This window comes from Roseobacter sp. SK209-2-6, from assembly GCF_000169455.1.
Lineage (GTDB): Bacteria > Pseudomonadota > Alphaproteobacteria > Rhodobacterales > Rhodobacteraceae > Pseudophaeobacter.
In genome coordinates, this window is sequence record NZ_AAYC01000021.1 from 1 (window position 1) to 55945 (window position 55945).

A 55945-nucleotide genomic window follows, 5' to 3' on the forward strand; every position below is an offset into this window, starting at 1 on the left:
CGGGCCCAACGGGAAGAGATCTCTTACTCAAGAGATCGATGACAGGCGGGAGCGCATCGGAGTATGAAGGCCTAAAGCAGAGAGATGGAGGGAGGGCCGGAGGCAAGTTGGCCGATGCAAGCGGCCTGGTATCCATTGTCGCGCAGTTCCTGAATAAGCAATTCAACTTGATCCGGGGAGACGGCTGCTAACAGCCCCCCAGCGGTCTGTGGGTCAAACAGCAGAGATACCGCTGGCATACCCGCCAACTCCGGTGCAAGCGCCAGGTTGTCTTTAAACAAGGAAGAGCGGGTCCCGGCATCCGAGAGCGCAGCAGCACCTGGCATCTGCGGTATCGCAGACATGTCGAGCTGCGCCCCGAGGTCAGAAGCCTCGCAAATACCCAGAAGGTGACCGGTCAAGCCAAAGCCCGTTACATCGGTCATAGCATTGGCCCCCCTCAGGATCGTAGCGGCTTTCCCTTGCGCCTGGCACATCAAGGTCAAGGCTGCGGCAACATCTGCCCCCTGGGCCTCGCCGGCCATCTCCGCGGCCATCAAAACACCGGAGCCGATAGGTTTGGTCAAGATCAGATGATCCCCCGCCTGTGCCCCTGCCAGTGTTATGGGCCTATCACTACACAGGCCCGTAACAGTGAAGCCAATCGACAGCTCATCCCCTAGGGACGTATGACCGCCGACGATCTCGGCTCCGGCTTCCTGGAAAACCTGGCTGGCACCCTGCATGATTTCCCGCAGCGTGCGTTCCTGCACTTTGGGCGAAAGACGTGGGAGGATCAGATTTGCGGTGGCGGCCTGTGGCGTCGCACCCATCGCCCAAATGTCCCCTAGCGCATGGACCGCAGCGATACGCGCCATCAGATAGGGGTCTTGGGTAAAGGCGCGCAGATGATCGGTGCTGATCACCTGCCGGGCCTCACCGATGCGTAAAACAGCTGCATCATCGCCGGGCAGGCTTTCGATATCCGCGCGTTGCGAGGGGGGCAGATCAGCCAGGGCTGCGCGCAAGGCTAGGCGCCCTGCCTTGGCCCCGCAACCGCCACACATGGGCTTTTCACCCAGCGCATCCGGCAGGTCATCGGTATGTTCTGGCGGCAGTTCAGCAGGCTCCATTTTGGGGAGTTCGCGGAATTTTTCCATGAAGTTCCGATCGATCCGGTCCTTCCAGCGCCAGACTAGAGGCCCTGCGAACTGTTGTCCAAAACGATCCCCCAAAGCCTCTTGGCTGCCCAGAGAAATGAGCTTTAGATAGTCTTGTTGGGGCTGGTAGCGTCGCAGTGGATCCCCTGTCAGCAGGGCACGCATATTGTGAAACAGCACCGGTGCCTGACGCACTGCATAGACCCCGGCCTTGGGGCGCGGCGCATGAGAGAGATGGGCACAGTCCCCGGTGGCAAAGATGGCGGGATCCGAACTTTGCAGGGTCTCGCCAACCTGAATAAATCCGTCTTGCAGTGCCAGCCCTGACTGGGAGAGCCAATCATGTGGCCGCGCGCCTGCGGCACCGGTGGTGAAATCCGCAAGCACAGAGCGCCCATCGGTGAGAAGGATGCGATCCGCCTCGACCCGGGCAATCTCTGCATTCTCAACAAGGGAGACGCGGTGTTCGCTGAAGGCACGCAACATCTGTTTGCGCAGTCTGGGTGTTGCTTGCCCCAGAACAGGGCCGCTGTCGATCAATGTGGCAATGCCCAGGCGTCCTCGCAGTTTCAGGGCATAGGCCATGGCAAGGACCAACTCGGCCCCGGCCACCCCACCGCCGATGACGGCGATATTGACCGGGCCTGTCCCCTCGCGGAATTCCTGCCAGGATTGGGCAAAGGGGCCAAGGGGTTTGGCTGGTATGCCATGTTCTGCAAAACCGGGCATCCCGGGCATCTGCGAGGTTATCCCTACATCGACCGAGGCCAGATCAAAGACGATCGGGGGGCGCCCGGTCACATGAACTTCGCGGGCCTCAGGATCCAAGTGTTCCGCTGCGCCTAGGATGACTCGCGCCCCGGCAAAACGCGCCAGCCTCACCAGATCGATATCCAGCTCCTCACGCGTGTAGTGGCCCGCCACAAAGCCCGGCAACATGCCTGAGTAGGGCGCGGTAGGGCCGGGATTGATCACCGTGAGTCGCGCACCGGGCAGGGGTTTCATCCCCCATTTCAGCAAAAAAAGCGCATGGGTATGTCCGCCTCCGATCAAAACCACATCCTGGGTTGCGGGCAGAGGGGGGCTATGCATGGGCTCTTATGCCTTTTGATAAAACTCACATTGCAGCCCTTTTGGCAGGGCTGCATTCGGATCTCTTTGAGATAGGGCAAGAAAGAGGGGAAAACGCATCCTTTGCTGGGACTAGGCAGAGGATTGCTTCTCTTCTTCGCCCTCAGGCTCAACGTCATGGGTCGCCCAGATCCCGTCTTCACCGGCGGGGGGCAGGCTTTTGAGTGTTTCATGCCGGTGCAGATGCACCTTGGCAATGAACAAGGCTGTGACCGGAGCTGTCAGAAACAGGAAGAGGGTGATCATCACCTCATGCAGCGACAGGTGGCCTTCGACTGCGATGCCATGCACCATCGAGGCCAGAAGCACGCCACCAACCCCAAGGGTTGTTGCCTTGGTAGGGGCGTGCAGGCGTGACATGGGGTCATTGAGTTTGATCAGGCCAAAGGAGCCGACAAAGCCAAAGATCCCTGCCATGATCAGGAAACCCGCGATCAGATATTCGGTTATCATGCCCAGCCCCTCCATCATTCGATAATATTGCCGCGCAGGATAAAGCGGGCATAGGCAACGGTTGAGACAAAGCCGAGCATGGCGATGATGAGTGCGGCCTCAAAGAAAATCTCGGTGCCGAGCGCCAGGCCATAAAGCACCATGAGGGCCAGGGCATTGATGAACATGGAATCCAGCGCCAGGATCCGGTCGGCGATTTCCTCGGCTGATAGGATCTTCCAGAGGTTCATCAGAACCGCCAAGGCAAAGCAGACAAAGGCAAAGAGGGCAGCATAGGTAATCATTCAAAGATCTCCATCAGGCGGCGCTCATAGCGCTGTTTGATCTCATCTCGCACCGCCTCGGGGTCCTCGGCATCCAGGCAATGCACCAAAAGGGCGTGACCCTCGGCGGAGAGGTCCGCAGAAACCGTGCCAGGGGTCATGGTGATGGTGCCCGCCAGGGCGGTGATGGCCTCGGGTGTTTTGAGGTCCAGTGGGACAGTGACCCAGCGCGGCTGGCGTCGGCTGTTGGGTTTGAACAGCACGATGCGTGCGACGGTGATATTGGCCATGACAATATCCCAGAGCACAATCAGAATATAGGCCGCGATCTTATGCGGTTTTTTCATCCGGGCTTGCTCTGGCCAATAGGGCTGGGTCAGGAAGGGGATCACCAGCCCCAAAAGAAAGCCGAAGACCAGCGAATTCAGGGTCCAGCTGCTGGCCAGCAAGACCCAGGTGAGGGTCAAAAGCAACGTAAGGATGGGGTGCGGGATGACCCTGCGGAATAGTCTCATGGCCGATCCTTTCCTATTTGCTTGCGCCGCCAAGAACGGCGTCGATATAGATCTGCGGATCATAGAGCTGTTCAGCCGTGGCCGCGGCATATTTGGTGGCGGGTCCCGCAAAGGCTGTCAGCAGGACCAAACCAGCCAGCAGGGCAAAGCAGGCAACAAAGGGCAGGGCAGCCCGGTTTCGCGCCGCGTCTTCCGCTAGATCCTCTTGGCTTCGCTGTTCTCCTCCCTGTGAGGCATCATCGCTACCTTCAGCAGCCATAGCGTGGCTTTTCCAGAACAACAGGCTGCCCGCCCGTGCCAGGCCAAGAATGGACACCAGCGAGCCTAGCAGAACCACGGTCCAGATCCACCAGGCGTGGCTGCTCTCGCGCGCGGCATCCAGTACCAGAAGCTTGCCCAGAAAGCCCGAAAGCGGCGGCATACCCGCCATGGCGATGGCACCGGCAAAGAAGAGCGATGCAATCAGACCGCTTTGCGGCATTGGCTTCTTGGCGACAATCTCAATCCCTTGCCGTTCCGAAACCAGATCCACCACCAGAAACAGAAAGGCCGTCGCCAGGGTGGAATGCAACAGATAGTAGAGCGCCGCAGAGGTGCCTTCAGGAGTGAACAGCGCAATCGCAGTCAGCAGAGTGCCCATGGATGTGATCGCACCAAAGGCCACCAGACGCCCGATACGATAAGAGCCCAGGATGCCGATGGCCCCGATACCCAGGGTGACCAGGGCTGCGGGCAGTAGCCAAGCGCCCGAGAGGCCCGCAGTGATGGCCAGATCAGGGCCAAAGACCAGTGTGTACATGCGCAGGATGGCATAGGCGCCAACCTTGGTCATGATGGCAAAGAGCGCTGCAATCGGCAGCGGCGCATTGGCGTAGGAGGCTGGCAGCCAGAAATGCAGCGGAATGACCGCCGCCTTGATGGCGAAGACCAGGAGCAGCATCACAGCACCCACCCGCAAGAGGGCGGTATCCTCAGCTGGCAGCTCTGCCACTCTCACAGCTAGGTCCGCCATATTGAGCGTGCCGGTCACCGAATAGAGCGTTCCCAGCGCGAACAGAAAGAGGGTCGAACCCAGGAGATTATAGACCACATATTGCACACCGGCCTGAAAACGCCGGGTGCCGCCCGCGTGGATCATCAACCCATAAGAGGCAATCAGAAGCACTTCGAAGAAGACAAAGAGGTTGAAGGCATCGCCGGTCAGAAAGGCGCCCTGGATACCCATCAGCTGAAACTGGAACAGGGCATGGAAATTGGCGCCGCGCTTATCCCAGCCAGAGCCAACCACATAGAGGTTTACCACCAGCGCCAGCACTGAGGTAAGCAGCACCATCAGGGCCGACAGCCGGTCGAGCACCAGAACGATGCCAAAGGGGGCGGGCCAGGCGCCGAGCTCATAGACCTGTACAGAGCCATCTGCCGCCTGTGCGGCCTGCACCAGAGAGACCGCGACCAGTACCACCGAGCAGGCCAGTGAAAAGATCCGCGTGAGATCCAGATGATGGCGCACCACCATGATGATAAAGGGCGCGACCAGGGCGGGCAGGACGACCGGCGCAATCAGGAAATGGTTCATGCGTTCTCTCCCTCGTCTTCCGGGTGGTCGGGCATGTCGATGCGGTCATCGCGGGAAGAGAGATAGGCGGCCAGCGCAATCATCACCACCACGGCCGTCATGCCAAAGGAGATCACGATCGCCGTCAGCACCAGCGCCTGGGGCAGCGGGTCGGTATAGGCGATCTCCTCATATTTGTTGAGGATCGGGGGCGCATTCACCGCCAGCCGACCAGTGGCAAAGAGGAAGATATTGACCCCATAGGTCAAAAGCGAAAGGCCCAGGATCACCGGAAAGGTCTGGCGGCGCAGGATCAGATAGATCCCGGCAGCGGTAAGGACCCCTACGGCGGAGGCAACCAGGAGTTCCATGCTCAGACCTCGTCACTGTTTTGTTGCGGCGCGTCATCGCGGGCCGGGTTGATATCCATGGCGTGTTCGGTGCTCATACCCGGTTGCCAGGCAAAGCGGGCAAGGCTCTCCAGTGCCAAAAGGACCGCGCCCACCACGGCGAGGAAGACCCCAAGGTCAAAGAGCGCGGCGGTGGCCCATTCAAACTTCTCCAGCGGTGGCCAGTAGAGATAGCCGTAATCGCTGGTGAGGAAGGGCATGTCGTTGAACCAGGCGCCGAGGCCTGTGGCTGCTGCGATCAGGACGCCAGAGCCGATGATGCCATGATAAAACACCCGCTGCCGCTCGGAGGCCCAGGTAAAGCCGGAGGCCATATATTGCATCAAAAGCGCAATCGCGGCGATCAGACCGGCGATAAAACCGCCACCGGGCAGGTTATGGCCACGGAAGAAGATATAGGCAGCAACCATCAGCGCCAGCGGCATCATCACGCGAGTGGCGACAACCATCATCATCGGATGGGCATCCCCAGCCTGCGGCATGTCAGGCTTGCGGTTGAGCAGATAGGCCCGCACGCGGGTGCCCAGTACCGCTTCGGTCAAGGCAAAGATCACCAGGGCCGCAATGCCCAGAACGATGATTTCACCAAAGGTGTCATAGCCCCGGAAGTCCACCAGGATGACGTTCACCACATTGGTGCCGCCGCCGCCTTTGTAGGAATTGGCCAGGTGATATTCCGAGATCGAGGGCATGGCGAAATCGCGCAGCATCAGCGCATAGATCAGCGCGCTTGCGCCCAAGCCGCCGATGACAGCAATGGCGCCGTCACGAGCCCGCACCCAATTGGGCGCTTTGATAGGGCTTTCCTTGGGCATGAAGTTCAGCGCCAGAAGCAGCAGAACCATGGTCACAACCTCGACGGACAGCTGGGTCAGTGCCAGATCGGGCGCCGAAAGATAGTTGAAGCCCATGGAGACCACCAGGCCAACCACGCCGATCAGCACCAGCGACAGTTGGCGCTGGCGGTGCTTGGCGACGACAGCGCCGGTGGCGATGACTAGGCAGAACCAGGCGATCAGCGGGATAGGTCCGACATTCTGCACCTCACGGGTAGCCGCTGCCAAGGTGCCTCCCTGATAGGCGTAGTAGCTGATGCCGATGATAAAGAGCATCATCACAAAGGCATAGCGGGTGATGGCCCCATTATGCAGCCCGTCGGTGATCAGCTGCGCCAGCTTGGTCAGCCCATGCATCAGGCGGTCAAAGATGGCTTTTGCTTCGGGACGAGGAGCGGCCTCCCAGGCTGCCTGAAGGGGGCGGTGTAGTTTCAGCAAAAGCGCGCCACCCAGAACCGCAGCAATCGACATGTAGAGCGCCGGCGTCAGCCCATGCCAGAGCTTGAGCGAGTAATAGGGCAGATCATTGCCGCCAGTGACCGCGCCTGCGGCAACGGCAACCATGGGGCCGGCGAGTTTTGCCGAGAATAAGCCAATCAGGATCACCAAGGTGATCAGGAAGGCCGGGCCAAGCCACATGCCGGGACCCGGATCATGGGGCTGTGCGGGATAGTCGCTGCGCTTGGGGCCCAGGAAAACATGCACGATGAAGCGGAATGAGTAAGCGGCAGAGAACAGTGCTGCAATCAGGGCCAGGCCCGGCACCAGATAGTGTGATCCGCCCCAGAGGGTATGCACGGTCTCTTCCAGCATCATTTCCTTGGAGAGGAAGCCGTTGAAGGGTGGAATGCCTGCCATCGACAAAGATGCGACCAAGACAATGGTAAAGGTCACCGGCATCAAATGGCGCAGCCCGCCCAGGCGTTTGATGTCGCGGGTATGGGCCTCATGATCCACAATACCAGCAGACATGAAGAGCGCGGCCTTGAAGGTCGCATGGTTGATGATGTGGAAGACAGCGGCCACCGCTGCGATCTTGGTGCCAAAACCCAGCAGCATGGTGATGAGGCCCAGGTGGCTGACGGTGGAGAAGGCCAGAAGCGCCTTCAGGTCATCCTTGAACAGGGCAATCACCGCCCCCAGCAGCATGGTAATCAGCCCGGTTGTGGCGACGATATAGAACCACTCCGGCGTGCCTGCCAGAACCGGCCAGAGCCGCGCCATCAGGAAGAGCCCGGCTTTCACCATGGTGGCGGAATGCAGATAGGCGGAGACCGGCGTCGGTGCGGCCATGGCGTGCGGCAGCCAGAAATGGAATGGGAACTGCGCCGATTTGGTGAAACAGCCCAAGAGGATCAGGATCAGCGCAGGCAGATAGAGCGGGGAGGCCTGGATCAGGTCTTTGTTTTGCAGAATGACGCTCAGATCATAGGAGCCGACGATATGGCCGAGGATCAGCATCCCTGCAATCATCGCCAGCCCGCCAGACCCAGTGACAGCCAGCGCCATGCGCGCGCCCTGGCGCCCTTCGGGCAGGTGCTTCCAATAGCCGATCAGCAGGAAGGAGGAGAGCGAAGTGAGCTCCCAGAATACCAGCAACAATAGAATGTTATCGGACAGAACAATACCAACCATCGCGCCTTGGAAGAGCAGGAGGTAAGTATAGAACTGCCCCATCGGATCTTCGCGTGAGAGGTAAAACCGCGCGTAAAGAATGATCAGCAACCCAATGCCTAAGATGAGCGTGGCAAAGAGAAAACCCAGACCATCGAGGAAGAAGTTCGCGTTCAGCCCCAGGCCGGGCAGCCAGTCAAAGCGCGCCTGCACCACCTCACCGTTGAAAACGGCCGGGATGTGCAGCATCAGGCCGGTGAAGGCCAGAAAAGTCGTCAGCCCCGCCGCCGAGGCCGAGGCATTGCGCCCGGCGCGGATCAGCAGCGCGGGGAATACGGCGCCGAGAAAGGGCAGGGCCGCAATCAAAAACAGGGACACGTGCAGTTCTCCTGGAAGGTCTTAGGCATTAGGCCAAGGCTTAGGCAATTTTTCGCAACTGTTCCAGTCCCGTGGGCGCTTTCCCAGCCAAGCGTGGTGCTTTGACGCCATCTAGTCCTTTTCCCATGCTATTTTGAGGGCTGATTGAAGGTTTTCGTCTTGAAGTAGCCGCAGCACGGGAGAGGTTGACGAGAAATTGATCTTTGGACGCACAGCCATAGGCTGCAGCCCGGAGTGGAAGCTGATAAATCTCACTGTTAGATCTATTGATTAGTCTCGTAACGAAGAGGGCATCAGAAACAATGTCTAAAAACAAGCCTGACCCTGCACCGGACGAAACAGCGCCGGTGGGCAAAACCCGCAGGCAATTCCTTCTTGGTGGCGGTGCCGTGATCGCCTTGGCCGCGGGCGGGGTCTGGTGGCAACGCCGTCAACCAGCGGCCCATGACAACCCGCGTCTTACTCCGGCAGAGGCCTATCGCAAAGCGCTTTCGGGAGACCTGACCCTGGTTGATATCCGCACCCCACAGGAGTGGCGCAGCAGTGGGGTGCCGGTTGGCGCGGTGCAGATCGATATGCGGCGCGAGGATTTCTTTGTAGCCCTGGAGGAGGCTCTTGGTGGGCGCCGTGATGCACCGGTTGCGGTGATCTGCGCCCGGGGGGGGCGTTCAGCCCGAATGAGTCTGGCGATGAAAGACGCAGGTTTCAGCAAGGTGATGGATGTGCCGGAGGGGATGTTGGGCAGCAGAGCAGGTCCGGGCTGGATCGCCGGAAACCTGCCAGTGGCGCGATGGGAGGGATGAGTATGGGGGGGTGGAACCATTGGAAGGCGGGTCTGTTGCTGGCTCTGCCGATGAGCATTGCCAATGCGGCCTGGGCCGAATGCGACTCCCACTCCGGGACATGCGAGATCGCAACCGGCAGCTATCACATTGTTTTGCCACAAGGGGACGAGCATTCGACAGAGGCTGAACTTCCAGCGGTGGTCTTTCTACATGGGCACGGGGGATCAGGCGCTGGATCGCTGCTCAACCAAAGCCTGGTCGAAGGGTTGACCGCGTGGGGCTATGCGGTGATTGCCCCAGATGCCCTACCACGCCGGGGCACCCGCAGCTGGACCTTTTTTCCCGGCTGGGAAGGGCGCGATGAAATCACTTTTTTGCAGGATGTGGCGGCGGATGCTGCGGAACGTTTTGGTCTGAAACGTGAAGAAATGGTCCTAGCGGGGTTTTCTGCCGGGGCCTTTATGGTGAATTACCTGGCCTGCGCGGAACCTGACAGCTTTGCTGCCTATGCGCCGATTGCCGGTGGGTTCTGGCGTCCACAACCGGAGCACTGCGCGGGACCAGTGCGCCTGTTCCAGAGCCATGGTTGGCAGGATGGGGTTGTGCCCTTGGAGGGGCGCTATCTGGGTGGCGGACGGTTTCAGCAGGGGGATATCTTTGCAGGGCTGGAGCTGTGGCGAGAGGCCAATGGCTGCATCGAACAAGCGCCCGAGAAACGTGAGATCAAGGGAGAGACCCTGCGCAGAAGCTGGAACTGCACTGAGGGAGGCGATATCGCGTTTGTGCTTTATCCCGGTGGCCATCAAATTCCGGCAGAGTGGTCCGATTGGATGGTGGATTGGTTCGAAGCGGCGGATCCTGGCGCAGGCTAGCGCGGGCTGCCCAATATGTTGATTCTAGCCTGTTGATGCGCTTGGCAAGGGCGACGAGGGCGATCAGCAATGCGACGATAGCTTGTTGCGGGAAGCTTGTTTCGTGGCGTCTTGCTCTGGATTTCCCAGGCTCCCTGTACTGGGTGTGCTCCCGCGCCTGTTTCATGCTTCAAAGAAGCCCGAAAATCAGCCTTGGGCCCTGCAGCGCCCCTGACGGGGCGCTGCAGTCGTTCTGCTATTGCGTTGACGGCGAGCGAGGTGAGCGCGTCACTCTGCGGCGGAGCCTGCCTGACTATCCAGAAAATGACGCAGATGCTGCCGGTATTGGCGTGCCATACGGGTGATCCGGGGCTCGCGGTAAAGCACAGGCGTTCCCATCCAACCCCGAGAAACCTGGCTGGCCTGCAGACCAGAGAGAGCGGAAAGCGGCACCGCCAGGATCAGCGACAGGGCAATGGGCACCAGCCAAAGCGAGACCAGACCGGCAATGATACCGCCCCAAAGCGCAAGACCACTTAGGGTCTCCAGCGCGTGGCAGATGAGCAGAGTGCGTAGCCCGTAACTGCCGCCATCACGGGCCTGAGGCGACCAGCCGCGCTGCAATCCGAACAGGGTGCGGAACACCGCAATCATCTGCTGCACCATCAGGATCGGCGCGTAGAGGATCGCCAGTGCAATTTCTGAAAGAACCGAGAGCACAAAACGCCCCAGGCCGCCATAATCCGCAAGCCTGCCACCGGTCAGAACAACGGAAATCACCGCAAGCAGCTTTGGCGCCAAGAGCATGGCATAGATCAGGAGGATCACCAGAACGTGCCGTGGCTCTGACATGTCGGGCCAGGAGGGTCGCGAGGGGTTGCTCTCGCTGAAGTAGGAAATCACCGAGACCTCATCACCAAGACCGATGAGTGCCCAGATCACCAGCAGCGCAAACCAGATTGGCGCCATCAGATAGCCAATGGCCCCATGCAAGAGATGAAAGCGCGACATGGCAAAGAACCCCTTGGCCCCAAGCAGATTGAGATGCTGCAGATTACCCTGGCACCAACGCCGATCCCGCAGGATATGGTCGATCAGGGTGGGCGGGGTCTCTTCATAGGAACCCCCAAGGCGTGGCAGGAAACGCACCCGCCAGCCAGCTCGGCGCAAAAGACCTGCTTCGACAAAATCATGGCTCATGATCAGCTTTTCACGGCCTGTCAGGCGAGAGCGCAAAAGAGGCAGACCTGCACAGGCGGCAAAGGCGCGGGTGCGGATGATGGCGTTATGGCCCCAGTAGTTGCCCTCATGCCCGCACCAGCGCGCCAGTCCTTCGGCCAGGGCGAGCCCGTAAACGCCATTGGCAAACTGCTGCATACGTCCAAAAATGGACTGCGCACCAATGAGCTGGGGGTAGCTCTGGATCAGCCCGGCACTTGGATCGCGCGAAAGGGCATCTGCTAGACGGGAGATGGCGCGACCGGTCATCAGGCTATCGGCATCCAGCACCAGCATGGCCTCATAGCCCGCCCCCCAGCGCTTTAACCAATCGCTGATATTGCCGACCTTGCGGCCAATGTTGTCGGCACGGCGACGGTAGTAGAGCTCCATCCCCTCGGGCAGGCTCGCGCGCAGTGCCTCGACACTCAGGCGTTCCTGCTCGGCAAGCGCATCATCGCGGGTGTCGGACAGGATGAACATGGCGTAGCTGTGGCCACAGCTGCGGGCCTGCAGCTCTTCCAGCATGGATTGCACATTGCCCAGCACATACCAAGGGACTTCGTTATAGACGGGGACCAGCAGCGCCACCTTCATGGGCTTTACCGGAGCACTGGGGCGGCTGCGGTCGCGTTTGGAGAGCGAATAAAGCCCAAGAAGCACGGTAGAAACGGAAAAGCAGATCCAGAAGAAGTTAAAGGCGATCAGCGCCAGCAAAAGCACTTCGAGCCAGGTAAAGCCGCCATCTGCAAACCAGCCCTGCATCACCCAGGTCAGGGCCGCTGTCGCCAACATGGCAGGGGAAAATGCCAGAATGCGCCACAGGGCGACCTGTCTGGGGGCCTCCGCCATTGGTGCGCTCTGATCCCGGAAGGGGGCAGCAAAATCCTGCTCTGGCATCTCCATTGGCTGCAGTACCGGCATCAGTGGCTCTGGCCGTAACTCTCGCGAGGGGATTTCTCCGGGTTTTAAAGCCACTGTCATGCGGTCCACCGATAGAGCCAGACTTCGCTGGCAGCTTTGCCCTCACGGCGAAGCTGCAGGCGGAGTTCCACGTGGTTTTCTTCATTCGGGGCAAAGCTGAAGGCAAGACGCAGCCCGCCGGTGGCCGGGTTTCTTTGCAAGACTCCCTCACTCACCTCAACATGCGGAGAAGAGAGATGCACCTCGACCTCATCGGGGTTCCCTTCCAAGAGCGGATGGGCTTCGAAATCCACCGTCATCAAGCGGCCCGGGGTGCCAAAAATGCGCGCACCTGCGGCGGTATCGATCACTCGGGCCAGATCCAGGCCCGGCTCTTCGCCCCAGCTGAGACGATAAGACAGGGGGATCTCACTGCCTGGTGCATAGGGTTCACGCGGGCGCCAATAGGCAACGATATTGTCGTAGATCTCTTTGTCGGCCGGAATTTCCACCAGGGTCACAGCCCCCTTGCCCCAGTCGCCCTTTGGTTCCACCCAAAGGCTGGGGCGGCGGTGATAGAAGGCTTCCAGATCTTCGAAGTCCCCCAACTGACGAGAGCGTTGCATCAGGCCAAAGCCGCGCGGGTTTTCATCGACGAAGGAGGAAATCTGCAAACGTGTCGGATTTGCCAGCGGCCGCCACAGGGTTTCGCCATTGCCGTTTTGCACCAAGAGCCCGTCACTGTCATGCACATTGGGACGAAAATCGTCAAAGCGGTTGCGGTTGGTACGATCAAACAGAAACATCGAAGTCAGTGGCGCCAGTCCGGCGTGGCTGAGCTCTTCACGGGCGAAGAGGCGGGCTTCCACATCCATGATGGTATTGCTGCCCGGTGTCACGGTAAAGCGGTAGGCCCCCGAGACGGATGGAGAATCCATCAGCGCATGGACCACCATATAGCGCTGATCCGGGGCGGGTTTTTCCAGCCAGAATTCGATGAAATCAGGGAATTCTTCGCCCATGGGGTCGCCGGTTTTCAGTGCCAGCCCGCGCGCTGAAAGGCCATAGGATTGACCGATGCCAATTGCGCGGAAATAGCTGGCGCCCTGGAAGACGCAGAATTCGGTCTTTTTGCCCGGCTGGTCCAATTGGGTGCGCAGGCGAACGCCGCTGTAGCCCAGATCGGGCGGATTGCTGAGGGGCGGGGCAATCTCTCCGCGCTTGAACAGGGCCAGATCAAAGCCAAAGGGGCGGGTCATACCCTGATCGACTGTATTTACCTGCACCGTATGACGGAAGTAGAGCCCCGGCAGGAAGAGGTCGATGTTGTAGCTGCTGTCTCCATCAGCCCAGATCGCATCCTCAAGACGGAAGCGATGTGCTTTATACTGATCATAGGACAGATCCAGCCAATCCTGTGGCACCAGGGGCCGGGATTGATAGGGTCTCTCTGCTAGGGCACGGGCGCGGTCGATGACCACTTCATGGGAGAAGGCCGCTGCCCCGCTCGCCGCAGCCTGATGCAGGGGCAGGGCAGTGAGAATGGTCGAGGAAAGGAGGCTGGTCAGAAAGCCACGGCGGCTGAAGCTGCTCATCGTTTGGCCCTCCAGGGCTGCGATTTGAACCAGCCCGCCGCATAGGCGCAGACAATGATCAGGGCAAAGCCTGCCAGATTGGCCGCAGCGGTGATCAGGATGCCGCGGTCTGTCTGATCCAGCGCAAAGCCGATGAGACGGGCCAGAGCCATGGAGAAGACAAAGACCGCCAGGCTTTGCTGCCCCACCTTGGTGATGATCCCAAGGAGATAGGCCCAGACCCGCGCGCTCAGTGAATGCCCGGAGGCAATCAGACGCTTGCCGCCTTCACCGGCGATCAGCCACCCCAGATAGGCCAGCGCCAGGAAATGAGCATAGCGCAGCAGGCCAAAGTCGGTTTTTTCACGCCACTGCGCCGTGGTTTTCCACCAGGGGCGGATCAGATCCCCCAGATCTCCGTTGGCGGCATCGACCCAGAGGAAAACCTTCCAAGACCCAAAGGGGGCTGACAGAACCAGGAAAGCAGCCGCAACCACCCCCAAGAGGGCCGAGACCGGCGGTTTGGGCAGCCAACCCTTCATGAAGGCAAAGCCGGTAAAGAACAGCAATTGCCAGCCAAAGGGGTTAAAGAACCATTCGCGCGCGGACCAAGGCTCGGCCGGCAATGAGGCGCCATCAGGGCCGAGGCCGATCAGATAGGGGTTGGCGGCCAGCCAAATGAGAGCAGAGGCCAGCGCGATGGACCAGAGGCCAATGCGCTCCAGCCCCATCATCAGTGGCATCAGGGCCAGAACCACCAGATACATCGGCAAGATGTCAAAGTAGTTGGGCACATAGGTGAGGGTGAACAGCCCCACCAGCTGCGGCGCCGGATCCTTAAAGAAATGCTGCAGGTTCAAGGAGTTGATATAGGTCTTGTCAAAGGCGCCATAGGTATCAAGCGCGGCCATGGTCATGGCAACAAAGAAGAAGAGGCCGATATGCGCCCAAAAGACCTGCCAGCAGCGAAACAGCACCCGTGCGGTTCCCAGCCACCAGCCCCGGCGGGCAAAAGAGCCACCAAAGGCAATGGCCGAGGCCATGCCGGAGCAGAAGACAAAGATCTCGGTCGCATCCGAAAAGCCAAAGCGCGCAGGAATCCAGCCGGTCCAGCGGTTGCCGGGGATATGGGCGACCAGAATGATGAACATGGCGATGCCACGATAAAAATCCAGTCGCGGGTCGCGCACCCGCGGCGCTGCAGCAGAGAGCGGCGCCGTTGGGGAGGCGGGCTTGTTTGCCGCTTTGGCACGGGATGCTGGAAAGGGAGAAACCTCCGCCATGCTTGGCTGATCCTTGTTCATTTTTCTTGGTCTTTGTCGTTATTCTGCAGGCATGCTCTGGCTGTCTGTCCCGGAGCGCCCTGCTGCGATCAACTCGCGGCGCGCCAGGGCATAATTGTCTTCCCCGCCGGCCCGTTTGGCGCGGCGATCATCCAGGATCGCCTCTGCTGCGTCGAATTCTCCGGCGCGCAGGCCGGCATCGATGGTCATGCGCTCAAAAACATCGCGCTGCGCATGGCTGCCGCCTGCCAGCTGCATGTCCTTGCGAGCGCGAGTCAAATGGGCAAAGGCCAGCGTATAATCCCCATCACCAAAGGCTTCCAGCCCGTTGGCAGCGTGGCAACCGGGGCTGGCCATGCGTTCTTGGGCTTCGTTGTTGCGGGTTTTGGCATCTTCGTGGATCCGGGTGACCAAGCGACGGGCTTCAGCTTTGCGGTCGCGACCTGCGAGCGCCAGCAGATAGTGCAGATCGGCAAAGATCAGGCTGCCATCCTCTGTCCGATTGGCACAAAGTTCCGACAGCTCTTCCCAGCGGTTGCCAACCGCATGGCCGTTCAGCTCTAGCCGCATCAACAGGGAAGTTGCGTTGGAGATGTCGCGGTAATCGTCGGTCTTATCCTTGCGAACCTCAGTATCATAGAGCACCAGCGCCTTATCCGCCTGGCCCAGATCCAGATGCATCAAGGCCTTGTGCCACCAGACGTGATAGCGGAAGTTGTTACAATGGTCCCAGGCTTCTTCACGGCCCTCGAGCCAATCGAGCCCCTGTTTGGCATTGCCGGTCATTTCATGGACATGGGCCACAGAATGCAACCCCCAGGCGTCATCCGGCGCCATCCACAGGGCCTGCCGCCCGGTCACCTCGGCCTTTTCATAAGAGCCGGTTTCTTCCAGGGCGAAGGAATAGCACCCCAGCAGGTAGCCGCGCCCGGCATGTTCCGGTGCATAGGCAGGCATCACTCGTTCGATCGATTCCCGCATCCCTTTGGGATCCCCCATGATGAACCGGATCCCGTGGCTAAGCTTCATCGCCAGCGTATCCGTCGGGAAATCTGTCAGAACCCGTTCCATAATCTGGATGGAACGGCTGGGGCGTCCATGAAGCCAGGCTTCGAGCGCATCGACATATCTCTGTTCCCGAGGGAGGGCGGAGTCATAGTTGGCTTTTGCATCCTTCAAAGCCTCACGGGCCATGGGCAGCAATTCGGAACGCCCGAGCATCAAGAGGGAAAGACCTTTGATGGCCTGTCCCAGGACAAAGCCGGGGGCCGCTGCGAGGACCGCGCCCAGATGCTCGGCAGTGCTTGCGGAATGGGCGAGCACCCCGAGCTGCGCCGCGTCCCAGCTCTTGCGGGTCCCTGCGCTGCTGAGGCTGGTCTCTTGTCCGAAGATGTCTTGCGTCATTGGGGGTCCAATCTCTGCCTGGAATAATATGTTCTGTGCTGCTCCCAAGATTAGACCAGCCCTAAAGGCCATGCGACTATGCTCGCGCTTTGGTGAAGCCCTGTGTGTGCGGAGTGTGAATTCTTGCCAAAATAGTCCGTAAAATCAGGCGGTTTTCCGCGTCTTTGTAACCATCGGCGGTGCAATGCAAACAATGACCCGCCAAATGGGCGGGTCATTGCCGTTTTTTGTAACATTCCATGTTTCAATGTGACCTGATCTGCTTTGGGTTCAGGCCCGGGGAGGGTCAGTCTTCGGCAAATGGATCGGGCGCGTTGAGAATCTCTTGGCTGGACGCCCCACATTGTGGAGGTGCGTGCCGGTAGGTGACCGGAGTGCGGGAGAAGTTCAAAGGATTGCCCAAGAGGCGCACGGGGCCAGCACTGCTTTGCATGTTGATGGACATGTTACGGGCCGCAACCTGATCCGTTGCAAAGACCCGCTCCAGATCCTGGACTGGTCCGGCGGGAACCTTGCGGGCTTCCATTTCTGCGATGACCTCATCCATTGTGTGGCGCCGCACAGCCGGGATCAGAATATCGTTGAGCGCTGCACGGTTCTGCAAACGGGCGGGGTTGGTGGCAAAGCGCGGATCTTCTGCTAGCCCTTCGAGGCGCAGGAACTCCATCAGGCGGCGAAATTGACTGTCATTGCCGACCGCCAGAATGACATGGGCGTCCGAGGTTTCATAAAGACCATAGGGCATGATCGAAGGGTGCTCATTGCCGCGCCGCTCGGGCACCTTGCCGGTGTTGAGGTAGGCGACGCCTTCGTTGATCAGCCAGGCGATCTGGGCATCGACCAGCGCCAGATCGATCTGCTGTCCCTCGCCGGTTTTCTCTCGATGGTGCAGGGCAGCGAGAATGCCGATGCAGGCATACATGCCGCACATGACATCAGCGATGCCGACCCCGGCCTTCACAGGTTGGCCCTGTGGTTCACCTGTCAGGGACATGATGCCGCCATAGCCCTGGGCCATCAGGTCATAGCCGGGTTTTGAACTGTTTGGACCTGTCTGGCCATAGCCGGAGATCGAGCAATAGATCAGATTTGGGAACTCCTGCTTCAGGCTGGCATAGTCCAGCCCGTATTTGGCCAGGCCACCGGGTTTGAAATTCTCGATCAAGATGTCGGCCGTTGCCGCCAGACGCCTAACGATCTGCTGGCCCTCTTGGCTGGCAATATCCAGCGCTAGCGAGCGTTTGTTGCGGTTGGCAGCCATAAAATAGGCAGAAAGATCGCTTTCTTGCCCCATGTCGTCGACCACATAGGGAGGGCCCCATTGGCGGGTGTCATCGCCGCCGGTTCTGGGGTTTTCAACCTTCAGAACCGAGGCGCCGAGATCCCCCAGAAGCTGGGTGCAGGTGGGACCTGCAAGGATGCGCGAGAGGTCCAGAACCTTGACCCCTTTGAGGGCGCCATGTCCCAGGAGGTCCGCGGCATTCCAGCCCGCAGGCATCTGTTCAGATCCGGCCATCATAACCTCCTGCTTCAATCTCTGCGGCAATCACCGTGAACCTGTCAGCTTTCACAGCCTCTTCCAGCGCGGCGCGCAGGTCGTTTCGATTGCGAACGGTGACGCCATTGCCGCCAAAAGCCCGCCCCATGGCGGCAAAGTCATGGCGTGCAAAATCGACACCGGCATTGGCCATCTGGCGCTGGCGTTGTTTCAATTCTATGAGCGCAAGGCTGGCATCGGCAAAGACCACAAAGATCGGTGCGATCCCCAGTTCAGCGGCGGTAGCCAGGTCACCGGCCACCATCAGAAAACCTGCATCCCCGGAGAAGCTGACAACCGGGCGTTCTGGCTGCGCCAGCTTGCGCCCAATTGCCAGGGGGACCGCGCATCCCATGGTGCAAAGGCCGGAGGATTGGATCAATCCCCGTGGCTCCTGACAGGCCCACATCTGGCTCAGCAGAATACGATGAGCGCCGCTATCTGCAGTGGCCAGGGTCTCTGGCGGCAGGGTGGCGCGGCATTCCGCTATCACACCGGCGGGTCCCCAGCTATCGTTGTGGGAAAAGGCCTCTGCCAGTTTTGCCTGCGCCGTTTGGGGCGCGCCATTGTCCCAAATGGCGCGCGCGGGCAAGCCATTAGAGAGCGCGTCCAGGGTGGGTGCGATGGAAGAGATGAGGTTGAGGCTGGCCTGATGCATGTAATGGGTATTGGGTTCCGGTGCGATGTCGATGACCTTTTGAGATTCAAGATCCCAAATGTCGCGCCAGCCCGGGCGCATCTCAATCGGGTCATAGCCAATCAGCAGGACCAGATCGGCCTCTCGCTGCAGGGGCAGGAGATGTTTATCCGCCAATGGTGACAGACCCGCGCCGCCCAGGCAGAGGGCATGATCTTCGGGCAGGATGCCCTTGGCCTTGTAGCTGGTGACAAAGGGGATTTGGCGGTCCTCGAGAAACCGCTTCAGGGCTGCCTCGCAGTTCTGTTCCAGCGCATCCAGACCAATCAGGGCGATCGGGCGCTGTGCTTCGGCCAGCCAAGATTGCGCCTGCGCCAGGTCATCCCCGCTGGGGACTGTTGCGCTGGCAGGCGCGCGGCGGACGCCGCGATCCCTGGCCGGTGCATCGGCGGTGGAGATCGGAACATCAATATGCACCGGGCCGCTACGTGCCTCGGTTGCGATAGAGACGGCTTTGTCGGCAATGATGTCTGCGGCCTCAGCGTTGAGGCGGAAGCTGGCTTTGGTGATCGGAGTGAAGACGGCCTGGTGGTCCAGCACCTGATGCGTATAACTCTGGGCTTCGGCAGCATCGACACAACCGGTGAGCACCAGCATAGGCACTCGATCCTGATGGGCATTGGCGACAACATTGACCCCGTTGAGAGCACCCGGCCCGAGGGTCGCCACCAGAATTGCCGGGGCGCCATCCGCATGATGCACCCCTTCACCCATGAAACCTGCGGCGTTTTCATGTTTGGCCAGATGAAACGCGATCCCGGCTTTCACGAGGGCATCTACCAAAGTCAGGACTTCGCCGCCGGGCATACCAAAAGCGTGGCGGCAGCCCGCCTCATAGAGGCGCCTGGCCAGAACATCGGCGGCGCGCAAAGGGTCACTCATTTTCGAAGTCTTTCGTTATCTGCATTGTCGCAAGAGATTGCCGAGCCCGCGTCATTGCGCAAGCCGTATCACAGCCCTGTGACCTGCTGTGTCACCTTCCCGTGTCACCCTATGCACTCTCGTTGGTGCAATAGGGCAGCTTTTCGCCGACCGCTGGTATGGCGGCGGGATGCTGCGCCGATAGCAAGGGGGCTATGTCGCTGGGTGCCGTATCTTGTGCGGGATGGTTCTCTTGGGGGGGTATCAGATCTGCGGTGCAGTTTTTTCTTTCTGCCACAACCCCTGATCTGGAGCACTGAGGTTTTTGGCGACTAATCTGCTATAGCACCAGCAGCTATCCGTCCAAACCTCATATCCAGCTCTGCTGCAATTTCCATCAGTGCCGCGCCACCTTCATCCTGATAGGGCGCAAAGACATGGCTTGGTGTTTTGTAAGACAGGGTAGCAGTGCCATTTTGGTCCACTGTGATATAGAACCGAATAGGCGCTTCGATCATCGCTGCGGTGGAGAGTGCCAAAACGCGGACCGCATAGTCATTGTTGAAGACCCCGATCACCCGATTGCCTGGAATGATTATTCCTCGGGATGCGGCTGCTTTGGTTGGCCCTGCCTGGGTGACGGTTATCAGGCCCTCTGCTTTGATGGCGGCTTTAAGGTCATCAATTAAGGCTTTGTAAACTTTTGATGTTTTGTGGATCTTCCATCCCGTCCGATCTGAAAGTCCCTCTGCATGGGCTATGGCGCCGGAAAAAGCCATCAAAAAGACTGTGATCAAGCCACGTAGAAACATATTGATTTGATCCCTTTTTGGCTCCCGCTGAACAGGCCTGGCTGCTTGGTGATTTGACCGTGCAACCAACACTTATCCGAAGTGAGAGGCTCCTAGGCTTCACGTTTTGGTGGGGCCGCAAAGGGATGGGCATTCAGCCCCCCAAGTCTTTGGGTTCTAGGGCGGATGGGCCAGGCGCGCGTCAGCCTGCGATCTTGCCCCCACCTTCGCGTGTGACAACCACGATGGAGGGACGCGGCGGCATCTTGGGGTCGAAATCTGGCCAGCGTGTCGCGGGATCCTCAAAGGTAGAGGCGCGCGCGAACCCCTTGAGCGATTTTGTGCCATCCGTGCCGGGGTGCTGCACCGCCAGAAAGAGCGTCTCTCCATCGGGTGTGAAGCAAGGACCACAGAGTTCACCTCCGACTGGGCAGCGAAAGAACAGCTTGGATAGACCGCGTTTCACCCCTTCGGTTTCGATCGCATAGAGGCCGTCTGATTTGCCGGTTTTGTTCCACCTGCTGCCCTGATCAGTTGCGACCCAAAGACGGCCCTCCGCATCAAATGCGCAATTGTCAGGGGAGCCGAACCAGCCATTTTCCGAGGTTTCTGGATGCCATTCTGCGCCGACTTCAGCGATGCTCGGGTCACCGCATTTGATCAGGATTTCCCAGCGTCCCTGTTGGGCGGCATGGTCCCCCTGATCTTCTTTTACTTCGATGATGTGGCCAAAACGCGATTTGGCACGGGGGTTTGCGGCATCTACCTGATGTGCCTTGCGCCGAGAATTGTTGGTCAGAATGACATAGACTGTGCCATCACCGCGCGGCTGGACATCCTCTGGTCGATCCATAGGCGTGGCCCCCAGCGCATCCGCCGCCAACCGGGTATCGATCAGGACATCTGCCTGGCTGGCAAAGCCATTCTCTGCTGTCAGTGGTCCCAGCCCATGGGTGAGCGGCAACCAGTTTAGATGTCCATCTTCCTCAAGGCGTGCAACAAAAAGCGTGCCGTCCTGCAGCAGGGCTGTACTGCCCTTGCTGCCGGGAGTGACCCGTGCAGCCGAGACATATTTGTAGAGATACTCAAACCGCGCATCATCCCCCATGTAGACGACCAGATGCCCCTCTTTGGAGAGGGTGCATTCCGCGCCTTCATGGCTGAACCGGCCGAGTGCTGTGTGCTTTACCGGTTCGGCATTCGGATCTTTGGGGTCAACCTCAACAACCCATCCAAAGCGATTAATTTCGTTAGGTTCTTTGTCAATGTTGAAGCGGTCGTGGAATTTGCCCCAACCGTACCAGCGACCAGGGGCGCGATAGCGCCGCAGCTGTTTGGCCTCGCTTTGGTGTGAGAGGTCGGGCTTGCCATCTGGGTGCAGACGGTCTGTCCAGAAGTAACCATGGAAGTTCTCTTCTGCCATAAGCCAGGTGCCCCAGGGCGTCATGCCTCCGGCGCAATTGTTGAGGGTGCCGATCACGCTGCGACCGGATGGATCTGCGTGCGTTTGCAACCTTGGATGTCCGGCTGCGGGCCCGCTAATCGCGATAGGACTATGCAGAGGGGAGATCCGGCGGTTCATCCGCCCTTCGCGGTTCACGGCCCAATTGCCGGTTTGATCCCGCTCAACCTCAACAACCGATCCACCATGGGCCGCCATTTCGATCTCGATCAGAGTGGCGGTCATGCCAGCGAAATCCACTTTATCCTGACGTCCAAGCCTTGGGAACATGACCTCTTCGTTGGTGTATTCATGGTTCACACAAAGAAGGCCACGCGTGGCCTCGGGATTCAGTGGCAAGAAACCGACAAAGTCATTGTTGTAGCCAAACTGCTGCAGTTGAGCATGGGCGCTCTGGTTCATGACATCAAACTCGGGGGCCTGATCTGTGATCGGATCTCCCCATCGAAGCAGGATCTCAGCGCGGTAGCCTGGGGCAACATGGTGGGTTTGATCGTTTCCCCATTCGAGCTCGGTGAACGCAAAGGGTTTGGTGCCAGGCTGGTGCGCGATATCGGGGGTTGCAGAAGCGCTGACCGGCTCTGGCGCGAGTGTTGCCGTGCTGCCAAAAAACGCCCCCATAGCTGAAACACCCAGCAACCCCCGAAGCGTGTCACGCCGGGAATAGCGTGCCTCTATGAGGTCGCCAAGAGTGCGGGATTTCACGGAAGTCGCAGGGATATCATCATATAGTTCAAATGCTTCGGACCTGTTTCCAACGTTTCGATCATGGATGAGGTTATGGCGGTCCATAGGGGGTTCCTGCGAAGTCACGGTCTATCTCTAAAGCTATCCAATACCTGATGCCCGATCTCGGCAGAAGTCGGAAACAATTTTGTGACGCGGCGGGTGAAATAGCTGGATGCCAATTAACCAGTTTCTCATGAATCTATCTGATTTTGCCTATAGACGGCACGTAAATCGCGCCAGAAAATAATGCTAGAAAGGCAAGGCATGAGTGATTGGACTTCCGGCTATGTAGCCGAAATTGATTACAGCTATAATTTCACCAAGCACATGGCCCCATCTCATCTGTTGATGGCTTCGATTTCTCAAAAACAAAAGAGCCGACTTGACGGTGAGAATCTGACTTATTGCGAGTTGGGTTGCGGCCAGGGATTTACTGCCAACCTCTTGGCTGCGGCCAATCCGCAGGTTGAATTTCACGCAATGGATTTTAATCCCGCTCAAATTGCTGGCGCGCAGGAGCTTGCTCGTGATGGAGAGATGGAGAACGTGCATTTCTATGAATGCAGTTTTGAGGATTTTGGTGAACAGGCAACTGTGCCAGACAGTTTTGACGTGATTGCCATGCATGGCATCCTGAGCTGGGTTTCAGAAGAGAACCGCCGTCATATATTTGATTTTGTTGCCAAACGCCTGAAGCCAGGCGGGATCCTCTATGCAAGCTTCAATACATTGTCCGCTTGGGCTTCTGCAGTTCCGCTGCGTAGATTGATGCTGGATCACTCCAAAAACAGCGCCAAACCGATCACCGAAAGGCTCTATGATGCGATCAGCTTTGCGGAGCGAGTGGAGCAAAGCGGAGCTAAGTTTTTTTCGCATAATCAATCAGCTAGCGCGCGTCTTGGAAGTATGCCGGGTATGCCACCGCACTATCTGATCCATGAAATGTTCAATGATCATTGGACCCCCTTTCATTTTGCGGATCTGGCCGCTGAGATGGATCAAGCGAAGCTGAGCCTTGTGGGGTCGAGCATCCTGTTCGAGCATGTGGATGACATTTGCCTAAATCCGCGACAAATCGCTTTGCTGGAAGAGGAAAGCGACCGGATCCGTCGCGAGACGCTGCGCGACGTCTTGGTGAATGAGCAATTCCGCAGCGATCTTTTTGTCAAGGGTAAGCTGCCGATGACCGAACGTGGCAGTGTCGGTGCTTGGTTTGAAACAACCTTGGCCCTGACAGCCCCCTTCAACGGTGGTCCCCTAAAGCTTGCCTGGAGGCAGGGTGATATTCCTCTGAATGCTGAGGAGTATCTGCCGGTGTTGGAGGCATTGAAAGAAGGTCCGGCCACAGTTCGAGAATTGCTTGATCAAGGGGCCTTTGGAACCATGACCTGGGCGCAGATTTCGCGTTTGTTGCAGATCTTGATAGGTGCCGAAGTTATGGCCCCATGCCTGCCAATGGAAGGCCTGCAATCGCGTACTGAGAGCTGCCGCAAGTTCAATTTGGCGATCTGTAAACGTGCAGAAGATTCAGAAAACCTGCAGTTTTTGGCATCGCCGCTTACCGGCAACGGGGTGGAGGCCGATCGCTTGGAACAGCTCTTCCTACTGGCGCGCAGTGAAGGGCATGTGGGGCCGAATGATTGGGCTGATCTGGCTTGGCGCATTCTGGCGCCGCAGGGGCAAAGGTTGCAATCGCAGGGCCGTCTTCTGGAAACGGATGAGGAAAACCTGGCTTTCCTTCGTGCACGCGCGAACAGTTTTGCAGCGAGGCGTCTGCCGCTCTTTGCTGCGCTGGGTATTGACCTGGAACCAGAGGCAGAGGCCGACAAGCCAATTGGTGTGAGCCAGATGAGGGTCGTATAGACCCTGTGCTATCACGTGTAGTGCCAATCCGGGTGCTCATCAAAAGCTCTGCTTGAGCGACCCGGATCTAGCATTCACACAGAAAAGGCTTTGCCTCTGAGCAACTCTTTGGGTGAAGGTGAGAGGAAAAGCCTTTGAAATTACAGTGTATTTAATTCCAGCCCTTGCGGAAGAAGTGAGGGCTGGCGCCAAACTTGCGCTTGAACTGACGTGAGAAATGCGTCGAGCTGTTAAAGCCAGAGGCCAATGCGATTTCAGTGACGCTCATTGATGTCTCATTCATCAGCGCAAAGGCATGGCTGAGGCGCATGTCAAAATAGACGTGCATCGGGCTTTGGTTCAGATAGCGAGAAAACAGGCGTTCAAGCTGTCGACGCGAAATGTCCAGCCTTTCACAGAGCTGCCCGATAGAGAGGGGCTCCTCGATGGCGGATTGCATCAACTGCAGTGCATTCAACAGACGTTGATTTCGACTGCCAATCGCGACGGCGAAATTGGACTTTTGCGGTGCGGCCTGACCGCTGGAGCGCGCATGTAGGCACATATCGGCCACGATGATGGCCAATTGCTTGCCGTGACGTTGCTCAATGAGGTTCAGCATAAGATCGGTTGCCGCATTGCCGCCACCACAGGTCATCAGCGAGCCGCTGATCTCAAATGTATTGGCGGTGGGCTCAAGATCGGGAAAACTCTCTTGGAAGCCCGGTTGGTTTTCCCAATGCAGGGTAAAAGACTGATCGCGGATCAAACCCGCTTGCGCCAGAGCAAAGGCACCGGTGCAGATACCGCCAACCGTGCGTCCAAAGCGGCTCTCACGGCGCAACCAGTTGAGCGTGGCCTCGCCGGCAGTGCTTTGGGGTTCCACGCCTGCGCAAACAAAACCCAGCGCATCGGAGGACAAAGGCTGCAGGGGCAGGTCAGGCGTAATCATCATACCGTTAGAGCAGCGCATGGGCTCTCCATCTTCGGTCATGATGAACCAGCGGTAGAGCTTGGAATTGGTCACTTGATTGGCGATGCGCAGGGGCTCGATGGCTGCGGCGACGGGCAACATGGTCGCTTTTGGCAAGAGCAAGAAATAGAAATCCTGCGGCGATCCGTCATAGGGAATGGCCAGCGTTGCTGATGCACCCTTTTGAACAAATGTATCATCTGTCATGTTGCAATCCTGATGCCAGAGGGTGTGACGCTGGGCAAATCAAATGCCGTGTGCTTTGCGACATTTTTGATTCAGGGCGTTTACGCCTTTGTTACAGCGCTTTTAGGGGGCGTTGTTCTGGTTTTGCGACGGCGTTCGGACTATTTGCGACGGCTGGGGCGCTAACGGTTGTGCAAGAAACAAGCGACAGCTGTGGCGTAAAAACAACCTGGGCCTCTTGCAGGCATTTAGGGGCGATACTAAGACTCAAGTAACACAATGTCTGGTATGGTGCCGGGCATTACACAAAACGCAGGCAGGTTCACATGACTGATCCAAGAGAAACCTATATGAATACCCTCGTCCCGATGGTGGTTGAGCAGACCAGCCGTGGCGAGCGGGCCTATGATATTTTTTCCCGCCTGCTGAAAGAGCGGATCATTTTCCTCAACGGTCCGGTGCATGATGGCATGTCTTCGCTGATCGTGGCGCAGCTCCTGCACCTTGAGGCGGAAAACCCCTCCAAAGAGATTTCGATGTATATCAACTCCCCCGGTGGCGTTGTGACATCCGGCCTGTCGATCTACGACACCATGCAATACATCAAGCCCAAGGTCTCGACCCTGGTCATCGGTCAGGCGGCTTCCATGGGGTCTTTGCTTCTGACCGCCGGTGAGGCAGGCATGCGCTTTTCGCTGCCCAACTCCCGCGTCATGGTGCACCAGCCCTCTGGCGGTTTCCAGGGACAGGCGACCGACATCATGATTCACGCAGAAGAGACGTTGAAGTTGAAGCGCCGCCTGAATGAGATCTATGTCAAGCACACCGGACAGGAACTGGATAAGGTCGAGGCGGCGCTGGAGCGTGACAATTTCATGTCCCCAGAGGAAGCCAAAGAGTTCGGCCTGATTGACGAAATCGTCGAAAACCGCGCCAAGGGCGAGGGTGAGGACAGCTAAGCTGCCCTCTAAGTGATGAGTTGTGTGCCCGGCGCATTAACCGGGCACCCATTTTGACATTGTGGCGGCAGAATGGCTGTCATAAGCTGGCCTAAAGGCGGATGGCGCGGACTGGCCGGCTGACCGAGCGGACTGAAAGGTAGACCATGGCGACGAATTCGAGTGGCGACAGCAAGAACACGCTATATTGCAGCTTCTGCGGCAAAAGCCAGCATGAGGTGCGGAAGCTGATTGCCGGTCCCACTGTCTTCATCTGCGACGAATGCGTTGAGCTCTGCATGGACATTATCCGTGAAGAGACCAAGGCATCGGGGCTGAAGGCCACCGACGGGGTGCCAAGCCCCAAAGACATCTGCGAAGTTCTGGATGATTACGTGATCGGCCAGGCCATGGCCAAGCGGGTTCTTTCTGTGGCTGTTCACAACCACTACAAGCGTCTGAACCATGCCCAAAAGGCGGGCTCGGATATTGAACTGGCAAAATCCAACATCTTGCTGATCGGCCCCACCGGTTGCGGTAAGACGCTTCTGGCGCAGACCCTGGCGCGGATACTGGATGTGCCCTTCACCATGGCGGATGCCACCACCCTGACCGAAGCCGGTTATGTGGGCGAGGATGTCGAGAATATCATCCTGAAGCTGTTGCAGGCCTCCGAATACAATGTTGAGCGCGCGCAGCGCGGCATCGTCTATATCGACGAGGTCGACAAGATCACCCGCAAGTCTGAAAACCCATCAATCACCCGCGATGTATCGGGTGAGGGTGTGCAGCAGGCATTGCTGAAGCTGATGGAAGGCACCGTTGCGAGCGTGCCACCCCAGGGCGGGCGCAAACACCCACAGCAAGAATTCCTGCAGGTGGACACCACCAATATCCTGTTCATTTGCGGCGGCGCCTTTGCGGGCCTCGATCGGATCATCGCGCAGCGCGGCAAAGGCTCTGCCATGGGCTTTGGCGCGGATGTGCGCGACAATGATGACCGCGGTGTTGGAGAGATCTTCCAGGACCTGGAGCCGGAAGATCTGCTGAAATTCGGGTTGATTCCGGAATTCGTCGGCCGTCTGCCGGTTCTGGCGACGCTGGAAGATTTGGATGAGGACGCCCTCGTCACCATTCTGACCCTGCCGAAAAACGCACTGGTAAAACAGTATCAGCGCCTGTTCGAGCTGGAAGAGACTGAGCTGGACTTTACCCCCGAAGCGCTGAAGGCCATCGCCAAGAAAGCCATCGAACGCAAAACTGGCGCGCGGGGCCTGCGCTCGATCATGGAAGACATCCTCTTGGATACCATGTTTGACCTGCCCGGCATGGACAGCGTTACCAAGGTGGTTGTGAACGAAGAGGCCGTGACCTCCGACGCTCAGCCCTTGATGATCCACGCGGATGCAGAGAAAGAGCCTGCCTCCGCAGGCTAAGGATCTAAAAGTTGAATTCACCAACGGCGCGGTTTTCCGCGCCGTTCTCTTTTGTAAGCCACCAGAAGGTATGGGAGAAAACAGATGATCAAACGGATTTCATCAGGCGGCATCTACGAGGGAAAAATCGGCTATTGCCGGGCTGTGGTTGCGGGCGGATTTGTGCATGTGGCCGGGACTACAGCGCAAGGGGCTGAGATCCCTGCCGATGTGGTTGGGCAGTGCCGGTCTGCGCTTGCTGCGATCGAGAAAGCTCTGACCGAGGCTGGCGCCAGTTTTGCCGATGCGGTCCGGGTGGTTTATTACTTGCCCGACGCGGCTGAATTCGAACCCTGCTGGCCTCTTCTGGCAGAAGCCTTTGGCGCCAATCCGCCTGCGGCGACGATGATCGAATGCAATCTCATCGATCCGAAATACCGTATCGAAATCGAAGTGACAGCTGTTTTACCTGCTGCTCAATAGCTGCGCCAGTTCACGGGAAGAGGGAATGGGGCGTTCGGTTTCCGCTCCGGCATAGTTGGTTGTGGTCTCCTTACGCCGCCATTCCTCATATAATGTTGCAAGGTGCTCCAGGCTGTGCGGATCATTTTCCCGCAGTTCGGAGATCATGATCCTGGCGTCATCCACGAGGTTGCACATAATGCCCCGGATGGTTTTTTCGAGCAGCTCCTTGTCCAGATCCTCCTGGTAGATGCCCACGGCGAGGAATTCATAGTAATTGAGCACCTGCTGCAGGGCGTCCGCACCTTCGCGCTGGGTGACGTCAGCTGAGCTCCGTGCCTTTTTCCAGTCTTCGAGGTAGATGTCCCGATCGGTTGGAAAGACCTGCTTGCGCAACTTGTTGGTGGTTTGAAAATAGTCGGACAGGCGTGTTTCAAACAGGATTGTAATTGTGTGCTGCTTGCGCTGCGCAATGCGGGCCGCTTCGCTGGTCTTCTTATAGGTCCAAAGGGCGACCACGACCCCTGCAGCCGCAGTTGCGGTGGCTGCGGTAATACCAAAAAGGTTGACAAGAATTTTGTAATCTTCGCTCGGATCGTCGGGGATCTGATCCAGAAGCAGCCCGAATTCACCGGCCAGCAATGAAACAGACAGAGCTGCAAAAGAAAGAATCACGCTGACAGCGATCAGCGTGGCGGACACGGCAAAAATCCAAGAGAACCAAGTGTTCAAAAGGCTCTCTACAGCTTAAGTGTTTGAAACGGCTCAGAGGCCAATGTTTCTTCCGTTGCCGAAACCTTCAAGCGTCATACTTTGTTTAGCTCCTTGCTTGTACCCAGAACTATATCCGTGCTTGGCGCGATAGTAAATGTGCAGCGCATCAGCCCGCATATTGGACTTGTTGGCTTTAACATGGTGTTAAACGGCCGATATGCAATAGTCGGCAAGAATGTACGCAACGGCAGTGCTGGATCTGGACCCCGGCGGGAAATTGGGTCATATCAGAGCTGGAAAAATCCGGAGGCACCCTATGGGAATCTTGAAATCGCTCCTGCGCGCTGTGACCTGGTGGAACGGCCAGACCCTCAATACTCAGATCTTCACTGCGCGTAAGGGGATCAAGGTGGGCGAGGATGATCAGGGCAATATCTTCTACCGCAATGCCGATGACAGCAAGCGCTGGGTGATTTTCAATGGCGAGGTTGAAGCCTCTCGAGTAAGCCCCGACTGGCATGGATGGCTGCACCGCACCTTTGACGAAGTGCCCAGCGAAAAGCCACTAAAGCATAAGTCCTGGGAAAAGCCACATCAGGAAAACCTGACAGGCACCATGATGGCCTATGCGCCTCAGGGCTCTATCCGCAAAGGCGCGGAACCCAAGGCGCGTAGCGATTACGAAGCCTGGGCTCCGGAATAACCTTCGTAGAAGAACAGACTAAAGCAAAGCCCGGATTCTGCTGCGCAGTCCTGCCGGGATTCCCTTTTTTGGTTACAGGACTGAGGCAGGTCGAAATGTCCCACAATCCGACAGAAGTTTTGGCAGGCGGCGTGGTTTTGGCTGCGGCAATTGGTTTCGCGCTCTATGCCGGTCAGGTTGCCGGGTTGTCGCAGAGCACAGCCGGATATGAGCTGACGGCTTCCTTTCGCTCACTTGAAGGCGTGAATGTGGGCACGGATGTGCGTCTGGCGGGGGTCAAGGTTGGCACCGTCACCGGCGTTGCCCTCAACTCCGAGACCTTTCGGGCCGATACAAGCTTTTCCGTCATCGACGGTATCGAAATCCCGGATGACAGCGCAGCAGTGATCTCCTCCGAAGGCCTGCTGGGCGGGAACTTTGTAGAAATCATGCCTGGTGGCTCCCCGTTTAACCTAGCTGAGGGCGAGGAAATCCTGGACACGCAGGGGGCAGTCAGTCTGATCTCCCTCCTGGTGAAATTCGTCGCGGGTGGCGGGGAAGATTCGTGAAGGCACTGTTCAATGGGGTCCTGACCACCGTATTTGCCCTTGGCTTGGGTAGCTTGGCACCAGCCGCAGCGCAGGAAGAGGCGGAGCAGGGTAGCATGGCGATCCTGCGGGGGCTTGATAAGGTCAATGGCCAGAGCACAGATGTCGAAGTGCAGGTCGGCCGCAGCGCCGAGGTTTTCGGGCTTCTGGTCACCCTGGCGCAGTGTCGCTACCCGGTCGATAACCCCACAGGCGATGCCTTTGCCTATTTGATCATTCGCGACCCAAACAACGGCGCCCAGTTCTTTGAAGGCTGGATGATTGCTTCCAGCCCGGCCCTGAATGCGCTGGATCACAGCCGTTATGACGTTTGGGTCATCCGCTGCAGCAAAAGCTGAGGTGTCGGCAGGTTGGGGCGGGCGAAATCGGCATCTTGCCTCAGGGCGATATCCAACTTGGCCTTATAGGCCGCACGGCTGATCTCCACAGCGCCAAGGGAGGCAAGATGCGCGGTCAGAAACTGCGTATCACAGAGCGCGTAGCCGCCCTGGATCAAGCGATCGATGAGATAGGCTAGCGCCACTTTGGAGGCGTCTGTACGACGTGAGAACATGCTTTCGCCAAAGAAAGCTCCACCCAGAGAAACACCATAGACGCCGCCGCTCAGCACCCCCTGATGCCAGACCTCCAGCGAATGGGCATGGCCCATCGCATGCAGGTCCTGATAGCGGGCGTGGATTTCGGAATTGATCCAGGTTTCCGCGCGATCCGCACAGGCACTGACCACCTGCGGAAAAGCGCGATTTACACTGACCTCATATTCGCCCCTGCGGATCCGTTTCGCCAGAGAGCGGGAGACATGAAAATCCTCTAGTGGAAAAATGCCACGGCGTTTCGGGTCGACCCAGAAGATCTCGTCATCTTCGCGGTGCTCCGCCATGGGGAAGACACCAACCGAATAGGCGTGCAGCAATAGATCCGTCGTCAGGTTCATCATCATGCCTGAGTGTGTTGTCAGGGTCTTTGCAGCTTGCCACAAAGAAAACCGGGGCGCGAGTGTATCTCTCGCGCCCCGGTTCATTTCGTCAGGGGCTTAGCCCTGCAGGTTCTCTTCCAGCCAGCGTTCCAGCCAGTGGATGCCATAGTCACCGGACTGGACATCCGGTTCCTCTAGCAATGCGTGGAACAGCGGTACGGTGGTGTCGATACCATCCACGATCAATTCACCCAGTGCACGGCTGAGACGCGCCAGCGCCTCGGGGCGGTCACGTCCATGCACGATCAACTTGCCGATCAGGCTGTCGTAATAGGGCGGGATCGAATAGCCATCATAGAGGGCGGAATCCATCCGCACACCCAGACCACCCGGCGCATGATAGGCCGTGATCTTGCCGGGGCAGGGGGAGAAGTTCGGCAGTTTCTCCGCGTTGATCCGCACTTCGATGGCATGGCCATTGATCTGCAGATCCTCCTGGGTAAAGGAGAGCGGCTGACCAGCGGCCACGCGAATTTGCTCGCGCACCAGGTCAACGCCAAAAATCGCCTCGGTCACCGGATGTTCCACCTGCAGGCGGGTGTTCATTTCGATGAAATAGAACTCCCCGTCTTCATAGAGGAATTCGACCGTACCGGCGCCGGAATAGCTCATCTCACCCACTGCGTCGGCACAGATCTTGCCGATGCGGGCGCGCTCTTCGGGGCTAATGCAGGGGCCGGGGGCCTCTTCAAAAACCTTCTGGTGGCGGCGCTGCAGCGAGCAGTCTCGCTCTGCTAGGTGCACACCGTTGCCTTTGCCATCGCCAAAGACCTGCACTTCGATGTGACGCGGCTTCTGGAGGTATTTCTCCATATAGACTTCGTCATTGCCAAAGGCGGCTTTTGCCTCCGAGCGGGCGGTGGAGAAAGCCATCTCCAGATCGGCTTCCGTCTCGGCCACTTTCATGCCGCGACCACCCCCACCGGCGGTGGCTTTGATGATCACCGGATAGCCCATGTCGGCGGCAACCACCTTGGCGGTTGCGATATCGGGCACACCGCCGTCGGAACCGGGAACAACCGGAATGCCCAGACGCTTTGCGGTATCCTTGGCGGTGATCTTGTCACCCATGGTGCGGATATCTTCTGCCGAGGGACCAATGAAGGTGATGCCGTGATCTTCGATGATCTGCACGAAGTTGGCATTTTCCGACAGGAAACCATAGCCGGGGTGAACCGCCTGGGCGCCAGTGATCTCGCAGGCAGAGATGATCGCAGGGATCGAAAGATAGCTCTGTGCACCGGCAGGGGGGCCGATGCAGACCGACTCGTCGGCCATACGCACATGCATTGCATCGGCGTCAGCGGTGGAATGCACCGCAACCGAGGTGATGCCCATTTCGCGGCAGGCACGGATCACGCGCAGCGCGATCTCCCCGCGGTTGGCAATCAGGATCTTGTCAAACATGGGCTGCCCTTACTCGATGATGGCCAGCGGAGATCCGAATTCGACGGCGGCGCCATCTTCCACCAGAATGCGCTTCACGGTGCCGGATTTGGGCGCCGGGATGTGGTTCATGGTCTTCATCGCTTCGACGATCAACAGGGTATCGCCTTCGCTGACCTGTTGGCCAACCGAGATAAAGGAGGCCGCACCGGGTTCGGGGGCCAGGTAAACCGTGCCTACCATGGGGGAGGTCACAGCGCCCGGGTGGCTGGCCGGGTCTGCTGCGGCTTCTGCCGCTGGGGCGGCGGCCGCGACGGGGGCTGCTGCGGCGGCAACGGGAGCAGCAGCGGCGGGAACGGCAACCTGAACCGGGGCGGCAGCGGCCATCATCTGGCGCGACACTCGAACATTGAGGCTGTCGTCTTCGCTATAGTCGCGCTTGACCTCCAGCTCTGTCAGGTCGTTCTCCCGCAGCAATTCAGCCAGTGCTTTGATGAAAGCCACATCCGCTTCATGGGTTTTATCTGTCATTTCTGTCCTCAGCGTGTCCTCAGCCGGCTCCGGGTTCGCCCTAACATAGTGCCGTTTTGGCAGCATAGGCGGTCCGGAAATTAAAGCGCTTATAGGGGAAGCTTGACCACAAGGAAAGCGCAACCGGTCCGGCGCATAAAATGGGCACTCAGACAGGGATTCGCAATTGCTGCTGATGTAAATTCGGCGGGGAACTGCCGGGAAAAAAGCTCTAAAGCGGCATGCCGGTCAGTTTTGCCACCAGTTCCGGTAGTTTTCGGGCCCCGAATTTCTGCAAAAGATGGGCACGATGGGTTTCGATGGTGCGATAGGAGAGATCCAGTTTCAGCCCGATTTCCTTGGCCGACAGCCCCTTGCAGGTGAGGATCGCAACCTCGCGCTCGCGCGGTGTCAGACTGACAACTGGCCTGTCTTCGGAGATATCGGCAAAGGACCAGACACCGGTGCGAAACGGCTCTTCCGGGCTGACCGAACGTCCGCGTACGCGACACCAGAACAGCTCACCAGATCGGCGCCGCATGATACGTTCATCATGATAGAGGCCACTCTTGGCGCCCTCATCCTGCTGCAAAAGTTCACCGATGCGGTGATAATCTTCACGGCTTGGGTAAAGCTCCACAATGGGCATATCGATAAAATCGGCAGGCTCCCCACCAAAGGTGGCGCAGAATTGCAAGTTGCAACGCTGGATTACCCGGCTTTCCAGGATGGCGAGGCCAACAGGGGCGTGGTCGAAGGCAAAATCGGTCATACCCCTATTAACCGGGTATTTTTGCGGAATTGAAGAGGAAGCTGGTGAGTGAGAGGCTCTTTGCCGCAAGGAACCTTTGGCAAGGCTCCTTTGAATTGTGTTTCGGGGAGGTTCGCAATGAATATCAGCCAGTGGCTTTGCCGTCAGGCGCAGGTGGGCGGAGAGCGCCCGGCTCTTTACTTTGGGACGGAGCTAGTCGCAAACTATCAGGAGTTTCACCGCCGGGCCGCTGCTCTGGCCAACTGGCTGATCGCTGAGGGGACCGCGCCCGGGGATCGTGTAGCGATCTTCATGAAGAACTGCCCGGATTACCTGATCGCGCTCTATGGGGTTTGGTATGCAGGGGCTGCAGCGGTGCCTATCAATGCCAAACTGCACGGGGCAGAGGCGGCATATATTCTGGAAAACAGCGGTGCGGGTCTGGTTTTCACCTCTGCGGGTCTGAAAGAGGCCCTGCAGGTAGAAGGGGTAGAGCGTGCTGGATGCAGGGTGCTCGATATCGCCGATCCCGACTATGAGGCTGCGCTGCAGCAGGAACCTTTGCCTGTGCCAGTGGCATGTGCGCCTGAAGATCTGGCCTGGCTGTTCTATACATCCGGCACCACCGGTAAGCCCAAGGGGGTGATGATCACCCACCGGATGCTAACGACGGTCTCTCTGGGGTATTTTGCGGATGTGGATCAGGCCACGGGTGCTGATCAGATCCTATACGCTGCCCCGATGAGCCATGGTGCAGGGCTATACAATATGGTGCATGTACTTGTGGGTGCAGCCCATGTCTGTCCGCCTTCTGCGGGGTTCGATGTGAGGGAAATCCTGGATCTGGCCGCCCATTTTGGAAGGGTTCAGATGTTTGCAGCCCCCACCATGGTGACCCGGATGACGGCACAAGCCAAGGCGATGGGGCGCAGCGGAGATGGGCTGCGCAGTGTGATCTACGCCGGTGGCCCGATGTATCTGGCCGACATCCTGGAGGCAGAGGCCCATTTCGGAGAGATTTTCATTCAGGTCTATGGTCAGGGCGAATGCCCGATGGGGATCACGGTGCTGAAGCGCGAGGAGGTTGCTGACCGCAGTCATCCACGCTGGGAGGCACGCCTGGCAGGGGTCGGACGGGCCCAGAGCTTTGTTGAGGTGCAAATCGGCACTGCAGAGGGTGAGCCGCTAGCGACCGGTGAGATGGGGGAGATCATGGTGCGTGGTGATGCGGTGATGCCCGGCTACTGGATGAACCCAAAGGCCAATGCCGAGACCCTAAGAGATGGGTGGTTGATGACAGGGGATATGGGAACCCTGGATCAGGACGGCTATCTGACCATGACTGATAGGTCTAAGGACCTGATTATCTCAGGTGGCTCCAATGTCTACCCCCGCGAGGTCGAAGAGGTGATCCTGACTCACCCATTGGTGCAGGAGGCCTCGGTCGTTGGCCGACCTCATTCGGATTGGGGAGAAGAGGTGGTGGCCTTTGTGGTTGGCAGCGCCACGCCAGAGCAGCTGGAAGAGCATTGCAGGGCGCATATCGCCCGCTTCAAATGCCCCAAGGCCTATTTCCAGGTGCCGGATCTGCCCAAGAACAACTATGGCAAAGTCCTGAAAACAGAGCTGCGTGCGCGGTTGTTGAATGCATAGGTAGGGCCGATCTTTAGAGGGGCCAGCCCTTGATCTGTTTCTGGGGCAGCCAAAACTCCCGCTTAGGGTTTCCGCCTTTTGCTAGCTCTGGTCAGATGGCCTGGCGCGGTGCCCCATAAGGGTGTCGATCAAGCCGCTCATCAGGTCAGAGCGGCTGCCAAAGCCGGATTTTCGGTAGATCGCATTCAGCTGCGCCTTGACCGTTCCCTCTGCACTGCCACGCATCTCTGCAATCTCACCGGTAGAGAGGCCTTTGATCAGGAAATTGGCAACATCGCGTTCTGCGGGCGTTAGCTTCCAGCCCTCCAACTCACTGTCGATCACTTCCTGCACCGCATTCTGCGCTGTGCTGAGCGCCTGTTCCAAGTGGGCCTTGCGCCGCAACAGCCATTGGAGAATACGCAGTTCCACGATGATGGCGGCGATTAGGGCAAAGGTTGCCAGGGCCTCGACATAGGCATGTTTGCCTTCGGGGCCTTCTTCCCCACGGCCAAATAGATCGCCGACAATATCCCCCAGAAAGACCACCGCGCAGAGAGCCTGCGCGGCGATTACCAGAATAAGAACAAGAGGTCGTGCAGGATCTGTCATAGAGGTTTTCCTTTGCCGGGCACTTTAGTTCAGAGGTTATTCGCGGACCCTATGCCGTGGTATCTGCTTTACCCCTGTTATCATCGCATGGATCAACCTGACCCCCAGGCGACGGCTTTCAAAAACCACAGCAGCTATATGCAGGACAATGGAAAACTGCGCCCAGGCAACAAATGCTTCATGCAGATCCTCGGTCCAGGTCAGCGGAATTGCGGCGGATAGGCCCGCAGACAGGGTTGTCAGATAGCCTGTAACGCCAATGGCGAGAATGGTGAAAAGCAGATTGAACACCATCAAGGAGCCCAGTGGGCTATGCCCTTGATGGGCAAAGCGGCGGCGCGTTGCGATATCGCTCAGCTGGTCGATAATACCACTAAGGCTGGGCCGAAAACTGGCAAACCGCGCATGACGCGGGCCGACAAAGCCCCAGGCTAGACGGGAGACAATCAACGCGGTCAGGACATAGCCGATCTGCGCATGCAAGTTCCCGTCTGGGTCGGTGAAAAAGGAGTTGGCAGCAAAGAGCAGCACCATGCTCCAGTGAAAGAGGCGGATGAAGGGGTCCCAGACCTTGTAGCGGGCCATTTTGGTCTCCTTTGCAATGACAGAAGAGGCCGCCACTGGAAAGCCAAGGGCGGCAGGTTGCGCGCAGATGGCGTTAGTCGTCACCCGGTTCCGCGTCGCTCTCTTCTTCCATTTCCAGGATGTTGAACTGCGCATCCATGTAGACCTCAAACTGCAGGCCGTCCTTGGAGGCCTCTACCTCATAGAGCCCATCTTCCAGTTCCACCTCGTACACCTCAAAGCCTTGCCCCGAGAGGATCTCATGGATCTTCGCTTGATCCTCAGCCTTGGGTGACAGACCAGAGGCAAAAGCCGCAGCGGGCAGGGCGATTGCGAGGGCAAGCAGTGAGAAGTTGCGTTTCATCATGGGATCTCTCCATTTCTTTGGCTGATAGTTTGGGAATGGCGGGATGCGCTTCCTTGCGATCAACCTCGGAAAGGAGGGGGGAATCTGAAATAGGCCAAAGGGCTGAAATCGGCCCAAAATCAGAGCTCTATACCTTTGGTTTATGGGGAAAACTGCGCTGAAAACCCTGTGCAGAACCTTGCACATGGCGCTGAAGCGCAAAAAAGGCCGACCCTCGTGTCAAGGGTCGGCTCAAGAGATGTTGCTTTGGCCTGGGCCTGCGCAACGGGGAGTAAGGGTTGATTAGATCGCCAGGTATTCGGCGCGTAGCTCGGCGTTTTCCAGAACTTCCGACGCTGTGCCGTCGAAGACGATGCCGCCGGTGTCCAAGATTACCGCCCTGTCTGCGAGTTCCAGCGCGCGCACCGCGTTCTGTTCCACGATGATGGTGGTCATGCCCTGTTCTTTGATGTGGATGAGGGTCTTTTCAATCTCATCCACAATCACCGGGGCCAGACCTTCATAGGGTTCGTCCAGCAGCAGGACCTTGATGTCACGGGCCAGCGCGCGGGCAATGGCCAGCATTTGCTGCTCACCGCCCGAGAGTGTCACGCCCTCTTGCTTGCGGCGCTCACCGAGGCGCGGGAACAGGTCATAAAGACGGTCAATGGACCAGCCGATCGGCGGGGCGATCTGCGCCAGCTGCAGGTTTTCCTCAACCGTGAGGCCCGGAATGATGCGGCGATCTTCGGGGACCAACCCCAGACCGGCCGCTGCGGCCTCATGGCTTTCCATCAGGTGCAGGGGCTTGTGGTCCAGCCAGATCTCACCCTGGGTGACCTGCGGGTCACCAATGCGGGCGATGGAACGCAGGGTCGAAGTCTTGCCCGCGCCGTTGCGTCCCAAGAGGGCCAGGATCTCGCCCTCGTGGACGTTGAAGTTGATGCCCTGGACGATATAGCTCTCACCGTAATAGGCATGCATATCCCAGACCGAGAGGAAGGCCGGGGCCGTTTGCGCGGCATTGGCGTTCTTGGAGAAATCAGGTTTGACGTTCATTGTATCTTTCCCCTACGCGCTTTCGCCAAGATAGGCTTCGCGCACTTTTGGATTGCCGCGGATGTTTTCCGGATCGTCTTCGACCAGTGGAGTGCCCTGGGCCAGAACCGTGATCCGGTTGGCCAGAGAGAACACCACATGCATGTCGTGCTCGATGATGGCGATGGTGATGTCGCGTTCATCCGAGATCTGCTTCAGAAGGTCGATGGTATTGTTGGTATCGGCCCGTGCCATACCAGCGGTTGGTTCATCCAGTAGCAAGAGCCGTGGTTCCTGGCTGAGGCACATGCCGATCTCCAAGCGACGTTTGTCACCGCGGGACATGGCGGCGGCATGCATATGCCGCTTATCCGCCATGTTCATCTCTTCGAGCATGTTCTCCGCCTTTTCCAGAATGTCCTTTTGTGAGAACACCGAAGGAATGGCATTGAGCTCAAAGGCGCCGTCCCGCTTCGCAAAGCAGGGGATCATCATGTTTTCCAAGACAGTGAGATCTCCAAAGATCTCTGGGGTCTGGAACACGCGGCTGATGCCCATCTGGTTGATTTCATAGGGCGCGCGGCCCAGCACCGACTGGCCGTCAAACATGACAGAGCCGGTGTCGGGGATCAGCTTACCCACCAGGCAGTTCAGCAGGGTGGATTTGCCGGCCCCATTGGGGCCGATGATTGCGTGGACGGAGTTTTCCTTCACGCTTAGATTCACTTCTGACAAGGCTTGCAGCCCGCCGAACCGTTTGCCTACGTTTTTGACTTCAAGGATACCCATAGATCTGTCTCCTTATTCCGCAGGGTTGGTTTTGCCAGAGGCGGATTTCTCAGAGGACTTGCGCCCTTTGAACCAGCCCGCGATGCGCTGTCCGCCTTCGACCAGCCCGCCAGGCAGGAAGATCACAACCAGCATGAAGAGAATGCCAAGGGTCAGGTGCCAGCCTTTGCCGATGAAGGGGTGAATGACGAAGACCACAAAGTCTTCCATCCCGTCGGGCATAAAGCTGAACCAGCTGTGTAGCACGTTGTCATTGATCTTGGAGAAGATGTTCTCGAAGTATTTGATGAAGCCCGCGCCCAGTACTGGACCGATCAGGGTACCCGCACCGCCAAGGATGGTCATCAGAACAACTTCACCTGACGCGGTCCATTGCATTCGCTCGGCACCGGCCAGCGGATCCATCGAGGCCATCAGACCACCGGCCAGACCAGCATACATGCCAGAGATCACAAAGGCAGCCAGAGTATAGGGGCGAGAGTTGAGGCCGGTATAGTTCATCCGCTGCTGGTTCGATTTCACCGCGCGCAGCATCATGCCAAAGGGCGAGCGGAAAATGCGGATCGACAGATAGAAGGAGGCCAGCAGGATCAGCGCGCAGAGATAGTAGCCCGCGTTGAACTGGAAGGCCCAGGGGCCAACAGCCATCTCAAAGGTGGAGCGCATCTCCAGCCCAAAAAGATTGGTTACCGGGATCGATCCATCTGCGGTGGCAGAAACACCCAGAACTCGGGGGTCTTCCAGGGTCAGCTGCAGACCTGTCTCACCATTGGTGATCGGGGTCAGAACCGAATAGGCGAGGTTAAAGGACATCTGCGCGAAGGCCAGCGTCAGGATCGAGAAGTAGATGCCCGAGCGGCGCAAGGATACATAGCCGATCAGTAGGGCAAAGATCCCTGCAATCACGACCGAGAGCATAATGGCCGGGACCACGTTCATGCTCAGCAGTTTGAACATCCAGACCGCCGAATAGGACCCCACACCCAGGAAGGCCGCATGACCAAAGGAGAGGTAACCGGTGAGGCCAAAGAGGATGTTGAAGCCGATGGCAAAGATCCCGAAGATCACGAAGCGCTGCATCAGATCAGGATAGCCCGCGTTGAACTGCGCCAGGGCGCTGTCGGTGGGGAAGGGGTTCAGGATGAAGGGGGCGCAGAGCGTCAGAATGGCGACGATCATCAGCATGCGCATGTCTTTTTTCTCTAGTCCGAACATGTGCTTATTCCTCCATCACGCCTTTGCGGCCCATCAAGCCCCGTGGACGGGTGAGCAGAATGATAATTGCGACCACATAGATGATGATCTGGTCGATGCCGGGGATGATCGATTTGATTTCGTTCATCGAGGCAAAGCTCTCGAGAATGCCCAGCATGAAGCCGGCCAGAACCGCGCCGGGCAGCGAGCCCATGCCGCCGACAACCACCACCACAAAGCTGAGAACCAGGAAGTCCATACCCATGTGGTAATTGGGGGAGTTGATCGGGGTGTACATCACACCGGCCAGACCGGCGACAGCGGCAGCGATGCCGAACATGATGGTAAAGCGGCGGTCGATATTGATGCCCAGGAGCCCGACAGTCTCTCGGTCTGCCATGCCGGCACGGACAACCATGCCAAAGGTGGTGAACTGCAGGAAAGAGAAGATCGCGCCGATGATCAGGACTGAGAAGCAGAAGTAGACGATGCGCCAGACTGGATAAACGATATCCATGCCAAAGACGGCTCCGACATTTGCAACACCGCTCAGCGCCTCGGGGGAGGGGGTCTGGATCGGGTTGGCGCCGTAGAAATACTTGATCACTTCCTGCAGGACGATAGCGAGGCCAAAGGTCACCAGGATCTGGTCGGCATGGGCGCGCTTGTAGAAATGCTTGATCAACCCGCGTTCCATGATGAAACCGATGGCGATCATGATCGGAATGGCAAAGAGAATGGCCAGCGGAACGGCCCAATCTATGATGGCTCCGCCCATTTCCGGCCCGAACCAGCTTTCCACATAGGGGGTTTTCACTTTCAGAGGATTGCCGAGGAAATCCTTCTGTGTTTCGTCGATGACCTCATAGCTGAGGTTCAGAATGCGCTGCAATGTGACCGCGCAGAAGGCGCCGATCATAAAGAGCGCGCCATGGGCGAAGTTCACAACGCCAAGCGTGCCGAAAATCAGCGTCAGCCCCAGCGCGATCAGCGCATAGGCAGAGCCTTTGTCCAGCCCGTTAAAGATTTGCAATAGGATTGCGTCCATTGTCCCCACCCTTGGGTTCTTCGATGTGGAAGTGGTGGATTCCGGCTGTCAGGAGCCATCTCGCGCCTTTGCCAGCCCCGTTTGGGCGGCCTGCCGGAAAGTCTATTCAGTACCGGGCGCGTGATGCGCCCGGTATGGGTCATTGACCCTAGCGATTAGGCGCCTGGGTTGCAGCTGCCCAGGTTGCCGCCGGCAAACATTGGGTGGTCAGGTGCATAGGTGACCTGTGCTGCTGGGGTAACCTCGACAACTTCCAGAAGGTCGAACTCGGAGGTCGGGTTCTCTTTCCCGCGTACAACCAGAACGTCCTTGAAGCACTGGTGGTCTTCGGCACGGTAAAGTGTCTTGCCGTTGCCCAGACCGTCGAACTCAAAGCCTTCCAGCGCTTCGGCCACACCACAGGGGTTGAAGGTGCCTGCGCGCTCAACCGCATCCGCATAAAGCAGGGTCTGGCAGTAAACCGTATGGGCCGCCTGGCTGGGCGGGAAGCCATATTTGGTGCCAAAGCTGCGCACGAAGGAGGTGGAGGCCTCATCCTGCAGCGACCAGTGCCAGTTGGTGGAGCCGTGAATGCCCTTCACGTTGGCGCCCGCACCCTTGGCCATCAGGCGGGAGTACAGCGGTACGACGATTTCGAAGTTCTTGCCGTTCACAACCTTTTCACGCAGGCCAAACTGCACAGCGTTGGTCAGGGAGTTCACCATGTTGCCGCCGTAGTGGTTCAGAACCAGCACATCGGCGCCAGAGTTCAGAACGGGCGCAATATAGGACGAGAAATCCGTGGCGGCCAGCGGGGTGCGGACCTTGTTTACGGTGTTCCAGCCCAGAGATTCGGTTGCAGCAGCAATCGACTCTTCCTGCGTCCAGCCCCAGGTGTAGTCTGCGGTCAGGTGATAGGCGTTACGATCGGTGCCATAGAGGTTCTTCAGAACCGGCGCCAAAGCGGCCCCTGACATGTAGCCGTTAAAGAAGTGACGGAAGCCATTGGCTTTCTTGTCTTTACCGGTGGTGTCATTGGAATGGGTCAGGCCAGCCATAAAGATGACGCCTGCCTCTTGGCAGAGACCCTGTACCGCGATGGCCACACCGGAAGAAGAACCGCCGGTGATCATCACCGCGCCGTCTTTTTCGATCATGGATTTCGCGGACGCGCGGGCTGCATCTGATTTGGTCTGGGTGTCGCCGGTAACAAACTCAACCTTCTTGCCCAGGATACCGTTGCCCTTGAGGGCTTTGGACGAGAAGGTGTTCATCATTCCGCCATCGCCGCCACCGTTCAGGTGTTCAACCGCCAGCTCATAAGCGCGCAGTTCGTCTGCACCCTCATCCGCATAGGGGCCGGTCTGGGGTACGTTGAAACCCAGGGTGACAGAAGAGCCGGTCGGCTCGTTGGTATAGGCGGCTGCCGAAGAGGCAGTGAAAATCGTCGGAAGCGCGACTCCTGCACCTGCGAGAGCACCGGATTTTAGGACTCCGCGGCGCGAGACATCTGACTTGGACATGTAATCCTCCCTTGAATGTATAACGAGGCGCAGCTCCTCACTTCTGCGCGACGTCTGCACGATTTGTGCAAAATCAGTATGGGAGGCACTTGTAAAACCACGCAATAAAACCCTTGAATTCATCAACTATTCTGTAAATAAATGAACAGATCGTTACAGGGTTTTGTAAATTAGCTTATATTGCGTTGCAGAAAGCCCTTGAAATCGAAAGGTTTTGACTAAGGGGTTTGGAATGGGGCGCGACACATTAACAGGTAGCCGGATCAGGGAGCGCCGGATGATCCTTGGGTTGCGCCAGGCTGAACTGGCGCGAAAGACCGGGATTTCGGCCTCCTACCTCAATCTGATCGAACACAACCGGCGCAGAATCGGTGGCAAACTTCTGGTTGATCTGGCGCAGGTTCTGGGTGTCGAACCCTCGATGTTGTCCGAAGGAGCCGAGGCCGCATTGGTTGCCTCTCTGCGCGAGGCTGCCGCCGAAAGTGGGACGCCGATGGCGGAACTCGATCGGGTAGAGGAATTCGCAGGCCGCTTTCCCGGCTGGGCCGAAGTGCTGGCTGGCGGGTATCAGAGGATTGCGCGACTTGAACGCACCGTAGAGGTGCTTTCAGACCGGCTAACCCATGACCCACATCTGGCGGCCTCGTTGCATGAGGTTCTGTCAACGGCGGCCGCGATCCGCTCCACCGCGTCAATTCTGGCCGAGCCAGGGGAGTTGGAACAGGAATGGCGGGATAGGTTTCACAAGAACCTCAATGAAGATTCATTGCGTTTGGCAGAAGGAAGCCGGGCGCTGGTGAGCTTTCTCGATGAAAGCGGTGGAGTGGAAAACCGGCGCGGTGTGCCCCAGGAGGAGGCGGAAGAGTTCTTCCTTTCACATGGGTTCCACTTCGCAGAACTGGAAGATGGGGGTACGCCAGAGGCCTTGGTAAAGGGAGCTGCGCATCTGGTCAGTGATGCTTCTCGCCGTATCGCTCTGGCCGCTTTGCAGCAATACCAGCAGGATGCCCGCGCATTGCCATTGGAAGCGGTAGAAGCGGCGCTACAGGAGGGGGGGCTGGATCCAGCAGCTCTGGCGGCGCGGTTTGATTGCTCTTTGCCACAGGTGCTGCGTCGATTGGCGACACTGCCGCCCTCAATCTTGGGGCAGGAAAGCGGCCTGGTGGTCTGTGATGCCTCTGGTTCGATCCTGTTTCGCAAACCACTGGAAGGCCTGGCGCTGCCACGCTTTGGTGCCTCATGTCCGCTTTGGCCGCTCTATGGTGCCTTGCAGCAGCCGGGGGTTCCGATCCGGCGTGCTGTTCTGCAACAAGGGCGCAATCTTCAGGGGTTTGATTGCTACGCTGTGGCATGGAATCATGCGGCGCCATCCTTTGAGACCACGCCACTTTTCCACGCCGTCATGTTGGTGTTGCCACTGCGCGAGGTGCCGGAAGGAGCCTATCCAGTTGGGGCGAGTTGCCGCATCTGCCCAGCCAGGGCTTGTTCCGCACGACGTGAGCCTTCGATATTGAAGGAAGAGTTTTGACACCGGCACCGTGCGGGGGCTAGTTTAGATCCATATTGAGAACGCGGGCACCGATACGAAACCCAGGGTGAACCGCGCTTGGAGGAAATTCTGCCGATGAGCAGACATGTAGTTCTGATCGAGGATGAGCCCAATATCGCTGAAGCCATCCGGTTTCTGCTGATCCGCGATGGTTGGAGTGTCGATGCTCATGGAGATGGTAGTGATGCTGTCGAAGTCATTGCGGCGGCGCGTCCCGATTTGGTGATCCTGGACCTTATGTTGCCCGGTAAAAGCGGGCTGGAAGTCATACAGGAGCTGAGGGCCCTGGGAGATATGCAGGATTTGCCTGTGCTTATGCTGACCGCACGGGGACAGCTGAAAGACCGGGAAATGGCAGAACGTGCCGGTGTGACCCGCTTTATGACCAAACCCTTCTCCAATGCCGAGGTATTGACCGCCGTACGCGATTTGCATGCGCAGGCGCATCAGCAGGCTGTTGAGGCCGGTAAGCTGGAAAACGGCGTAGAATCAGCCAAGTCATGACAGGGCATATACCTGAATGCAGATGGTACCCAGCCGCACAGCCCGGCAGGTGGATCCATGCGCAGTGATGGTGCAGGCCCCCCAGTGGAACCTCGCCCGGACGAACCGCAGGGCGCATTTGTAGAGCGGCGGACCTACCGGCGTCGGCGCCTTATGGATGCTGCGCGCTTGCTGCCAATTCTGGGCGCACTCTTGCTGGCGGTGCCTCTGTTGTGGCCCAATCCCGATCCTTACCCAGCACCAGATAGCCATGGCGGGATGCCGCTCTCATCGGCCATTGCCTATATCTTTGTGGTCTGGGGAGGGCTGATCTTTGCCAGTTTTCTGTTTGGCTTGGCGGTGCAGCGCTGGGCAGGGCACTGGACTAAGGGGGCCAGTGGCGAAGAGGGTAGGAAATGAGCTCCCTCAACCTTCTGGCACTGGTCTGCCTCGGCTATGTGGCCCTGTTGTTCTTTGTCGCCTTTCTGGCAGATCGATATGCGAGCCGTGGCAAGAGTGCGAAATGGATGCGCTCGCCTTTGATCTATACCCTGTCCCTTTCGATTTATTGTACCGCTTGGACCTTTTACGGCGCGGTTGGCTATGCTGCCCGCTCGGGGTTGGAGTTCCTGACGATCTACCTGGGGCCCTCCCTGGTCATGGTGGGCTGGTGGTGGGGGCTGCGCAAACTGGTGCGGGTCGGGCGCAGTCAACGCGTGACCTCTATCGCCGACCTCCTGTCTGCGCGGTATGGTAAATCCAATGCCTTGGCGATCGGGGTGACCCTACTCGCCGTGATCGGCATTACCCCCTATATCTCTCTGCAGCTGCAATCCATCACCCTGTCCTTTGCAGCCTTTGCAGAGGCGGATCTGCCAAGGGACTATCAGGATACCAAAACCGTCTTCTGGGTAGCGGCGGGCCTTGCGGTCTTTGCCATCCTCTTTGGGACACGCAACCTCAACGCCAATGAACGTCACCACGGTGTGGTCACCGCAGTTGCGCTAGAGGCGATTGTAAAGCTCCTTGCCCTGCTGGCTGTTGGTATATTTGTGGTCTGGGGAATTGCCGGTGGGGTGGGCGAAACCCTGATGCGGATCGATGCTTCGCGGATTGGAGATTGGCGAGTAGACGGGGGACGTTGGGCAACCATCACCTTTTTGGCGGCCGCCGCCTTTGTCTGTCTGCCTCGCATGTTTCAAGTCATGGTGGTCGAAAATGAGGATGAGCGGCACTTGCGCACCGCGGCCTGGGCTTTTCCGTTTTATCTGATGCTGATTTCGATCTTTGTGGTGCCGATCGCGGTGATCGGGTTGGAGCTGATGCCCCAAGGAGCCAATCCGGACCTCTTTGTCTTGACCGTGCCATTGTCGCAGGGGCAGCAGGGGCTTGCCATGCTCTCCTTTTTGGGCGGATTTTCTTCGGCAACCTCCATGGTGATCGTCGCAGCCATGGCCTTGTCGACAATGGTCTCAAACCATATCGTCATGCCCATATGGCTAAGCTTGCAAGGGGCAGGGGCCTCTGTGTCCGGTGATGTGAGGACTGTTATCCTCCTGTCGCGCCGCATTTCCATCGCAGCCATCATGGCGCTGGGCTATTTCTACTTTACCATGTCCGGAGGCGGAGCAGCACTTGCGGCCATTGGTTTGATCTCATTTGCCGGTATTGCGCAGATGTTGCCTGCTCTTGTTGGCGGGCTATTCTGGCGCGGGGCGACCCGCAGTGGGGCCTTGGCAGGGCTGACCACGGGATTTGCGCTCTGGGTTTATACCATGCTGCTGCCGGCCCTGGGCGGCGGGGTGTTGCCGGATCAGATCCTGGCAGATGGGCTCTTTGGGCTGTCCTGGCTGCGCCCACATGCGCTTTTTGGCATCGAGGGGATGGATTCCACTGTCCATGCGGTTCTTTGGTCCATGAGCCTCAATGCCGGGGTGTTCTGCCTGGTTTCGCTGATCACTTTCCCAAGTCCGATCGAGCGCCTGCAGGGGGCGCAGTTCGTGCATGTCTTTGATCACTCCGCCGGGCCACGGGGCTGGACCGGGTCCATTGCCCAGAGCGAGGATCTGATGGTGATGACCCAGCGCATTCTCGGAGCCACCGAGGCGCAGGCCTTTTTCCAGCGCGAACAAGCGCGACAGGGCGGGCGGGGCACCCTGCCAGAACCAACGCCTGAATTCCTAGAACGGCTGGAGCGAGAGCTTGGGGCCTCCATCGGTGCTGCCGCTGCCCATGCGATGATTGGCCAGATCGTTGGGGGATCTTCGGTTTCGGTTCAGGATTTGATGGCCGTTGCGGATGAAACCGCTCAGATGCTGGAGCATTCCAGCCAGTTGGAAAAGCAATCGGCAGAACTTTCCAGAACAGCGCGGAAACTGCGGGAAACCAATGAGAAGCTGACACAAATCTCTGAGCAGAAGGATGCCTTCCTCAGTCAGGTCAGCCATGAGCTGCGCACGCCCATGACCTCTATCCGGGCTTTTTCGGAGATCTTGCGTGACGATGCGGAACTGCCACCAGAGGACAAAAGCCGCTATGCCGGGATCATCCATGATGAAGCGCTGCGTCTGACACGTCTTTTGAATGATCTTCTGGATCTGAGTGTGCTGGAAAGTGGTCAGGTGCATCTCAACCTGGGATCTGGGAATCTTATGGATGTTCTCGACCATGCGGTCTCCACCGCTTTGGCGGGGAACGGGCGGACACTGAAGGTTCTGCGCGATGTTCAGAACGAAGATCTGATGATCTTCTCCGATCTCGATCGGCTGTCGCAGGTTTTCATCAATCTGATTGCCAATGCGCAGAAGTACTGCGATGCGGAAGTTCCTACATTGAGGATCTCGGTCAGCGAAGGTCAGAAGGAATTCTTCATCCAGTTCAGCGACAATGGCAGTGGTATTCCAGCAGAATTTCAGCAGTTGATTTTTGAGAAATTTTCCCGCGTTAGTCCGGAACGTGCCGGCGGAGCAGGGCTTGGCCTCGCCATCTGTCGCGAGATCATGCAGCGCCTTGACGGGGATGTTTTTTATCAACCTGGCGTCGAGGGGTGCTGCTTCTGTATTTCTTTGCCGAAACCTCGGAAAATTGCTGGTGTCGCGGCCATTTAAAGATCTTGGTAACCAACGGCCGGTAAGACATTGGAAAAGGGAGCGCGCAAAGTGCAGGTTGATGACTAATGTCTGAAGCGGAAACAGATCAGGCCGGGGGCAGCAAGATTAGTGGGCTGGCCCGCAAACTGGCTGTGTCTAAAGAAGGGAAAGGGGCTTCGAATGGCTCGTTTACCCTCAAGGTTCTGCGCCGCTCTTTTGCGCGCGCGGCCTCAGAGCTTTGCGACCTGCCTCTTGCGGTTCTTGCGGGACGTCAATCAAACCGCGCGCCTGAAGAACTCTCTGATCTTCTTTCCGACCAGCATCTGTTGATTGTCCTAGATGGCCCGGACGGGCGTGTTGGTGCAGCCACCATGGATGCGGCCCTGGTCACAGCCTTGATCCAGAAGCAGACCATTGGTCAGATCATGGGGAAAGCGCCTTCAGAGCGGAATTACACCCCAACAGATGCGGCGATGACCGCAGGCTTTCTTGAATTGTCCTTTGAAAAAGTGCTGGGTCTTTTGGATGGTCAGGCCGACCAGACACTTTTTAAAGGCTATCGATTTGGGGCTCAGATCGACAGTGTGCGTAACCTCGTACTTGGGTTGGAGGCCGAAGATTACAGGTTGATTTCTATGACCGTGGATATCGCTCTTGGCACGATGCAGGGCAGCATCAACCTTCTCCTGCCCGAACCAACGCCAGAGGAACTGGGCCTCGCTGGGGCGGCTGCAGGGCCTTCACTTGGGAGCAGCATGGGCAATCTTCGCGCGGAACTCTCCGCGGTTCTTTGCAAAATGCGCCTGCCTCTGAATGAATTGTCGAACTTGAAACCGGGGGATGTGATCCCCCTGGAGCAAGCCTTTCTCTATGAGACGGATCTGATCAGCATTGGTGGTCAATCGATTGCGCAGGGCAAACTGGGTCAAATGAACGGTTCGCGCGCGGTGCGTTTGAACGAAAGCCAGACCAAACTGGTGCAGGATGTCGGTGGCGGTGCCTTTGCTGATGGTGTGAACGGCGATGCACCCGCGCTCCCTGCGATGGATGATGGTCCAACCCTTGATCTAGGTATTGCGGCTCAGGGTCTGCAAGATCCGCTGGATGACGGCATGGGCATGCCCGCTATGGATATGGGCGGGCTAGGCGGCGATCTGGGAGGTGACCTAGGTGGTGATTTGGGCGGTGATCTAGGGGGCGACTTGGGTGGTGGCCTTGGTGGAGATCTCGGCGGCGATCTTGGCGCGGATCTCGGTGCCGACCTTGGCATGGGTCTTGGCGGTGACCTAGGTGGGGATCTGGGTGGCGGCTTGCCACTGGATGGCGCTCCTATGGGAGAGCTTCCAGCGCTTGGCGACGGCTTGGGTGATCTTGGAGCAACTGCACTGGATGGCGGCGATGCGCTGGATCAGTTCAATCCAGATGATGCCGCAGCGGAAATAAGTAAGCTTGCTGGTCTGTAACTGCGCCTGATCTGCAGGCCCTGTTACTCGCAAAATTGCTCCTTTTATAGAAGCAGTATTCTTCGGCACAACCGGCGGCCTGCGAGTTGTGAAATCGGCAGGGTTGCCAATCAGATCCTGGGCAGATGGGGTTTGTCTGGCTTTCCCTAGCAGACGAAAAAACTGCCGAAATATCATAACCAGCGAAGCCCGAGAGGGAACGGGCCTCGCTCTTGGTCATGGGGCAATGGCCTGTTTTTACTGCGACGCGATGGCTTCCAGTGTCGGGCGCAGCCCATCAAGCTGATAGCCAGCTGCACTGGTTTTGGTGAGAATCTCATCAACAGACAGTTCACTGGCCATGCCTAGCGACCAAACCACCGAGCAGCGTGTCCCAGATGCGCAATAGGCCAAAACTGGGCCCTCACATTCCTCATAAAACCGGCGCTGGAGCGCGACATTTTCTGGTGTCATTGTTTGATGTGTCAGGGGCAACTCTTTGAAAGTAAGCCCGGATTCCTCGACAGCCACGCGAATGGCTGCAGCCTGGTGGCTAGGCGGCACTTCGGCATCAGGACGGTTGCAAATCACCGTCTTGAAGCCAGCTTCGACAATGGCAGGCAAGTCTTCAACCGAGATCTGCGGTGAGACGGCGTAGCGGGGGGTGATCTCTTTAGCATCCATGACAATCCCTTTAAACGCTTGTCGCGATCCGGTCTAGTTTCTCGCCAGCCTTGGGTGCAATTAGCATGCCAGCCAGCATTGCGGCCAGGAACACCAACCCACCTGTCCCACCATAGCTGAGGGAGGCAATCGCCGGCCCCGGGCAAAGCCCGGCGAGCCCCCAGCCCATGCCAAAGAGAACCGAACCGGTGATCAGGCGATGATCCATTTCGGGGGCAGGTGGGGTGGGGAAATTTCCACCAACCAGCGGCCGCGTTTTGCGGCTTAGCTGCCAGGCCAGCGCCATCGGTATGATCGCTCCGCCCATGACAAAGGCCAGCGTTGGATCCCAGTTGCCAAAGACATCCAACCAGCCCTGCACCTTGGTCGTGTCGGTCATGCCTGAGAGGAAAAGCCCGCTCCCAAAGAGCGCACCTGAGAGCAAAGAGAGGAACAGGCGCATCATCAGATCAATCCTAGGCCATGGCGCAAAATGGCCAGGGTCAGGCCCCCGGCCAGTATGTAGAAAACGGTTGCGACGAGGCCGCGCAGAGACAGGCGTGAGATCCCGCAAACCCCATGACCAGAGGTGCAGCCATTGGCGATACGCGTCCCCATCCCGACGAGGACACCGGCGCCAGCCACCAACCAGAGATTGGGGGTCAGATGCGTTTCCACAGGGGTTTGCGTGACCAGCAAAAACAGCAATGGGGCACCAAAAAGACCCAGCAGAAATACCAGGCGCTCGGCCAGGTTCCCTTTGCCACTGCCATCAACCAGGCCGCCAATGATCCCGCTGGCGCCCATGATCCGACCATTGCCAAGCAAAAAGACCGCACCAGCCAAACCAATAAAGCCCCCTCCAACGAGGCCCCAGATCCAATCTGTTTCCATTGTTCGCGTTTCCTTAGGTTTGTTTTCGCCTCTGGGGACACGTGCCAGCACCCATGTCACAAGAGGCGCTTAGAGCTTGTTGACAGGAAGTTTGAGGAAGACATCCCCCTTGGCATCGGGCTCTGGCATCTGTCCTGCGCGCATATTGACCTGCAGCGAAGGCAGGATCAGGCGTGGCATGCCCAGTGTTGCATCGCGCGCATCCCGCATAGAGGTAAACTCCTCAATGCTCTTGCCCTGTCCGATGTGGACATTCAGCGCTTTTTGTTCCCCAACCGTGGTCTCCCAGGCATAGTCATTGCGTCCCGGTGCCTTGTAGTCATGTCCGACATAGATGCGGGTTTCATTTGGCAGGGTCAGAATGCGCTGGATCGACTGATAAAGATCAGAAGAGGAGCCGCCGGGGAAGTCGCAGCGGGCGGTGCCAAAATCGGGCATGAACAGGGTGTCACCCACAAAGGCCGCATCACCAATAACATAGGTGAGACAGGCGGGTGTGTGGCCCGGTGTATGCAGGACCTTGCCCTGCATCTGTCCGATCATGAAACTGTCGCCATCCTTGAAAAGTGCATCAAACTGGCTGCCATCACGCTGAAAGGCCGTGCCTTCGTTGAAGACCTTGCCAAAGGTCTCTTGGATCACGGTGATCTGTTCGCCAATGCCGATTTTGCCGCCCAGCTGCTCTTGCAGGTAGGGCGCGGCAGAGAGGTGATCCGCATGGACATGGCTCTCCAGGATCCAGACGCATTGCAGGCCCTGTGCACGAACCCAATTGGCGATCTCATCCGCTGAACTGGTATCGGTTCGCCCAGAGGCGTGGTCAAAATCCAGCACGGAATCGATGATTGCACAGTTTCCCCCTTCAGGTTCACTGACAACATAAGAAACTGTGTTGGTGGCTTCATCAAAGAAGGCTTTGACCTTTGGCTGCATCTGTGGCGCTCCATTCCCTTTCCGAACAACATATACAAAGGAATGAATGTGTTTCAAGACCCGCGATACGGAGATCGTATCGGCGGCGGCTTGAACAGGGGAGGTCTTTCCTCTGGCAGTTGTAAATTGACCTGTCTCAAGGCGCTATGCAGTCAGATCGCTTAGCTTTTGTGCAGGCGTTGCATTTGGTCCAGAACTCATGAGATTTTTTGATAATTTACTGAGCTAGGCCTGCAAGGCGGCGCTAATTTGGGTCCAGTTTACAATGGTGTTGCAATGGTCTGGCAACACAGTGCCGGAAAGGGAGGTGTCAGGATGACACATCCAGAACTTATGCTGCAGGCAGAAACCATCGCGGATCAGATCCAGAAGGAACGGGGCGATGCGCGTCTCAACTTTTTGGGAGAGTTTTCGCGGGCGATCCAGGCGTTGAAATGCAACGGTGCCAAAGTGCCTGCACGGCTTAGGCAGCTGGAGGCCGAGCTCTGCGAAGAGATGGCAGAGGCGCAGTTTGACAATGTGCCTGTCTAAGAGAATTCTACCAGGGCAATAGACGGCGCATTGGCGACCTTGGTGCTTAGAAAGCTTTTGGTTGGGGCGCCTGTGGGTGCCTCTGACAAAGGCCTTGCCGGTTGCTATGGCTCGATGCTAGCCGACTTCTCCAGATTTTTTGCCCACAAGCCTTGCTGTGGTGCATTCTAGGTCGGCGTCATGCCCGCTCGACGCTGCGGTGGGGGCATTCTCGCGGCTCTAGCCGAGGAAAATACCAACCATCACCAGCATCAGGCCCAGCACAGAAAGCAATAGCGCGCCAAGATTGTAGGGGAGAACAGCCTGCACAGCAGCGCGCAGCTCTTCATCTTGCAGATTTTGGCGCCGCGCTTTTGCGACGCGAACAATACACCAGATCAGGCCCAAGAGCCCGGCAGTAGAAAGTGCAGCGCCAGCCCAGACAAGCATTTCGAACATTGGTCAGGATCCTTTTGATTGCCCGCTCTGCGACTAACGGAAGCGGGGAGCCGCGACAAGTGCTCCTGCGGAAATCGCCCTAGGCAGGTGCATTGAATATCCCCCCTGGCCAAAATCAGCTTCTTGGCTCCACCCAGCATGAGACATCTTGCGGCGGACCGGGGCAGCGGCTATCCCCTTGAGCCAAGTTTCAAGGCGAAAGCGTCGGGTCCGCTCCCGGCGGCAAAGAGCCAAATCAGAGCAGTAGGAGCCGGACATGGACATGACTGAAGACGAGAAAAGTGAAAACTACCGCGTAACAGCAGGCGAATTGCGCCAGTTCATTGAGCGGTTCGAGCGTTTGGACGCTGAAAAGAAAGATATTGCGGAGCAGCAAAAGGAAGTCATGGCCGAGGCCAAAGGGCGCGGATATGACACTAAGGTGATCCGAAAGCTGATTTCTCTTCGCAAACGGGACAAGGACGATATCGCCGAGGAAGAGGCGGTTCTGGAAATGTACAAGGAAGCGCTGGGTATGTGATTTGCCCCAATCTGCGATGCAAGCCGCGTAGCCCCAGTGGATACGCGGCTTTTCTTTTGCTGACAGGTGGATATTTTATGGCTTAAAATTTTAAGCTTGAAATAAATTTCTCACTGACCGATATTGGCAAAAATCAAGCATCACAGTCTGAGCAAGGAGCACAACATGCCCGCAATTTCCGTGCATCCCGAAGGGTGGAAACCTGCCAAGGGCTATGCCAATGGCATGATTGCCGAGGGCAGGCAGCTCTTTGTGGGGGGGCAGATCGGGTGGAACGCCGATCAGGTTTTTGAAGTGCATGACTTTATCGGTCAGATGAGCCAAGCTCTGCGCAACATTCTGGATGTGGTCGAAACCGCCGGCGGCTCTGCCGCAGATATCACGCGGTTGACCTGGTTTGTCACCGACAAGGCCGAGTATCTGACCCACCAGGCGGAAGTCGGACGGGCCTATCGAGAGGTGATGGGCTATCACTTTCCGGCAATGACCATGGTTGTGGTGGCTGGATTGGTCGAGGATGAGGCCAAAGTCGAGATTGAGGCAACTGCCGTCTTGCCAAAATAGGCTGAGCCCCAGGGGCTCTTTGACTGAGACTTTTCTGCGAACCGCCCACTGTCGAGTGGGCGTTTTTTTTGCCTCTTGGTTTGGCTACCTTCCCTGAGCCTTCACAGCAGATACAAGAACGAGTTTTCGGCAATGGATAGGTCTGTTGAAGGAGTGCGAATCTGTACCGGTCGCCGTGCTTTTTAGCTGGGAAACTGGTTGATTGCCTGGTGTCGTGTTGGAAAAATGGGCACGCCAGACCGGCTGAGTTCAGCATTTGTGCAGTCTCGAAAGACGGCCTATGTCCATGGTTCGCATTCGTCGTGATGAGGCTGTTCTGCTTTTTTGTGAGTTAAATCAACATGTAGTGAGGTGATATTTCGGTGGGGTTTGATTTTTTTGCGGCCTTCAAAAATTTTACCAGTTGATAAAAAAATAAACTGTGGCAGTCTGGGTGAGCAAAATAAACAAAGTCAGGGAGACACCCAATGGCGAGTAGCCATCAGGCATCCGGTATCCAGGCAGGGCGTTTGGCCGCTCCTGAGATCGCCGAAAACTTCGGGGACCTGCATCCCGCCTATGACCCGCATGAGGCCGCTGTTGCGGCGGACCGTTGCTATTTCTGTTTCGATGCACCCTGCATGACAGCCTGTCCAACCAGCATCGATATCCCGCAGTTCATTCGCGAGATTCAGGCAGGGCATCCGGCCTCTGCGGCCAAGACAATTCTGGAGCAGAATATTTTGGGCGGTATGTGCGCGCGGGTTTGCCCGACAGAGACGCTCTGTGAGGAGGCCTGTGTGCGCGAAGCTGCTGAGGGCAAGCCAGTGGAGATTGGCCGCCTGCAGCGCTACGCAACCGATATTCTGATGGAACGCGGAGAGCATCCGTTCAGACGCGCTGAAAGCACCGGCAAACGGGTTGCTGTAGCCGGGGCGGGGCCCGCTGGCCTCTCTGCGGCGCATCGTCTGGCCATGCTGGGCCATGACGTGGTGGTCTATGATGCCAAATCCAAGGCAGGTGGCCTAAACGAGTTCGGCATTGCCGCCTATAAATCCACCAATGATTTTGCCGCCCGCGAGGTGCAGTGGCTGCTGCAGATCGGCGGCATCACCATGGAGTATGGCAAAAAGCTGGGGGCCGAGCTTTCCCTGGAAGGGCTGGCAGCGGATTATGACGCGGTCTTCCTGTCAATCGGGCTGGCGGGCGTGAATGCGCTGCGGGCTTCGGGTGAGGATAAGGATGGTGTGCGTGACGCGGTCGATTTCATCGAAGAACTGCGTCAGGCTGGGGATCTGAGCGCACTTCCTGTGGGCCGCAATGTTGTGGTCATCGGTGGTGGCATGACCGCGGTGGATGCCGCGGTGCAGTCGAAACTGCTGGGCGCAGAGAATGTCACTATTGCCTACCGCCGAGGGCGCGAAGACATGGGCGCCAGCCGGTTCGAACAAGATCTTGCGGCTTCAAAAGGCGTGAAGTTGATGTTCAACGTCATGCCCAAGGCCGTGCATGGCAATGGCGCCGCTGCCGAGATCGAGCTGGAATATACCGAAGTTTCCGAAGGCAAGGTTTCCGGCACCGGGGAAGTCACACGGGTTGCGGCGGATCAGGTCTTTAAGGCGATTGGTCAGGCGCTGGAGGGCCAGCCCGCTTGTCTGGAACTGGAAGGTCGCAAGATCAAGGTTTCTGAAAGCGGTCGCACCTCAATGGCTGGGGTCTGGGCCGGTGGCGATTGTGCCAGCGGTGGTGAGGACCTCACGGTGACCGCTGTGGCTGAGGGTCGCGATGCGGCGATGGATATTCACTCCAGCCTGATGGGCTGAGCCAGCTTTGGCGCCAGGGCAACTGGCGCCGAGCTAGCCTTAAGAGGAGAGATCAAATGGCTGATCTAACAACAGAATTTCTGGGTATTAAATCCCCAAACCCATTTTGGCTGGCCTCCGCGCCTCCAACCGACAAAGAGTATAACGTGCGCCGCGCCTTTGAAGCGGGCTGGGGCGGTGTTGTCTGGAAAACACTCGGTTCCGAAGGTCCGCCGGTGGTCAATGTCAATGGCCCTCGCTATGGGGCGATTTTTGGGGCGGACCGTCGTTTGCTGGGGCTCAACAATATCGAGCTGATCACCGATCGCTCGCTTGAGACCAACCTGGAAGAGATTACCCGCGTCAAAAAGGACTATCCGGATCGTGCGGTTATCGTTTCCATCATGGTTCCCTGCGAAGAGGAAGCCTGGAAAGCGATCCTGCCCAAGGTTGAAGCGACCGGCGCCGATGGGATTGAGCTGAACTTTGGTTGTCCGCACG

55 protein-coding genes (1 of these 55 cut by a window edge) are annotated in these 55945 nt (G+C 57.9%); 21 read left to right on the top strand and 34 right to left on the bottom strand.

The genetic code is table 11. The features are described 5' to 3' along the window. Nucleotides 1-71 precede the first annotated feature (71 nt). From selD to RSK20926_RS21110, 7 genes are all read right to left on the bottom strand, one after another. Nucleotides 72-2231, bottom strand: coding sequence for a selenide, water dikinase SelD (gene selD / locus RSK20926_RS21080; protein ID WP_008209883.1), 2160 nt, complete (start codon nucleotides 2229-2231; stop codon nucleotides 72-74). Nucleotides 2232-2342: 111 nt separating this feature from the next. Next, complete coding sequence (locus RSK20926_RS21085) at nucleotides 2343-2723, bottom strand: Na+/H+ antiporter subunit G (RefSeq protein ID WP_157133212.1); 381 nt, start codon at nucleotides 2721-2723, stop codon at nucleotides 2343-2345. Between the two features lie 14 nt (nucleotides 2724-2737). Next, nucleotides 2738-3007 (bottom strand): K+/H+ antiporter subunit F, encoded by a 270-nt coding sequence (locus tag RSK20926_RS21090; RefSeq protein WP_008209885.1) that lies wholly within the window; start codon nucleotides 3005-3007, stop codon nucleotides 2738-2740. Next, entirely contained in the window at nucleotides 3004-3501 is a 498-nt protein-coding gene (locus RSK20926_RS21095; protein ID WP_037256225.1) for a Na+/H+ antiporter subunit E, read from the bottom strand. The genes RSK20926_RS21090 and RSK20926_RS21095 overlap by 4 nt, the downstream gene beginning before the upstream one ends. A 13-nt stretch (nucleotides 3502-3514) precedes the next feature. Next, a complete protein-coding gene (locus tag RSK20926_RS21100; protein ID WP_008209887.1) occupies nucleotides 3515-5077 on the bottom strand; it encodes a monovalent cation/H+ antiporter subunit D in 1563 nt (520 codons plus the stop codon). Next, entirely contained in the window at nucleotides 5074-5427 is a 354-nt protein-coding gene (locus RSK20926_RS21105; protein WP_008209889.1) for a Na+/H+ antiporter subunit C, read from the bottom strand. The genes RSK20926_RS21100 and RSK20926_RS21105 overlap by 4 nt, the downstream gene beginning before the upstream one ends. Nucleotides 5428-5429: 2 nt before the next feature. Next, the gene (locus RSK20926_RS21110; protein ID WP_008209891.1) at nucleotides 5430-8294 is read right to left on the bottom strand and encodes a monovalent cation/H+ antiporter subunit A; all 2865 of its coding nucleotides are present in this window, start codon (nucleotides 8292-8294) and stop codon (nucleotides 5430-5432) included. 302 nt (nucleotides 8295-8596) lie between these two features. Between RSK20926_RS21110 and RSK20926_RS21115 the strand changes: the two genes are divergently transcribed. Further along, on the top strand, nucleotides 8597-9097 hold the full coding sequence (locus RSK20926_RS21115; RefSeq protein ID WP_008209893.1) for a rhodanese-like domain-containing protein: 501 nt from the start codon (nucleotides 8597-8599) through the stop codon (nucleotides 9095-9097). Beyond that, nucleotides 9094-9951, top strand: a complete 858-nt coding sequence (locus RSK20926_RS21120) for an alpha/beta hydrolase family esterase (RefSeq protein ID WP_008209894.1) — start codon at nucleotides 9094-9096, stop codon at nucleotides 9949-9951. The genes RSK20926_RS21115 and RSK20926_RS21120 overlap by 4 nt, the downstream gene beginning before the upstream one ends. Nucleotides 9952-10218: 267 nt before the next feature. On the opposite strand, the gene mdoH is transcribed toward RSK20926_RS21120, so the two are convergent. From mdoH to RSK20926_RS21160, 8 genes are all read right to left on the bottom strand, one after another. Beyond that, nucleotides 10219-12072, bottom strand: a complete 1854-nt coding sequence (gene mdoH, locus RSK20926_RS21125; protein ID WP_008209897.1) for a glucans biosynthesis glucosyltransferase MdoH — start codon at nucleotides 12070-12072, stop codon at nucleotides 10219-10221. A 56-nt stretch (nucleotides 12073-12128) separates the two neighbouring features. Then, nucleotides 12129-13646, bottom strand: a complete 1518-nt coding sequence (locus RSK20926_RS21130; RefSeq protein ID WP_008209899.1) for a glucan biosynthesis protein — start codon at nucleotides 13644-13646, stop codon at nucleotides 12129-12131. Then, nucleotides 13643-14908: an OpgC family protein gene (locus tag RSK20926_RS21135; RefSeq protein ID WP_037256248.1), complete on the bottom strand. Its 1266-nt coding sequence runs from the start codon at nucleotides 14906-14908 to the stop codon at nucleotides 13643-13645. Before RSK20926_RS21135 ends, RSK20926_RS21130 begins: the two co-directional genes overlap by 4 nt. Nucleotides 14909-14947: 39 nt before the next feature. Next, nucleotides 14948-16312: a tetratricopeptide repeat protein gene (locus tag RSK20926_RS21140; RefSeq protein ID WP_008209901.1), complete on the bottom strand. Its 1365-nt coding sequence runs from the start codon at nucleotides 16310-16312 to the stop codon at nucleotides 14948-14950. Nucleotides 16313-16598: 286 nt separating this feature from the next. Beyond that, nucleotides 16599-17828, bottom strand: a complete 1230-nt coding sequence (locus tag RSK20926_RS21145) for a CaiB/BaiF CoA transferase family protein (protein WP_008209902.1) — start codon at nucleotides 17826-17828, stop codon at nucleotides 16599-16601. Further along, on the bottom strand, nucleotides 17815-19428 hold the full coding sequence (locus RSK20926_RS21150) for a thiamine pyrophosphate-binding protein (RefSeq protein WP_008209903.1): 1614 nt from the start codon (nucleotides 19426-19428) through the stop codon (nucleotides 17815-17817). Before RSK20926_RS21150 ends, RSK20926_RS21145 begins: the two co-directional genes overlap by 14 nt. Before the next feature lie 311 nt (nucleotides 19429-19739). Continuing rightward, the gene (locus RSK20926_RS21155) at nucleotides 19740-20186 is read right to left on the bottom strand and encodes a DUF302 domain-containing protein (RefSeq protein ID WP_232281955.1); all 447 of its coding nucleotides are present in this window, start codon (nucleotides 20184-20186) and stop codon (nucleotides 19740-19742) included. Between the two features lie 214 nt (nucleotides 20187-20400). After that, nucleotides 20401-22452, bottom strand: coding sequence for a PhoX family protein (locus tag RSK20926_RS21160; RefSeq protein ID WP_008209905.1), 2052 nt, complete (start codon nucleotides 22450-22452; stop codon nucleotides 20401-20403). Nucleotides 22453-22653: 201 nt separating this feature from the next. Between RSK20926_RS21160 and RSK20926_RS21165 the strand changes: the two genes are divergently transcribed. Continuing rightward, nucleotides 22654-24252 (top strand): class I SAM-dependent methyltransferase, encoded by a 1599-nt coding sequence (locus tag RSK20926_RS21165; RefSeq protein WP_037256232.1) that lies wholly within the window; start codon nucleotides 22654-22656, stop codon nucleotides 24250-24252. 151 nt (nucleotides 24253-24403) lie between these two features. Here the strand turns inward: RSK20926_RS21165 and RSK20926_RS21170 are convergent, their stop codons facing one another. Then, complete coding sequence (locus tag RSK20926_RS21170; RefSeq protein ID WP_008209907.1) at nucleotides 24404-25411, bottom strand: GlxA family transcriptional regulator; 1008 nt, start codon at nucleotides 25409-25411, stop codon at nucleotides 24404-24406. A gap of 12 nt (nucleotides 25412-25423) precedes the next feature. On the opposite strand from RSK20926_RS21170, the gene RSK20926_RS23085 reads away from it, so the two are divergent. The 4 genes from RSK20926_RS23085 (at nucleotide 25424) to RSK20926_RS21185 (ending at nucleotide 28226) form a co-directional block, all read left to right on the top strand. After that, on the top strand, nucleotides 25424-25576 hold the full coding sequence (locus RSK20926_RS23085) for a hypothetical protein (protein ID WP_008209908.1): 153 nt from the start codon (nucleotides 25424-25426) through the stop codon (nucleotides 25574-25576). A gap of 140 nt (nucleotides 25577-25716) precedes the next feature. Next, complete coding sequence (locus tag RSK20926_RS21175) at nucleotides 25717-26349, top strand: ATP-dependent Clp protease proteolytic subunit (protein WP_008209910.1); 633 nt, start codon at nucleotides 25717-25719, stop codon at nucleotides 26347-26349. A 146-nt stretch (nucleotides 26350-26495) separates the two neighbouring features. Then, a complete protein-coding gene (clpX, locus tag RSK20926_RS21180; RefSeq protein ID WP_008209911.1) occupies nucleotides 26496-27764 on the top strand; it encodes an ATP-dependent Clp protease ATP-binding subunit ClpX in 1269 nt (422 codons plus the stop codon). An 84-nt stretch (nucleotides 27765-27848) separates the two neighbouring features. Further along, nucleotides 27849-28226, top strand: coding sequence for a RidA family protein (locus RSK20926_RS21185; protein ID WP_008209912.1), 378 nt, complete (start codon nucleotides 27849-27851; stop codon nucleotides 28224-28226). Here RSK20926_RS21185 and RSK20926_RS21190 read toward each other — a convergent pair. After that, nucleotides 28209-28907: a DUF4760 domain-containing protein gene (locus tag RSK20926_RS21190; RefSeq protein ID WP_008209913.1), complete on the bottom strand. Its 699-nt coding sequence runs from the start codon at nucleotides 28905-28907 to the stop codon at nucleotides 28209-28211. The genes RSK20926_RS21185 and RSK20926_RS21190 overlap by 18 nt on opposite strands. Nucleotides 28908-29235: 328 nt before the next feature. On the opposite strand from RSK20926_RS21190, the gene RSK20926_RS21195 reads away from it, so the two are divergent. From RSK20926_RS21195 to RSK20926_RS21205, 3 genes are all read left to right on the top strand, one after another. Then, nucleotides 29236-29622 carry an NADH:ubiquinone oxidoreductase subunit NDUFA12 gene (locus RSK20926_RS21195; RefSeq protein WP_008209914.1) on the top strand — a complete coding sequence of 129 codons (387 nt, stop codon included), beginning with the start codon at nucleotides 29236-29238 and terminating at the stop codon, nucleotides 29620-29622. Between the two features lie 95 nt (nucleotides 29623-29717). Then, entirely contained in the window at nucleotides 29718-30170 is a 453-nt protein-coding gene (mlaD, locus tag RSK20926_RS21200) for an outer membrane lipid asymmetry maintenance protein MlaD (RefSeq protein ID WP_008209915.1), read from the top strand. Between the two features lie 20 nt (nucleotides 30171-30190). Further along, entirely contained in the window at nucleotides 30191-30547 is a 357-nt protein-coding gene (locus RSK20926_RS21205) for a DUF2155 domain-containing protein (protein WP_232281958.1), read from the top strand. On the opposite strand, the gene aat is transcribed toward RSK20926_RS21205, so the two are convergent. From aat to RSK20926_RS21225, 4 genes are all read right to left on the bottom strand, one after another. Continuing rightward, complete coding sequence (aat, locus tag RSK20926_RS21210) at nucleotides 30511-31143, bottom strand: leucyl/phenylalanyl-tRNA--protein transferase (protein ID WP_037256254.1); 633 nt, start codon at nucleotides 31141-31143, stop codon at nucleotides 30511-30513. The genes RSK20926_RS21205 and aat overlap by 37 nt on opposite strands. Nucleotides 31144-31242: 99 nt before the next feature. Next, the gene (gene accC, locus RSK20926_RS21215) at nucleotides 31243-32592 is read right to left on the bottom strand and encodes an acetyl-CoA carboxylase biotin carboxylase subunit (RefSeq protein ID WP_008209919.1); all 1350 of its coding nucleotides are present in this window, start codon (nucleotides 32590-32592) and stop codon (nucleotides 31243-31245) included. A 9-nt stretch (nucleotides 32593-32601) separates the two neighbouring features. Beyond that, the gene (gene accB, locus RSK20926_RS21220; protein WP_037256237.1) at nucleotides 32602-33102 is read right to left on the bottom strand and encodes an acetyl-CoA carboxylase biotin carboxyl carrier protein; all 501 of its coding nucleotides are present in this window, start codon (nucleotides 33100-33102) and stop codon (nucleotides 32602-32604) included. Nucleotides 33103-33313: 211 nt separating this feature from the next. Further along, on the bottom strand, nucleotides 33314-33853 hold the full coding sequence (locus RSK20926_RS21225) for a PAS and helix-turn-helix domain-containing protein (protein WP_008209923.1): 540 nt from the start codon (nucleotides 33851-33853) through the stop codon (nucleotides 33314-33316). 117 nt (nucleotides 33854-33970) lie between these two features. Between RSK20926_RS21225 and RSK20926_RS21230 the strand changes: the two genes are divergently transcribed. After that, complete coding sequence (locus RSK20926_RS21230; RefSeq protein WP_008209924.1) at nucleotides 33971-35485, top strand: class I adenylate-forming enzyme family protein; 1515 nt, start codon at nucleotides 33971-33973, stop codon at nucleotides 35483-35485. Between the two features lie 81 nt (nucleotides 35486-35566). Here RSK20926_RS21230 and RSK20926_RS21235 read toward each other — a convergent pair whose 3' ends face one another. The 8 genes from RSK20926_RS21235 to RSK20926_RS21270 all read right to left on the bottom strand — a co-directional run bounded on the left by RSK20926_RS21235 (nucleotide 35567) and on the right by RSK20926_RS21270 (nucleotide 42557). Continuing rightward, nucleotides 35567-36076, bottom strand: a complete 510-nt coding sequence (locus RSK20926_RS21235) for a helix-turn-helix transcriptional regulator (RefSeq protein WP_008209926.1) — start codon at nucleotides 36074-36076, stop codon at nucleotides 35567-35569. 36 nt (nucleotides 36077-36112) lie between these two features. Beyond that, complete coding sequence (locus RSK20926_RS21240) at nucleotides 36113-36661, bottom strand: cytochrome b/b6 domain-containing protein (protein ID WP_037256257.1); 549 nt, start codon at nucleotides 36659-36661, stop codon at nucleotides 36113-36115. A 73-nt stretch (nucleotides 36662-36734) separates the two neighbouring features. Then, on the bottom strand, nucleotides 36735-37007 hold the full coding sequence (locus tag RSK20926_RS21245; RefSeq protein WP_232281956.1) for a PepSY domain-containing protein: 273 nt from the start codon (nucleotides 37005-37007) through the stop codon (nucleotides 36735-36737). A 282-nt stretch (nucleotides 37008-37289) separates the two neighbouring features. Then, a complete protein-coding gene (locus RSK20926_RS21250) occupies nucleotides 37290-38045 on the bottom strand; it encodes an ABC transporter ATP-binding protein (protein ID WP_008209930.1) in 756 nt (251 codons plus the stop codon). 12 nt (nucleotides 38046-38057) lie between these two features. Beyond that, complete coding sequence (locus tag RSK20926_RS21255; protein ID WP_008209931.1) at nucleotides 38058-38813, bottom strand: ABC transporter ATP-binding protein; 756 nt, start codon at nucleotides 38811-38813, stop codon at nucleotides 38058-38060. A 12-nt stretch (nucleotides 38814-38825) separates the two neighbouring features. Continuing rightward, the gene (locus RSK20926_RS21260; protein ID WP_008209932.1) at nucleotides 38826-40028 is read right to left on the bottom strand and encodes a branched-chain amino acid ABC transporter permease; all 1203 of its coding nucleotides are present in this window, start codon (nucleotides 40026-40028) and stop codon (nucleotides 38826-38828) included. Nucleotides 40029-40032: 4 nt separating this feature from the next. After that, nucleotides 40033-41055, bottom strand: a complete 1023-nt coding sequence (locus RSK20926_RS21265) for a branched-chain amino acid ABC transporter permease (RefSeq protein WP_008209933.1) — start codon at nucleotides 41053-41055, stop codon at nucleotides 40033-40035. Between the two features lie 155 nt (nucleotides 41056-41210). After that, nucleotides 41211-42557: a substrate-binding protein gene (locus RSK20926_RS21270; protein WP_008209934.1), complete on the bottom strand. Its 1347-nt coding sequence runs from the start codon at nucleotides 42555-42557 to the stop codon at nucleotides 41211-41213. Nucleotides 42558-42789: 232 nt separating this feature from the next. Here RSK20926_RS21270 and RSK20926_RS21275 point away from each other — a divergent pair, with 232 nt between their 5' ends. From RSK20926_RS21275 to RSK20926_RS21295, 5 genes are all read left to right on the top strand, one after another. Beyond that, nucleotides 42790-44085: an XRE family transcriptional regulator gene (locus RSK20926_RS21275; protein WP_037256239.1), complete on the top strand. Its 1296-nt coding sequence runs from the start codon at nucleotides 42790-42792 to the stop codon at nucleotides 44083-44085. A 96-nt stretch (nucleotides 44086-44181) separates the two neighbouring features. Then, nucleotides 44182-44610 carry a response regulator transcription factor gene (locus RSK20926_RS21280; protein WP_037256241.1) on the top strand — a complete coding sequence of 143 codons (429 nt, stop codon included), beginning with the start codon at nucleotides 44182-44184 and terminating at the stop codon, nucleotides 44608-44610. Between the two features lie 57 nt (nucleotides 44611-44667). After that, a complete protein-coding gene (locus RSK20926_RS21285; protein ID WP_050773146.1) occupies nucleotides 44668-45009 on the top strand; it encodes a hypothetical protein in 342 nt (113 codons plus the stop codon). Next, nucleotides 45006-47696, top strand: a complete 2691-nt coding sequence (locus RSK20926_RS21290) for an ATP-binding protein (protein WP_008209940.1) — start codon at nucleotides 45006-45008, stop codon at nucleotides 47694-47696. The genes RSK20926_RS21285 and RSK20926_RS21290 overlap by 4 nt, the downstream gene beginning before the upstream one ends. A 68-nt stretch (nucleotides 47697-47764) precedes the next feature. After that, entirely contained in the window at nucleotides 47765-49141 is a 1377-nt protein-coding gene (locus RSK20926_RS21295; protein ID WP_008209941.1) for a flagellar motor switch protein FliM, read from the top strand. 237 nt (nucleotides 49142-49378) lie between these two features. Here the strand turns inward: RSK20926_RS21295 and RSK20926_RS21300 are convergent, their stop codons facing one another. The 4 genes from RSK20926_RS21300 to RSK20926_RS21315 all read right to left on the bottom strand — a co-directional run bounded on the left by RSK20926_RS21300 (nucleotide 49379) and on the right by RSK20926_RS21315 (nucleotide 51610). Next, on the bottom strand, nucleotides 49379-49804 hold the full coding sequence (locus tag RSK20926_RS21300) for a TIGR01244 family sulfur transferase (RefSeq protein ID WP_008209942.1): 426 nt from the start codon (nucleotides 49802-49804) through the stop codon (nucleotides 49379-49381). 10 nt (nucleotides 49805-49814) lie between these two features. Next, nucleotides 49815-50246: a DUF6691 family protein gene (locus RSK20926_RS21305; protein ID WP_037256264.1), complete on the bottom strand. Its 432-nt coding sequence runs from the start codon at nucleotides 50244-50246 to the stop codon at nucleotides 49815-49817. 2 nt (nucleotides 50247-50248) lie between these two features. Then, a complete protein-coding gene (locus RSK20926_RS21310) occupies nucleotides 50249-50677 on the bottom strand; it encodes a YeeE/YedE family protein (protein ID WP_008209944.1) in 429 nt (142 codons plus the stop codon). 69 nt (nucleotides 50678-50746) lie between these two features. After that, entirely contained in the window at nucleotides 50747-51610 is an 864-nt protein-coding gene (locus RSK20926_RS21315) for an MBL fold metallo-hydrolase (protein ID WP_008209945.1), read from the bottom strand. A gap of 315 nt (nucleotides 51611-51925) precedes the next feature. Between RSK20926_RS21315 and RSK20926_RS21320 the strand changes: the two genes are divergently transcribed. Continuing rightward, a complete protein-coding gene (locus RSK20926_RS21320) occupies nucleotides 51926-52141 on the top strand; it encodes a hypothetical protein (RefSeq protein ID WP_037256243.1) in 216 nt (71 codons plus the stop codon). Between the two features lie 219 nt (nucleotides 52142-52360). On the opposite strand, the gene RSK20926_RS21325 is transcribed toward RSK20926_RS21320, so the two are convergent. After that, the gene (locus RSK20926_RS21325; protein WP_008209948.1) at nucleotides 52361-52579 is read right to left on the bottom strand and encodes a hypothetical protein; all 219 of its coding nucleotides are present in this window, start codon (nucleotides 52577-52579) and stop codon (nucleotides 52361-52363) included. A 256-nt stretch (nucleotides 52580-52835) separates the two neighbouring features. Here RSK20926_RS21325 and RSK20926_RS21330 point away from each other — a divergent pair, with 256 nt between their 5' ends. From RSK20926_RS21330 to preA, 4 genes are all read left to right on the top strand, one after another. After that, a complete protein-coding gene (locus RSK20926_RS21330) occupies nucleotides 52836-53099 on the top strand; it encodes a DUF2312 domain-containing protein (RefSeq protein WP_008209951.1) in 264 nt (87 codons plus the stop codon). A 165-nt stretch (nucleotides 53100-53264) separates the two neighbouring features. Then, entirely contained in the window at nucleotides 53265-53663 is a 399-nt protein-coding gene (locus tag RSK20926_RS21335) for a RidA family protein (protein ID WP_037256266.1), read from the top strand. 467 nt (nucleotides 53664-54130) lie between these two features. Further along, nucleotides 54131-55465, top strand: a complete 1335-nt coding sequence (locus RSK20926_RS21340) for an NAD(P)-dependent oxidoreductase (protein ID WP_008209955.1) — start codon at nucleotides 54131-54133, stop codon at nucleotides 55463-55465. A 56-nt stretch (nucleotides 55466-55521) separates the two neighbouring features. Then, nucleotides 55522-55945: part of an NAD-dependent dihydropyrimidine dehydrogenase subunit PreA coding region (gene preA / locus RSK20926_RS21345; protein WP_008209956.1), annotated on the top strand (this coding region is incomplete at its 3' end). 788 nt of the annotated region lie beyond the right edge of the window; the window shows 424 of its 1212 annotated nt.

Excerpts from the sequence above, each read along its gene's own strand:
- RSK20926_RS21225 (WP_008209923.1), bottom strand. The coding sequence starts at position 33,853 with ATGACCGATTTTGCCTTCGACCACGCCCCTGTTGGCCTCGCCATCCTG.
- RSK20926_RS21195 (WP_008209914.1), top strand. The coding sequence starts at position 29,236 with ATGGGAATCTTGAAATCGCTCCTGCGCGCTGTGACCTGGTGGAACGGC.
- RSK20926_RS21330 (WP_008209951.1), top strand. The coding sequence starts at position 52,836 with ATGGACATGACTGAAGACGAGAAAAGTGAAAACTACCGCGTAACAGCA.
- RSK20926_RS21295 (WP_008209941.1), top strand. The coding sequence starts at position 47,765 with ATGTCTGAAGCGGAAACAGATCAGGCCGGGGGCAGCAAGATTAGTGGG.
- RSK20926_RS21090 (WP_008209885.1), bottom strand. The coding sequence starts at position 3,007 with ATGATTACCTATGCTGCCCTCTTTGCCTTTGTCTGCTTTGCCTTGGCG.
- RSK20926_RS21250 (WP_008209930.1), bottom strand. The coding sequence starts at position 38,045 with ATGAACGTCAAACCTGATTTCTCCAAGAACGCCAATGCCGCGCAAACG.
- selD (WP_008209883.1), bottom strand. The coding sequence starts at position 2,231 with ATGCATAGCCCCCCTCTGCCCGCAACCCAGGATGTGGTTTTGATCGGA.
- RSK20926_RS21165 (WP_037256232.1), top strand. The coding sequence starts at position 22,654 with ATGAGTGATTGGACTTCCGGCTATGTAGCCGAAATTGATTACAGCTAT.
- RSK20926_RS21130 (WP_008209899.1), bottom strand. The coding sequence starts at position 13,646 with ATGAGCAGCTTCAGCCGCCGTGGCTTTCTGACCAGCCTCCTTTCCTCG.
- clpX (WP_008209911.1), top strand. The coding sequence starts at position 26,496 with ATGGCGACGAATTCGAGTGGCGACAGCAAGAACACGCTATATTGCAGC.
- accC (WP_008209919.1), bottom strand. The coding sequence starts at position 32,592 with ATGTTTGACAAGATCCTGATTGCCAACCGCGGGGAGATCGCGCTGCGC.
- RSK20926_RS21105 (WP_008209889.1), bottom strand. The coding sequence starts at position 5,427 with ATGGAACTCCTGGTTGCCTCCGCCGTAGGGGTCCTTACCGCTGCCGGG.
- RSK20926_RS21160 (WP_008209905.1), bottom strand. The coding sequence starts at position 22,452 with ATGGACCGCCATAACCTCATCCATGATCGAAACGTTGGAAACAGGTCC.
- RSK20926_RS21120 (WP_008209894.1), top strand. The coding sequence starts at position 9,094 with ATGAGTATGGGGGGGTGGAACCATTGGAAGGCGGGTCTGTTGCTGGCT.
- aat (WP_037256254.1), bottom strand. The coding sequence starts at position 31,143 with ATGAACCTGACGACGGATCTATTGCTGCACGCCTATTCGGTTGGTGTC.
- accB (WP_037256237.1), bottom strand. The coding sequence starts at position 33,102 with ATGACAGATAAAACCCATGAAGCGGATGTGGCTTTCATCAAAGCACTG.
- RSK20926_RS21290 (WP_008209940.1), top strand. The coding sequence starts at position 45,006 with ATGAGCTCCCTCAACCTTCTGGCACTGGTCTGCCTCGGCTATGTGGCC.
- RSK20926_RS21310 (WP_008209944.1), bottom strand. The coding sequence starts at position 50,677 with ATGGAAACAGATTGGATCTGGGGCCTCGTTGGAGGGGGCTTTATTGGT.
- RSK20926_RS21235 (WP_008209926.1), bottom strand. The coding sequence starts at position 36,076 with ATGACAGATCCTGCACGACCTCTTGTTCTTATTCTGGTAATCGCCGCG.
- RSK20926_RS21320 (WP_037256243.1), top strand. The coding sequence starts at position 51,926 with ATGACACATCCAGAACTTATGCTGCAGGCAGAAACCATCGCGGATCAG.
- RSK20926_RS21275 (WP_037256239.1), top strand. The coding sequence starts at position 42,790 with ATGGGGCGCGACACATTAACAGGTAGCCGGATCAGGGAGCGCCGGATG.
- RSK20926_RS21135 (WP_037256248.1), bottom strand. The coding sequence starts at position 14,908 with ATGGCGGAGGTTTCTCCCTTTCCAGCATCCCGTGCCAAAGCGGCAAAC.
- RSK20926_RS21185 (WP_008209912.1), top strand. The coding sequence starts at position 27,849 with ATGATCAAACGGATTTCATCAGGCGGCATCTACGAGGGAAAAATCGGC.
- RSK20926_RS21300 (WP_008209942.1), bottom strand. The coding sequence starts at position 49,804 with ATGGATGCTAAAGAGATCACCCCCCGCTACGCCGTCTCACCGCAGATC.
- RSK20926_RS21085 (WP_157133212.1), bottom strand. The coding sequence starts at position 2,723 with ATGATAACCGAATATCTGATCGCGGGTTTCCTGATCATGGCAGGGATC.
- RSK20926_RS21100 (WP_008209887.1), bottom strand. The coding sequence starts at position 5,077 with ATGAACCATTTCCTGATTGCGCCGGTCGTCCTGCCCGCCCTGGTCGCG.
- RSK20926_RS21280 (WP_037256241.1), top strand. The coding sequence starts at position 44,182 with ATGAGCAGACATGTAGTTCTGATCGAGGATGAGCCCAATATCGCTGAA.
- RSK20926_RS21285 (WP_050773146.1), top strand. The coding sequence starts at position 44,668 with ATGCGCAGTGATGGTGCAGGCCCCCCAGTGGAACCTCGCCCGGACGAA.
- mlaD (WP_008209915.1), top strand. The coding sequence starts at position 29,718 with ATGTCCCACAATCCGACAGAAGTTTTGGCAGGCGGCGTGGTTTTGGCT.
- RSK20926_RS21265 (WP_008209933.1), bottom strand. The coding sequence starts at position 41,055 with ATGGACGCAATCCTATTGCAAATCTTTAACGGGCTGGACAAAGGCTCT.
- RSK20926_RS21335 (WP_037256266.1), top strand. The coding sequence starts at position 53,265 with ATGCCCGCAATTTCCGTGCATCCCGAAGGGTGGAAACCTGCCAAGGGC.
- mdoH (WP_008209897.1), bottom strand. The coding sequence starts at position 12,072 with ATGCCGGTACTGCAGCCAATGGAGATGCCAGAGCAGGATTTTGCTGCC.
- RSK20926_RS21305 (WP_037256264.1), bottom strand. The coding sequence starts at position 50,246 with ATGCGCCTGTTCCTCTCTTTGCTCTCAGGTGCGCTCTTTGGGAGCGGG.
- RSK20926_RS21115 (WP_008209893.1), top strand. The coding sequence starts at position 8,597 with ATGTCTAAAAACAAGCCTGACCCTGCACCGGACGAAACAGCGCCGGTG.
- RSK20926_RS21325 (WP_008209948.1), bottom strand. The coding sequence starts at position 52,579 with ATGTTCGAAATGCTTGTCTGGGCTGGCGCTGCACTTTCTACTGCCGGG.
- RSK20926_RS21170 (WP_008209907.1), bottom strand. The coding sequence starts at position 25,411 with ATGACAGATGATACATTTGTTCAAAAGGGTGCATCAGCAACGCTGGCC.
- RSK20926_RS21260 (WP_008209932.1), bottom strand. The coding sequence starts at position 40,028 with ATGTTCGGACTAGAGAAAAAAGACATGCGCATGCTGATGATCGTCGCC.
- RSK20926_RS21240 (WP_037256257.1), bottom strand. The coding sequence starts at position 36,661 with ATGGCCCGCTACAAGGTCTGGGACCCCTTCATCCGCCTCTTTCACTGG.
- RSK20926_RS21175 (WP_008209910.1), top strand. The coding sequence starts at position 25,717 with ATGACTGATCCAAGAGAAACCTATATGAATACCCTCGTCCCGATGGTG.
- RSK20926_RS21315 (WP_008209945.1), bottom strand. The coding sequence starts at position 51,610 with ATGCAGCCAAAGGTCAAAGCCTTCTTTGATGAAGCCACCAACACAGTT.
- RSK20926_RS21340 (WP_008209955.1), top strand. The coding sequence starts at position 54,131 with ATGGCGAGTAGCCATCAGGCATCCGGTATCCAGGCAGGGCGTTTGGCC.
- RSK20926_RS21230 (WP_008209924.1), top strand. The coding sequence starts at position 33,971 with ATGAATATCAGCCAGTGGCTTTGCCGTCAGGCGCAGGTGGGCGGAGAG.
- RSK20926_RS21255 (WP_008209931.1), bottom strand. The coding sequence starts at position 38,813 with ATGGGTATCCTTGAAGTCAAAAACGTAGGCAAACGGTTCGGCGGGCTG.
- RSK20926_RS21150 (WP_008209903.1), bottom strand. The coding sequence starts at position 19,428 with ATGAGTGACCCTTTGCGCGCCGCCGATGTTCTGGCCAGGCGCCTCTAT.
- RSK20926_RS21245 (WP_232281956.1), bottom strand. The coding sequence starts at position 37,007 with ATGATGAAACGCAACTTCTCACTGCTTGCCCTCGCAATCGCCCTGCCC.
- RSK20926_RS21095 (WP_037256225.1), bottom strand. The coding sequence starts at position 3,501 with ATGAGACTATTCCGCAGGGTCATCCCGCACCCCATCCTTACGTTGCTT.
- RSK20926_RS21270 (WP_008209934.1), bottom strand. The coding sequence starts at position 42,557 with ATGTCCAAGTCAGATGTCTCGCGCCGCGGAGTCCTAAAATCCGGTGCT.
- RSK20926_RS21145 (WP_008209902.1), bottom strand. The coding sequence starts at position 17,828 with ATGGCCGGATCTGAACAGATGCCTGCGGGCTGGAATGCCGCGGACCTC.
- RSK20926_RS21140 (WP_008209901.1), bottom strand. The coding sequence starts at position 16,312 with ATGACGCAAGACATCTTCGGACAAGAGACCAGCCTCAGCAGCGCAGGG.
- RSK20926_RS23085 (WP_008209908.1), top strand. The coding sequence starts at position 25,424 with ATGCCAGAGGGTGTGACGCTGGGCAAATCAAATGCCGTGTGCTTTGCG.
- RSK20926_RS21155 (WP_232281955.1), bottom strand. The coding sequence starts at position 20,186 with ATGGCTTTTTCCGGCGCCATAGCCCATGCAGAGGGACTTTCAGATCGG.